Source organism: Motilibacter rhizosphaerae (assembly GCF_004216915.1).
In the GTDB taxonomy this organism is placed as follows: domain Bacteria; phylum Actinomycetota; class Actinomycetes; order Motilibacterales; family Motilibacteraceae; genus Motilibacter; species Motilibacter rhizosphaerae.
In genome coordinates this window covers 396,149-453,819 of sequence record NZ_SGXD01000001.1, presented here as the reverse complement: position 1 = coordinate 453,819, position 57,671 = coordinate 396,149, and the positions used below count along the sequence as shown (strand labels likewise).

The window sequence follows — 57,671 nt, the reverse complement described above, 5'->3', positions numbered from 1 at the left end:
GGCCTGCAGGAGTCGATCAACACCGTCTACGTCGACGAGGCCCAGCAGATCGGCCCCAAGAAGGTGAAGGCGGCGATCGAGGCCGCCGGCATCCCGGCGGACACCCCCGGCCTGCAGGCGGTCCCGAGCATCCCGCTCGGCACGGCCGACGTCAGCCCGCTGCAGATGGCGCTGGGCTACAGCGCGTTCGCCAACCACGGCGTACGCGCCGAGGCCCCGCAGGTCATCGACCACGTCTTCCAGGCCACGCACCCGAAGCGCGTCACGAAGCCTGACGCCACGAAGACCGTGAAGGCCTTCGACGGCGACGTCGCGGCTGACGTGACCTTCGCGCTGCACAAGGTCGTCACCTCCGGCACCGGCACGGCGGCGCTCGGGGTCGGTGCTCCGGTCGCTGCCAAGACCGGCACCAACGGGGTCCAGGACAACACGCTCTCGGCGTGGTTCGTCGGGTTCACGCCGACCGTCGCGACCGCGGTCGACTTCTACCGTGGCGACGGGCTGCAGGACCTCGACGGCGTCGGCGGCGACACGCACCGGGCGTTCTTCGGCGGCGGCTTCCCCGCGTCGGTGTGGACCGCGTACATGAAGGCGGTGTCGGCGATGCCGGCCTACGCGCCCAAGGGCGACTTCCCGCCGTTGGCGTGCGTGAACTGCAACGGGCGCGGGGGTGGCGCGGTGACCTCGGAGCCGTCCGCCGGGACGAGCTCGGGCCCCCAGCCCTCCTCGAGCCCGACCGCCTCGGCGCCGGCCCCGTCGCCGTCGGCGAGCCCGACGCCCAGCGCCCCGGTGCAGCCCTCGCCGTCGCCGAGCCCGTCGCGCTCCACGCCGGCCGAGCCCCCCGTGGAGGCTCCCGGCGGCGGGGCGACGCCGGGCGCTGCGGCACCGCAGGCGCAGAAGCGGTAGGAACGTCCTCGTGACGACGCAGACGACCCGACCGGCGACCGACGCGGCGAGCCCCCGGACGTCCGAGGGCTGGGTGCTGCCCTCCCTCGACGACCCGGTCGTGCGGACCGCGAGCACCGCGCTCGGTGGGCCGGCGGGGCGGCGGCTCCGGCCCGTACGCCGCTGGTGGACCCCGGTGCGCGTCTGCCTGCTCGTCGCTGCGCTCGTCGTCGTCGTCTTCAGCGTCGGGGCCAAGCACTCGTGCCCTGCGGGCGGCTGGTCGCAGAACGTCAACTACTTCCACCTCTGCTACAGCGACGCGCCCGCGCTCTACTCCGCGCGTGGGCTCGACCGGGGGGTGGTGCCGTACCTCACGAGCGCGGCGACGCTCGCGCAGAAGGGCGTCGAGTCGCCGGTCGAGTACCCCGTGCTCACCGGCCTGCTCATGTGGGTCGAGGCGCACCTGTTCCCCAAGGGCGGGAAGGACCCGGCGACGACGTTCTACGACGTCAACGTCATCGTCGAGGCGGCCTTCCTGCTCGGCACCGTCGTCCTCACCGCGCTGACCGCGCGGCGCCGCCCGTGGGACGCGATGCTCGTCGCGCTCTGCCCCGCGGCCGCGCTCACGCTGACGATCAACTGGGACATGCTCGCGGTGGTGCTGCTCGCCGGCGCGATGTACGCGTGGGCGCGCGAACGACCAGCCCTGGCCGGCGTGCTGCTCGGACTCGGCACGGCGGCGAAGCTCTACCCCGTGCTCCTGCTGCTGCCGCTGCTCTGCCTGGGCTGGCGCACCGGCAAGCTGCGCCCGGTCGCCGAGGCTGCCGGGTGGGCCGCGCTGGCCTGGGTCAACGTCAACATCATCTTCATCGTCGCGAACTTCGACGGCTGGTTCGAGTTCTACCGGCTGAGCCAGCAGCGCCCCGCCGGCTTCTCCTCGATCTGGTACCTCCTGCAGCTGCACGGCAACGGCCTCACCCCGCTCAACCCCTGGGCCTCCGGACTGACGCTCGTGCTGCTCGGGGCGGTCGCCGGGCTCGCGCTGCTCGCGCCCCGCCGCCCGCGCTTCGCCCAGCTCGCCTTCCTCGTGGTGGCGGCGTTCCTGCTCGCCAACAAGGTCTACTCGCCGCAGTACCTCCTCTGGCTCGTGCCCCTCGCCGCCCTTGCCCGGCCGCGCTGGCGCGACTTCTGGATCTGGCAGGCGGGGGAGCTGCTGCACTTCGCGGGGATCTGGCTCTACCTCGGGCAGTACGCCAACGCCAACCGCGCGCTGGGGGACACGGCGTACACCTGGACGGTGCTGGCCCACATCGCCGGCACGCTGTGGCTCGCCGGCGTCATCGTGCGCGACGTGCTCGACCCGGCGCTCGACCCGGTCCGCGCCGACGGCATCGACGACGACCCCACCGGCGGCGTCTTCGACGGCGCGCCCGACGTGCGCCGCCTGGCCGGGGCGCCTGCGTGAGCTCGGCCGCCGCGCTCGGCGCCCGGGACCGCCTCGAGGTGGAGACCGACCCCGGGGCCCCGCCGGCCCGTACGGTCGTGGGGCGGGCGCTGCTCGCCTGGCTCGGCACCCGCCTCGGCGTGCTCATCGTCTCCACGGTCGCGGTCTACGGGACGGCCACGGGCGGTCTCGCGACGTTCTCCCGCCGCTGGTCGCAGTGGGACTGGCTGCACTTCCAGGACATCGCCGAGCACGGCTACGTCAAGCCGAACGACGAGGCGTTCTTCCCCGGCTTCCCCCTCGTGCTCAAGGCCGTCCACGCGGTCGGCGTGCCGTGGGTGGAGGCGGGGCTGCTGGTCTCGTTCGTCGCGGGCGGGGTCGCGGCGGTCTTCCTCGCCCGGCTCGCCGAGCTCGACGGCCCGCGAGGGGTGGGGGAGCGGGCGGTCCTCGTGCTCGCGCTCTCGCCGGCCGCGGTCTTCCTCTTCGCGGGGTACGCCGAGGCGCTGTTCCTCGGGCTCGCCCTGCCTGCCTGGTGGTTCGCCCGGCGCGGCGACTGGTGGGCGGCCTCGGCGCTCGCCGCGGCGACGACCGGCATCCGCATCTCCGGGGCGTTCCTCGCGGCGGCCCTCGTCGTCGAGTTCCTCACCTCGCCGGTCGGGCGCAAGTGGCGCCAGGCGCCGTTCCTGCTGCTGCCGGTCGTCCCGCTGCTGTCCTACGCCTGGTACCTCGACCGGACGAAGGGCGACTGGCTCGCCTGGGAGCACGCCCAGGAGAAGGGCTGGGACCGCCACCTCAGCGACCCGGTCAGCTGCTTCATGACGACGTGGGACGCGGCGTTCGGGCGCGGCCAGGTGCCGGAGTTCCGGATCAACTTCCGGCTCGAGATCCTCATGATGGCGGTCGGCGTCGTCGTGACGCTCTGGCTGCTGTGGCGGGCGCGCTGGGGGGAGGCGACGTTCGTCGGGCTCAGCGTCCTGGCACTCGGCACCTCGACGTGGTACCTCTCGGTGCCCCGCGCGAGCCTGCTGTGGTGGCCGCTCTGGATCGGCGTCGCGCGGCAGACGGTGCGCTCCACCACGTGGCTTCTGGCGTGGGTCGTGCTCGTCGTGCCGGTGAGCGTCGTCTGGGTCTACCTGTTCGTCACGGGGAAATGGGCGGGGTAGGCACTCACCGCGGCTGGTCGCTCAGCTGGCAGGTGCTGCGGTGCAGTCGGAGATGCCGGTGTCCGGGTAGTGGTAGTCCGAGTTGCCGAGTCCGAAGTGGGAGGGCGTCGCCACCGGCCCGATGCCCGTGAGGTGGACCGTGATCCACTTGTGCGACTTCAGCGGGACCCCACGCCAGGCCGCGTCGTAGTAGGAGAACTCCTCCTCCTCCGGGAAGACGTCGGCCTGGTGGGACGAGGCGGTGACGTAGTAGCCGAGGTTGGTGCGCAGATTCGGGCTCCACCAGAAGCGCCAGTCCTGTGCGGGACCGCTGAAGAGGCTCTCCAGCTTGATGGTCATCTTGAAGCCGTGGACCCGGGTGCCGTGGCTGTCGCGGACGAGCGCGTCAGGGTCCGTCACCTGGATCGAGTACGCGCACTTGGGGTCGTCGCGCCCCGGCTCCGGGTAGGTCTTGGCAGCCGCGGCGGGGTGTGCGACTGCCGCCGCGGAGAGCACGACGAACGTCGGTACGAGGCCGAGGACCGTGGCCGTCCTGCTCCGGGTGCTGCGCATGTGCCCCTCCCGCTCTTCCTGTTGGGCGCACTATGGCACCGGCGTCCTCCCGGTCGTGCGGGTTCCCCGAGACTGATGGCCGGTCTGCTCGTGGGCGGGCGAGGACCAAGGGCTTGCTGTGCGCACGGTTCGGTTGCTTACTGGTTGCAGCCAGAACGATCATCCGGAGGGACCGACTCGCATGGACGACGAGCGGGAGCAGCAGCAGTCGGCGCTCCGCGAGCTCGGCCTGCCCGGGCTGGTCCCCGGCGCCGACCTGCTCGCGGTCGTCCGGCTCGTCGCGGCCGCGCTCGGGGTGGGCAAGGCCGTGATCAACATCATCGACGGCGACCAGCAGTGCCAGCTGGCCCCGGTCGGGTTCGCCGGCGCGGTCAGCAGCCGGAGCGACTCCATGTGCGCCGTGCACCTCGCCGAGCGCCGCGTCGTGTGGACGGCGGACGCGCGCACAGACCCGTCCTTCCGGACGAACCCGTGGGTGACCGGGGAGCTGGGAGCGGTCCGCTTCTACGCCTCCGCCCCTCTCGTCACCGGCGACGGGGCGGTCCTCGGCACCCTGTGCGTGTTCGACGACGGCATCCTCCAGCCGACCCCGCAGCAGCTCGCGGTGCTGGAGGACGCGGCGACCGTGGTGGTCGCGCTGTTCGAGCGCGCCCGGGACGCGCGGATCCTCCATGCCGCGCGGGCCCAGCTCGAGCAGCGCAACGAGGAGCTCGCCAGGCGCGCGGACTACGACGTGCTCACGGACCTGCCCAACAGGGCGCTGCTCCAGGTGCACCTCGCCGAGGTGCTCGCCCGCGCGCAGCGGGACGGAGGCGTCGTGGGCCTGCTGTTCATCGACCTCGACGCCTTCAAGGCGCTCAACGACACCCACGGGCACGCGGCGGGGGACCTCGCCCTCAAGGAGGTCGCCCGCCGGCTGCGGGCCTGCCTCCGTGCAGGTGACCTCGTGGGCCGGCTCGGCGGGGACGAGTTCGTCATGGTCTGCGCCACTCGCGGGCGCAAGGCCCTCGCGAGCATCGCCGCGCGGGTGGACCGCGTCCTGTCCGAGCCGTTCCACCTCGACACCCGGCCGCTGCCGCTCACGGCGACCGTGGGTGTCGCTGCGTGCGAGGCCGGGACGCTGGGTGCCGACCAGCTGCTCGCCGCGGCGGACGCAGCGATGTACGAGGCGAAGCGCGCCCGCCCGCAGGCCAGGTGAGCTCAGCCCCGCTGGCCGGCGAGGGCGCGGAGGTCGATGGTCCTCGGGCAGGGGTCGTGGGCGGGGGCCGGGCGCCGGAGCAGGAACCCCTGGGCCGCGTCGCAGCCCAGCTCGATCAGCGTCGCCAGCTGCTCGGGCAGCTCGATGCCCTCGGCCGTGGACCGGATGCCGAGCCCGCGCGCCAGCGAGATGACCGCCCCCACGATCTGCCGGTCACGGTCGTCACGGTGCACGCCGGCGACGAAGGTCCGGTCGATCTTCAGGCCGTAGGGCGCGAGGTCCTTGAGGTACGCGAGCGAGGAGTAGCCGGTCCCGAAGTCGTCGACCTCCGTGCTCACGCCCATGTCGCGCAGCAGGTGCAGGCAGCGGATCGAGGCGACGGGATCGTGCATCAGCGTCGTCTCGGTGATCTCGACGCCGATGGCGCTGCCGTCCAGGGCGTACCGGTCGAGCACGAGGCCGAGGTCGCGCTCGAGGCCGGCGCCGAGGTGGTCGGCCGACACGTTGACGTAGACCCGGCGCCGCAGACCCTCGGCCCGCCAGGCGGCGGCCTGGCGGCACGCTGCTCCGAGGACCCACCGCCCGAGCGGCAGCGTCAGGCCGAGCGAGTCCGCGACGTCGAGGAACTCGTGGGGACCGAGGACGAGGTTCCCCCGGCGCCAGCGGAGCAGCGACTCGACCCCGGCCACCTCGCCGTCCGGCAGGGAGACGATGGGCTGGAAGTGGAGCTCGAGCTCCTCCTCCTCGATGGCGCGGTGCAGGGCCTGCATGAGATCGAGCCGGCGGACGGACTCCCGGCGGCTCCCCTCGTCGAACATCGCGACCCGGGCCCGTCCGCGCTCCTTCGCCAGGAAGAGCGCGGCGTCGGCCTCGGCGAGCAGGGTCGACGCGTCGGCACCGGCCGCGGCGATGGCGACGCCGAGGCTCGCGCTCTGCCGGAGCGTGCGGCCCCCCACGCGCACCGGCTCGTCGAGCGCGTGGAGGAGCCGGTCGGCGACCTGCTCGGCCTGCTCCCGGGAGTCCAGGCCGTCGCAGAGCAGCACGAACTCGTCGCCGCCGAAGCGGGCGAGGGTGTCCTCGGGGCGGACGACGGCGGAGAGCCGGGTCACCACCTGCACGAGGAGCTCGTCGCCGAAGCCGTGCCCGTGCGTGTCGTTGGCGAGCTTGAAGTGGTCGAGGTCGATGAAGATCACCGCGAGCGTGCTGCGGTACCGCTCGAGGCGGGCCAGCGCGTGGTCGAGCCGGTCCGTGAGCAGCGCGCGGTTGGGCAGACCGGTCAGCGCGTCGTGCGTCGCCCGGTGCGCCGCCGCCAGCTCCGCCTGGCGGCGCTCGGTGATCTCGTCGTGCGTGATGATGACGCCGCCGCCCGTACGGTGCGGCACCACGATCGCGTGCCACCAGTGCTCGACGCCGTCGGGTGCGGCATGGAGGTCCGCCTCGTAGCGCGGGATGCGGCCGAGCCGTACGTCGTCGAGCCCGTCGGCGAAGCTGGCGATGGTGGAGTTGGACGTCATCTGCGCGAGCGCGCGCAGCGCGTCGGCGTAGTGCTGGTCGAAGCGCTCGAGCAGCTCGAGCTGGCGCCGGCTGGTCGCGGGTGAGGCCATGAGCGCGGAGTTGACCAGCTCGATGCGCCCGTCGGCGTCGAGGGTCATGAGCAGGATCGGCATCGCGTCGAGGACCTCGGCCACGCGGCGCGCGGACTCGAGGTTCCCGACCGCAGCGTCACGCTCCACTTCGATCCCGCGCCGGCGACGCTCGTGGAGCGAGGCGTTGGCGAGGAACAGCGCGGTGCGGTCGGCCAGCGCCCGGGCGAAGCGCCGGTCGCCCTCGTCGGGGAGCCGGGAGCTCGGGCGCAGGGTGACGGTGCCGCGGCAGAGCCCGCTGAGGAGGACCGGGGCCGACGCGGTCCCGCCGTCGCCTGAGCGTCCGCCGGGGACCGGCGCAGCGAGCGGGTCGCCCGGCCCGGCGTCGGCGACGGCCTCCAGCTCCGGCCGCTCCTCGTTGAGGAGGAGCACCGAGCAGCTGTCCCCGGTCGCCCCGGCGACGGTGTCGACCACGACGCGAGCGGCGTCCTGCAGCGTCGGCTCACCCCGCCACAGCTCGGCGAGCCGCTCGCCCACCCGGTCGAGCGCGACCGCACGGGCGACGTCCCCGACCGGTCCCAGCGACTCGTCCACGGGCGACCTCCCGGCCCACGTCCTGCGCCTGCTGTGCCCTGGCTGATCTTGAGGGAAACACCCCGCCCGGACCGCAGGACGTCGGCGCCGCTAGACCAGCTCCACCCGGTCGAACGTCGCCGTCGTCATCCGCACCTCGACCGGCACCTCGTCGCCGATCGCCGGCGGCGTGGCGTCCTGGGCGAGCAGGACGAGCGAGACCTGCATGTGCGGCGGCTCGGCGAACCACCGCTGCCGCCCGTCGATCGTGAACGGTGACAGGGTCAGGCCCGCAGCGCCCAGCGTGCCGGTGGCGAGCACCTTCGCCCGCGCCTCCAGCGAGGGCACGGGCTTCGGCGCCTCGAGCGCGATGCCGTGGGCGGTGCCACCGGCGAGGACGAGCAGGTATCCGGGCTTGATCATCCGGTGCTGTCGGTAGCCGACCTTGGTGCCACGCGGCAGCTCGTGGACGTCGATGACGGTCGACCTCGCCCGGAAGGACGACCGGTCGCCGAGCCAGAGCGCGGTGCCGACGCGGGGCCGCAGCTCGACCCCGGGTACGCGGCGGCGCAGCTCCGCCAGCCGCTTCCCGAGCAGGTGGCTCACCCACACCGGCCCCTCGCTGACCCCCGCGGCGCGCAGGGTCCGCTCGGCCTCGGCGACGCCGTCGCCCTCGAGCGGGAGGTGGAGGGCGTACCCCTCGGAGCGGACGCGGCCGGTCGGCAGCGGCGGCAGGAAGCCGTGGCGCTGCATGGCCGTGCGCAGCTCGACGAGCACCCGGTGGTTGGTGCCGGCCAGGGCGGCGACGGCCTCGGGGTGCGCGAGCGTACGGATCACCCGCGGGTCGTCGAACCTCGGCGCCGACAGCGCCGGGTGCCACGGCTCGAGCACGACGATGTCGCCGTCGAAGTTCTGGCGCACTAGAGACACCTCGGCCGGTACGCCGACGGCCACGGTCGGGACGCGCAGCCGCCGGGCCTCGGCGGCGAGGCGCGCGACCCCGAAGCCGTAGCCGTTGCCCTTGATGACGGGGACGAGGCCGGGGTTGGCGTCGAGGACCTCGGCGAGGTGGGCGCGCCACGCCGCCGCGTCGACGTGCAGGGTGAGCGGCACTATCCCCTCCGGGACATGTAGGTGTCGAACGCCTTGTAGAGCAAGCGGTTCAGCGGCAGGTCCCACTCTCCGACGTACTCCACGGCCTCGCCACCGGTGCCCAGCTTGAACTGGATCAGCCCGAAGTGCGGGTCGGACTCGGCGATGGTGTCGGTGATGCCGCGCAGGTCGTAGACCTCGCAGCCCGCGGCGAGGGAGCGGCGCACCATCTCCCACTGCACGGCGTTGGACCCGCGGTGCTCGCGGCCCTCGGTCGAGGAGGCGCCGTAGGAGTACCACGCGTGGCGGCCGACGCGGACGAGCGTCGTGGCGGCGAGCAGCACGCCCTCGCGGCGCGCGAGCAGCAGCGTGATGCGCTCGGGGTCCTCGTCGTCCATCGCACGGAACATCCGCTCGAAGTACGCCAGCGGCCGCGGCGTGAACCCGTCCCGCCGCGCGGTCTCGACGTAGAGCGCGTGGAACGCCGGCAGGTCAGCGGTCGTGCCGGTCTCGACGGTGACGCCGGCCTTCTCGGCCTTCTTGATGTTGCGGCGCCACAGCTGGTTGAAGCCGCGCAGCACGTCGTCCTCGGTGCGCCCGGCGAGCGGGAGCTGGAAGACGTACTGCGGCTGGCCCGCGCGGAAGCCGTGCCCGGACTGGGGGGCGCGCCAGCCGGCGGCGCGCAGGGCGGTCGTCAGCTGCGTACCGAGAGCGTCGACGCTGGTGGGCACCACGTCGGCGAGCTGCCCCGCGCCACCCGCGGCGATGGCCGCCTTGAGGACGTCGGCGCCCCAGCGGCGGGTCACGACCGGCGGGCCCATGCGGACGCCGAAGGCTCCCTTGCGCCTGAGGTGCGCGACCAGCGGGTCGAGCCACGCCGCCGGGTCCGCGGCGACCGCGGCCCAGTCGAGCACCGGCCCCTCGGGGAGGTACGCGAGGGAGCGCCCGAGCCTCGGCAGCCGGCGGTGGAGCACGAGGCCCACGCCCCGCAGGACGCCCGCGTCGTCGAACCAGCCGAGCGACTCCGAGCCCCACTCCGTCTTCACGCCCGCCCAGGAGGGCAGCTGGAGGAAGCTCGCGCTGCCCCGCTCGGCCACGAAGGCGAGGTGCTCGTCGCGGAGGACGGGTCGGACCAGCATGGGGCAAGAGCCTAGCCAGAGGACGGGGCCGGCCCGTACCTCGACCGCGCGTTTCTGGCGATCTTCGGTGGGCACGTGTGCCGGGAACTGCCGTCCGCCTCGCGAGGGAGCGACCCGATGGCCGCCGGTGCCGCCACTGTCATGTCCAGCCGACTGCTCGCCGCCGACCAGGCGGCGGGCTCCGACACGCGCCTCGTCCTGGCCGCGCTCGTCGGCATCGCGCTGATCATCCTGCTGATCACGCTGCTGAAGCTCCACCCGTTCCTCAGCCTGACCGTGGGCGCGCTCGTCACCGCGGCTGTGGCCGGGAGCGGCCTGCCGGCGGGGCTGGCGAGCTACACGAAGGGCTTCGGCGCCACGACCGCGAGCGTCGGCATCCTCGTCGCGCTCGGCGCGATGCTCGGCAGGCTCCTCGTCGACTCCGGCGGAGCCGCGCAGATCGTCGACACGCTCGTCGGGCGGGCCGGACCACGGCTGCTGCCCTGGGCGATGGGCCTGGTCGGTGCGCTCATCGGCCTGCCGATGTTCTTCGAGATCGGCCTCGTGCTGCTCATGCCGGTGATCGTGCTGGTCGCGAGGCGTACGGAGCAGCCGCTGATGCGCGTCGCGGTCCCCGCCATCGCCGGCCTGTCGGCCATGCACGGGTTCGTGCCGCCGCACCCGGGTCCGCTCGCTGCGATCGGCCTGCTGAAGGCCGACCTCGGCCTGACGCTGGGCCTCGGCATCCTCGTGGCGGTCCCGGCGCTCGTCCTGGCCGGCCCGGTCTTCTCGAGCGTGGCGGTGCGCCTGGCGCCCGTCGGCGCTCCCGAGCTCTTCTCCTCAGGCGACGACGGGTCCGAGGACAACCCCGACGCGGCGACCGGCGAGCCGGCGACCCGGCCCGAGCGCCGCCCGTCGTTCCCCGTCACGCTCGCGACTGTGCTGCTGCCGGTGGTCCTCATGCTGGCACGCTCGCTCGCGGACATCCTGCAGGACGACAAGGGCGCCATGCCGCGCAAGGCGCTCGACTTCATCGGCGACCCGACCGTCGCCCTGCTGATCGGCGTGCTGGTGGCGATGTGGACGTTCGGCTTCTCCCTCGGGCTGGACCGGGCGCGCACGAACGCCGTCCTGGAGCGCTCGCTCGCCCCGATCGTCGGGATCCTGCTCATCGTGGCCGCCGGCGGCGGCTTCAAGCAGGTGCTGGTGGACAGCGGGATCTCGAAGACCATCTCGGGCTGGGTCGAGGGCAGCAGCATCTCGACGCTGTTCCTCGCCTGGCTCATCGCCGTCGCCCTGCGGCTCGCGACGGGGTCGGCCACGGTCGCGACGACGACCGCTGCAGGCATCCTCGCCCCGGCCGGGGCGCACCTCTCGAGCTCGCACCTCTCGCTTCTGGTGCTCGCGATCGGGGCGGGGTCGCTGTTCTTCTCGCACGTGAACGACGCGGGGTTCTGGCTCGTCAAGCAGTTCCTGGGGCTGAGCGTCGCGCAGACGTTCAAGACGTGGTCGATCCTCGAGACGATCCTCTCGGTGGTCGGGATCGTCGTGGTGCTGGTGCTGTCGGTCGTGGTGTAGCCGACGAGGTGGACCGGTGCTGGGAGAGCGGCGGACCGGAGTGGCTCTTCCCCGCGGCAGTCGGCGCGGGGCTCGGCCTGGTCGTGGTCGTGGTCGCGGCAGTGGCGCGACCCGCTGCCGCGCGACCACGCGGCCGCGCGGGATGGCTCTGGGCCGCGTTCTGCCTGGTCGGGTTCGGCGTCCAGACGACCCAGGACCCCCTGCCGCGGCCGGACCTGGTGCTGATGACCGCGCCGCTCCTCGCGGCGGTGGTCCTCGTGGCCGTGCTCCGGCAGCAACGACAGCAAGCAGGCGATCAGCCCCTGTGGGCGGCCCACCCGGTCACCCTGGGGCTCGTCGGTGCCGGCTTCGGCGCGGGGCTGCTCGCAGCTCTCGGCGCGATGGTGGTGCAGGGCGGACCCTGCTGACGCTCGCCGCGGCTCACCTGTCGGGGTCGACGACCAGCTCTACCTCGACCTCGTCACCCGCGCCGCGGCCGGTCTGCTTGCGGGTCTCGGCGTTGAACGACACGAGGTAGCGCCCGCCCATGACGCCGATCCTCGTCCGGTACGTGTAGCCGCCGTCGATCGTCACGACGACCGGCACGCGCTTGCCGCGGTCGAAGGCCAGCACGACCTCCTCCGGCACGACGATGCCGACGTTGTTGCCGCCCGTGGGCTCGAGCGTGGTGCGGAAGACCGTCATGGGGCCAGTGTGGCGCTCAGCCGACGCGTACGGCGCTACTCGACACGGCGTGCGCGGTCCAGCCTCGCCGCGAGCCGGTCTCCACCACCCTCAGCCGGTGCCCGCGGTCGGCGCTCATGACGACGTACGCCGCGCGGCGCGCACCCGCGACAGGCTGCCCATCGCGGAACCACTGGTACGACAGACGCCCTGAGGCAGGCGCGAAGACCGCCCGGCTCGCTGTGAGGGTCCTGCCGACGGCCGCACGCCCGAGGATCCGCGGCCGGCTGCGCAGGGGCAGCAGCGCTGGGCCGACCCGCACCGGAGCGCTGGTCGCCTCCACGGACCCGCCGGCACTCGTCGCCGTGACGCGGCAGGCGAGGGACCGGCCGAGGTCCCGCGTGGTGAGGGTGCGGGCGCGACCGCTCCCTGCCGAACCGCCGGTCCTCGTGACCCAGGCGTAGGAGACGCTGCGGGCGCCGGAGAAGGTCGCCGAGCAGCTGATGCGCGCGCCCACGAGGGCGCGGCCGCTGATCGCCGGGCTGTGCACCATCGTCGGCGCGGGGGACTGGTCTGCCACGACGACGGTCTGCACGAAGCTCGGCGTGGGCGTGGGCGTGGGCGTGGGCGTGGGCGTGGGCGTGGGCGTCGGCGTGGGCGTCGGGGTCGGGGTCGGGGTCGGGGTCGGGGTCGGGGTCGGGGTGAGCGTCGGCGTCGGCTGGGGGGTCGACGCGGGCGTGGGCGTGAGGGTCGGCGTGGGCGTGGGCACCGTCCCGCCGACCCCGCCGCAGACGGCGCCCGCCTTGTCGCACGGGTCCGGCATCGGCGCGGTCTGCGTGGGGTCGAGCGAGCCCGTGCAGTTCGCCAGGGTGATCGGGTCGTCCGCGCCGGGGATGCGCGCGATCTGCTGCAGCCCTGCCTCGACCAGGGTGCGGGAGAGGGGGGCGTAGCCGTACTGGTCCACGTGCTGCTGACCCGCGCAGACGGCGTAGGTGGCGAACGCCGCGAGGCTGTGGCCCGCGTCCGTCGTGACGTGGTCATGGGTGGTCGTCGGCACGACCATCGAGGTCCAGCCGGCCAGCGGGTACGCGCGCGGGTCGGGGTTGCGCCACACCCCCGTCTGGTCCGTCACGGGGTATCCCGGGGCGCTCGGGTCGACGCCGACCGTCGCGCCGGTGAGGGCGATGGACGCGGCTCCGGCAGTCGGGCTCACGTAGTACCCCGCGCTGTTGAGCAGCTTCACGACCGGGTACTGCGCCATCCGGGCGTACAGGTCCTCGCCGTAGGCGATGGTGCCGTCGTTCTCCTTGACGTACTCCGCGCTCCCGACAGCACTGTCCTGCGCGGCGAAGTACGTCCCGTCCGCGAACGGGTAGAGCGCCGTGGCCCCGCACTGCGTGCGACCGATCCGCGCGCAGTACGCGGCCCACGTCCCCGGGTACTCGCTTGCCATCCACGCGGTGAGCTGCGCGGTGGCGGCGGAGTAGTCCGCGCGAGCCACGGCGATCACCCTGCGGTGCGGGAGCCCGACCCCCGGGTTGCTCGCCGCGATGCGCGGGTCGTCCCACCAGCTGATGCCACCGGTGAAGATGTCCGCGAGCGTCCGGCCGTCGAGCCGAAGCCCGTCGTACAGCCGGCCGCCGATCTCCAGGTGGTACATGAGGGCGGTCGCACCAGCGGCCAGCGGGACGTAGGCGTAGCTGCCCGCGACCGGTGCCGGCTCGGTCGGGTCGAAGCCGTAGGGGAGGTCCGAGACGGCGAAGTCGACGACGCCGTCGCGGAAGTCCATCCTGCCCGCGGAGGAGCCGTTGGAGTTGTAGTTGACGCTCAAGCCGGCGGAGCGGACCTCGCTGATCCACTCCTGGACCGCGGACGCCGCCCAGCTCGACCCCGACCCCGTGATCGACCGGTACCCGTCAGCAGCGGCAGGCTGTGCAGGCAGCGCCGCTCCCAGCCCCGCGAGCAGGGCGACCGCAGGCCCCGCCGCCAGCATCCGCCGCACCAACCCGTCGCGTCCCACCAGCACAGCCCCCCTCGTCCCTGCACGGAGGCCCAAGGGTGGCCGGTGCTCGCCCCGGGCGGGTGGCGCGAGAGTGAGCGGGACGTGCCGGGGAGGTGAACCTCGCGGCGCGGAGGTGGTCGCGGCCTGCCCTGCCATCGAACGGGGGCACCCAGTGAAGCTCTGAGCGCCACTGGGTGCCCCCGTTCACTCGTCGGGGGCGTCAGCGCAGCACCGCGTACCCGCCGGGCGGGATCAGCCCGCGGACCGCGCGGCCGCTGCGGTCGAAGACCCGAACGTCCCGGCCCCTCCCGACCACGCGGTGCGGCAGGACGTCCCCGTTGACCTCGAGCACCTCGTGCCCGGTGCCGGTCAGCTCGACGGTCGAGACCACCGGCGTCACGAGGATCGCGTCGAGCACCGACGACTGCCTGCCTCCGGCGACGGCGGTCACCGTGGACGACCGGGTCACGAGCGGCACCGGGCCCGGCAGCAGGGCGCCCGGCGCCGGAGTGACTCCCTGCGCGCCCACGCCGCGCGAGGCTGTCCAGCCGGGCTGGTGCGTCGAGCGCCAGAGCAGCGAGGTCGTGCCCCTCTCGGGCAGGCGCAGGACCGCCTGCAGCAGGCGCGGTCCTGAGCCGGGGATCGTCCACGTGCCACTCGAGCCCGGAGGGAGCGTCGCTACGCCTGTCCCGCTGACGAGCGACTCGCCGTCCCAGGTCGTGCTGACCGGCGTCACGCTCGCCCCGCGCGACAGGGTGCCCGACTCGCCCTCCACCACCTGCGTGGCGTCGCGCGTCCCGATCCCCCTCAGCGCCAGCGCGGCGGCGCGCACGTCCGGATGCGCGTCGAGCGCGAGCATCGCCAGGACCGCGTGGATCGTCGACTCCGCACCTGCGCCGTGGTTGATCGTGCCGTCGGGGGCGAGCCCGTCATAACCGCGGCCGGTGCTCCTGTCGTACATCGGCTGACCGGCGCGGTTGGCCCCGAAGAACCAGGCTGCGTCCACGGCAGCCAGCTCGCGCAGCCCCGGACTTCGCGAGGGGTCGACCAGTGCCAATGCATCCTCGAGCCGCGAGTCCACGCCGTACGCGATCTGCGTCCGGTCGCTCGGCGTCGGCTGCCAGCCGTTGTCCGGCCCGTCGTCGACGAGCAGCCGCGCGGTGAACTCGCTGGCGTCGAGCAGGGCCGGGCGCAGCAGGCCACGGTTCCCGGTCGCACGTGCGGCTGCCGCGAGGGCCGCCGCCTGCTGCGAGGACCAGGCGTGCCAGAGCGACCGCGATGTCGTGGTCGGGAGGATGGCGCCGTACGGCCAGGTCCGCGGCCCGCCGCCCTGCAGGTCGGCAATCCCCTCGGCGAGCTCGCGCGTCGCGGTGACGACCCGGTCGCGCAGGGCCCCGGTGGGAGCGGACGACGCGTACGCCGACAGCCCGAGGACCGCTTCTGCGCTCGCGTCCGAGCCGTCGACGACCAGCCAGCGGGGCACGCGCTTCCCGTCGGCCACGGCGTAGGTCCCGTAGTGGACGAGGACCTCGCGCTCGAGTGCACCGACAGCGAGGTCCAGCCGCTGCTGGAGGAACCCGGCGAAGGCCGGGTCCGCGGTGCGGAGGTCGGCGTAGCCCTCGCCGAGCGCCCAGACGGTGCGCGCCAGCCAGTAGCTCGGGCCGCTGTCGGACGGGTCGGGCACATCCGCAGGGGTCGCGCTCGGGTGCAGCGTGCCGTCGGGCTGCATCCAGAGCACGACGTCGCCGGCATGCGGCCCGGTCGTCGTCTGCAGGTACGTCAGCCCGCGCAGCAGCTCGCGCGCGCGGTCGAGGCTGTGCGCGTCGCCGTGCTGCTGGTGGTAGCGCAGGTACGCGACCGCCGCCCGCGCGATGTCGTCGGCGTTGAAGGCGCCCTGGCCGTAGGTGTCCGTCGCCGCGTCGTACGCGCCGCCGCCGATCTTCTCGTAGCCGCCGTCGTCCTGCCGGTTCGCATAGGTCCACAGCACGCCGACGTGCGGCTCCTGGTCGAGCTGCCACGTGGTGTGGCCCGCCTGGGCGGGAGGAGTGACGTCTGCGCCGAGGAAGTCGAGGTGCGCGAGGTTGGCGAGCGTGCCGTCGTCGGCGCGGGCGGACGGCGCGGCAGAGACCATCGCGGCCACCAGGACTCCGGCCGCCAGTGCGCCGCACAGCCTCATGACGCGCGCCGGTCGAGCCGGGCGACGCCGATCGCGGAGTCGGCCATGCCGTAGAACACGAAGTGCGTGCCCTCGATCTCCGCCCACGCCGTCGGGAAGACGACGTTGGGCACCGTGCCCGCGCGCTCCTCGGCGGTCTCGGGGGCGAGCACGGGCTCGCTGCTGCGCGCCAGCACCCGCGACGGGTCCGCGGCGTCGAGCAGCATGCAGCCGGCGGCGTACTCCACCTTCTGCGTGGTCGGGTCGAATCCCTTCGGCTGCTCGCCGGTCACCCCGTGGTGGACGAGCAGCCAGCCCTCCTCGACGCGGAGCGGCGGCGGGCCGGCGCCGATCTTCAGCTCCTCGAAGGGCGCTTCCGGCATCGCGACGAGCCGGTGGTCGCGCCAGTGGGTGAGCGCGGAGAGGTCGCGCTGGACGTCCTCCACCGGCACGTACGAGATCCAGATGCCGGGCCGCTCGTCGTCCACCCCGGCGGGGAGGTGGACGCCCTCGCCCTCGCGGAACCAGCCGAGGTCCCACATCGGGCGGTGCAGCACGGCGAAGCACTCGCGGCCGCCGGGGCCGGGCACCGGCTCGGGGAAGAACACCGCGTCCTTGTTGGGGAACAGCCCGAGGTCGGTGTCCAGCGAGGGCTGGTACGCGTACGTCACCGGCCCGAGACGCCGCCAGCGGCGGGCACCGCTCGAGACGGCGAGCGCGAGCCGGGGGCCGAGCGGCCCGTACGCGACGTAGGTCATGACGTGCAGCCCGAGCGCAGGGACCCACGTGACGCGCGGGTCCTCCACGCCGGCGTTGGTCAGCCCGCGCTCCCATCCCTCGTCAGGCGCGAGGACGAAGCCCTCGCGCTGCACTCCCACGGGGACGCCGTCCTCGACGACGACCCGGGCGAGCCCGATGCGGGAGACGTTGCCCTCCGCGACGAGGCGGGGGAGCAGGTAGAGCGTGCCGTCCGGCTCGTGCGCCGTCGCGGGGTTGAGGACCCCCTCGTGCTCATGGGGTTCTGCAGGGTCCGGTGTCATGACGACGCCGAGTCGCGTGAGGGTCCAGGGGAGGGTCGAGGTCGCAGTGGTCATGGTCAGCCCTTCACGCCGGAGCCGATGTCGGTGGAGGTGAAGTGGCGCTGGAAGGCCACGAAGAGCACGACGGCGGGCGCTGCGAGGACGCAGGCGCCGGCGAGGATCGCGCCGTACGGGTTGGCGGCCGACGCCGCCACGCTGCTGATGTAGTTCGCCAGGGAGACGGCCAGCGGCTGCAGGTCCTGGTCCTTCGTCACGAGGAAGGGCCAGAGGAACTCGTTCCACGGGCCGATGAACGTCAGCAGGAGCGCGGTGAGGATGGCGGGGCGCACGAGGGGGACGGCCACCCGCCACAGGACGGCCACCTCACCGGCGCCGTCGATGCGCGCGGCGTCGAAGAGGTCCTTCGGCACCTGCAGGAAGTACTGGCGGAAGACGAACACCGCCGTCGAGTTGATGGCGAAGGGCAGGATCATGCCGAGGTAGTTGTCGGCCAGCCCGTAGTCGCGGACGATGAGCACGTAGAGCGGCACCAGCAACAGCTGGAACGGGATGACCTGCGCCAGCAGCACGAGTGCGAAGACCGTGCCTCGCCCGCGGAACTCCAGCTGGGCCAGGGCGTAGCCCACCAGCACGCCGAAGACGAGCGTCAGCAGCAGCACCGAGCCGGTGACGATCCCGGAGTTGAGCAGGCTGCGCCACAGGTGGATGCGCCCGTCGATCTGCGAGAAGTTGCCCAGCGTCAGGTTGTGCGGCCACGGGATGATGCCGGAGAGCGAGGTGTCGTGCTTGCGCTGCAGGGCGCCGACGATCATGTAGTAGAAGGGGAAGAGGAAGACCACGGCACCGATCGCGAGCAGCACCAGGCGGGTCGCCCGCCCGCCGGTCGAGCCGCGCATCGGTGCGCGGGAGGTCGTGGACGTGCTCATCGGGCATCGTTCCTCTCGAGGAGCAGGCGCTGGAGGCCGGCGAGCAGCAGCACGCCGATGACGAGGATCACGCCGATCGCGGCGGCGATGTCGGGGTCGGTCTGCTCGAGGCCCTTCTGGTACATCAGCAGCACGGGCGTCGTGGACGCGCCGTTCGGACCGCCCTCGCCGGTGAGGAGGTACGGTTCGGTGAAGAGGTTCGCGCCGGTGATGGTCGCGAGGATGACGACGAGCGTCGTCGCGGGGCGTACGCCGGGGACCGTCACCGACCGGAAGGCCTGCAAGCGCGAGGCTCCGTCGACCGAGGCGCTCTCGTAGAGCTCCTTCGGCACGTTCTGCAGCGCGGCGAGGTAGAGCAGGATGAAGAAGCCGAGCTGCTTCCACGTCACGAACACCGCGATGACCGGCATCGCGAGGTGCTCGTTGACGAGCCAGGAGGGGTTGGGCGCCAGGCCACCGAGGCCCTTGTTGACGATGCCGTCGGAGCTGAAGAGGAAGAGCCAGACGCCGACCACCGCGACGCTCGCCGTGACGTAGGGCAGGTAGTAGCTCGTGCGGAAGAACGACCGGAACGGGATGGCGGCGTTGAGCGCGCTCGCGAGGACGAGCGAGAGGACCACCGTCAGCGGAACGTTGATGACGAGGAACACGAGCACGTGCAGGAAGGCGCTGTGCACTGCGGGGTCGCTCAGCGCGGCGCGGTAGTTCTCGAGGCCGACCCAGGGGCGGGACACCTTCGCGCCGGGGGCGGCGAAGAAGTAGTCGTGCAGCGAGATCCAGACCGCCGAGCCGAGCGGGTAGGCGAAGACGACGGCGAGGAAGGCGACGTACGGCAGGGAGAAGACCGCGCCGATGGGCTGCCGGCCGGCACGCCCGCCGGAGAGGCGGCGGCCCTTGCTCGCTCTCGGCTCGTGGGAGTGGAGGACCTGCAGGCGGTGCTTGGTGAGCGAGGGTGCGTGCTCGACTCTGGACATCGCTTCTCCCTCAGGACTTCGTGACGGTGGTAGAGATCTTCCTGGCGGCCTTGCTCAGGTCCTGCTGCGGCGACTCCTTGCCGAAGATGACGCCCCTGCCCCACTCGTCGCGGAACGCCTGCCACACCGCCGTCGAGTTGAGCGTGTTGGGCACCTCGACGGTGCGCGACGCCGCGGAGGCGAAGTCCTTGTACGCGGGGTTCTTCTCGAAGTAGGAGGCGTAGGCGCTCGTCAGCCCCTGGCGCAGCGGCATCTGCCCCGTCATCTGGAGCAGCTTGCCGTCCTGCTCCGGGCTGGTGGCGAACTTCGCGACGTCCCACGCCGTCGCCTGGTTCTTGCACGCGGAGTAGATCGCGATGTTCTTCGCGTCCGAGAACGTGTGCACCTGGTCGGCGGGTTCGCCCGTGGGCGTCGGCACCGGGACGGCGCCCCAGTCGACCTTGCCCTTGTACGCCGCGACCGCCCACGGGCCGGCGAAGGACATCGCGGCCTTGCCCTCGGCGAAGCTGTCGCCGTTGTAGGTCTCGCGCGGCGCCAGGCCCTCGTCGTAGAGCGTGCGGTAGAACTGCGCCACCGCCAGTCCCTGCGGCGAGTCGAACTGCGGGGTGTCCCCCTTGAGCAGCTGCTGCCCGCCGGTCGCCGCCGCGAACAGCGGGTAGAAGTCGAACCACGACTGGAAGTACTCGTTGCTCGGGGCCGGCCAGATCGCCGCCTTCACGCCGCCCTTCTGCTTGAGCGTGCGCGCGGCGGCGAGCACCTGCGCGTACGTCTGGAGCTGCGGGTGGTCCGGATCGAGGCCGGCCTTCGCGAAGACCTTCTTGTTGTAGAACAGCATGACCGGGTTGGTCTTCCACGGCAGCTGGTAGAGCTTGCCGTCGGCGCTCTTGTACTGCTGCACGGTTGCTCCCGTGCGCGCGGTCGCGTACTGGACACCGTCGGGGAAGTCGTCGAGCGGGACGAGCCCGCCCTCGCGCTGGAACTGCGCGACCGCGGAGGGTGCGGTGTTGAGGACGAGGCAGGGCGTGTTGCCCGCGATGATCGCCGCGTGGATGACCTCCTCGGAGCTCTTGCCGGCGGGGATCTCCTGCGCGGTGATGTGCTCGTTGGGGTGGCTGGAGTTCCACTCCGCGACCATCGCCTTGCCCCAGTCGATCTCCTGCTCGTTGTTCGAGTACCAGATCGTGATGGGACCGCGGGCGGTCGGTGAGCCGACCGAGCCTTGGCTGCCGCAGGCGGCCGTGAGGACGGCCACGAGGGCGAGGGCGCTGCACGTACGGGTCGTTCGCTTCATCGCGTCTCTCCGTGGGAGGGCAGGGCGGGCTAGGGCGCGGGTGCCACCGAGGTGCGCCGGACGAGGCGGGTGGGCTCGAGCACGACGTCGTCGGCGTGCCCGTGCTCGACGAGCTGGAGCAGGGTGAGCGCGGCCTGCCGCCCCCAGGTGAGGGCGTCGGTCGCGACGGTCGTGAGCCCGGGGCGCGCGTACGCCGCGAGCAGGGTGTCGTCGAAGCCGGTCACCGAGACGTCCTCGGGGACGCGCAGGCCGGCGTCGGACAGGGTCGCCATGCCGGCGACGGCCATGAGGTCGTTGGCGTAGACGACCGCGGTGACGCGGGTGCCGGCGGCGAGCAGGCGGCGGGTCTGCTCCGCGCCGCTCGGGGCGGAGAAGTCGCCCTCGAGCACCGCAGCCGGCTCGAGCCCGTGCCGGGCGAGCGCGTCGCTGAGGGCGCCGCGCCGTGCCTCGGCGTGCGCGAGGTCCCGGGGCCCGGAGACGTGGGCGATGCGCCGGTGCCCGAGCCCGACCAGCAGGTCGACGACCTCCTCGATGCCGCGGGTCTGGCTCACGCAGACGGCCGGGAAGGGACTCGGCGACGTGGGCCGGTTGAGGGTGACGGCCGGCATGCCGAGCTCGCGCAGCAGCGGGATGCGGGCGTCGTGGACGCGCAGGTCGAGCAGGAACACCCCGTCGACCGTGCGGTCGCGGGCGAGGCGGCGGTAGCCCGCCTCCTCGCGCTCCTCGTCGAGGACGACCTGCAGCACGAGCGACTGGCCGACCTCCGCGAGCGAGGTCTCGACGCCGGCGATGAAGGCCGGGAAGAAGGGGTCCGCACCGAGCAGCTGCGGCGGCCGCGCGACGACGAGGCCCAGCGCGAGCGCGCGCCCGTCGGACAGGGCCCTGGCGCGGGAGCTCGGCCGCCAGCCGAGGTCGTCCGCGGCGGACAGGATCCGCTGCCGCGTGGCGTCCGTGAGGCCGGGCTTGCCGTTGAGCGCGTACGAGACCGCGCCCTTGCTGACGCCGGCGCGCGCCGCGACGTCCGCGATCGTCACCCGGGAGGGCATGTTCACCTCCTCCGCTGCATTTAACCGGTTTTCTCTACCTTCGTCCCGCTTGGGGAGGGATGTCAAGATCGGGCTCGCGCGAGGGTCGGGGCGCTGCCGGGGAGGGGTCCCGAGGGCGGGGTCGCCGGGGCTCGTCCCGAGCAGGTGGGCTGGTCCCGAGGAGATGTGCTCGGGGTGACCCCCACCTGCTCGTACCCGACCCCCAGTTGATCGGGGCCCCCGATCAAGGAGGCCCCTGTCCTCCAGCCGGCGCGTCGACCCGGCTCGGGGCCGAGGGGCACGAGCCGGTCCCGAGCAGGTGGGGCCCGTCCCCAGGACATGTGCTCGGGGTGACCCCCAGTCGCTCGTACCCGACCCCCAGTTGATCGGGGCCCCCGATCAAGCGGGCAGCCCCGAGCGCCAGGACCGGCGCCGCCGAGGCCGAGGGAGTGTCGGCGTCCCGGCGTACGGTGTCGCGCATGAGCACGGACCCCTCCTCGCCGCTCGTCCTCGGCGGTCACGTCGAGCAGGACGACCCCGTCGCCGAGGCCGTCGAGCGCAAGGCCGGCCTCTCCCAGTTCTTCCTCGGCGACCCGCAGGGCTGGAAGGGTCCGCAGGTGCGCTACCCCGGCGGGCCGGAGGCGCTCAAGGCAGCGGCCGCGGAGGCGGGGGTCGACCTCTACGTCCACGCGCCCTACGTCATCAACGTCGCGACCTCCAACAACCGGATCCGCATCCCGAGCCGCAAGCTGCTGGCCCAGCACGTCGAGGCCGCGGCCTCGATCGGGGCGAAGGGGATCGTCGTGCACGGCGGCCACGTGCTGAAGGACGACGACCCGGAGCTCGGCTTCGACAACTGGGCGAAGACGTTCGAGCGGATGGAGCTGCCCCTCCCGGTGCTCATCGAGAACACCGCCGGCGGCGACGGGGCCATGGCGCGGCGGCTCGACCGCCTCGCCCGGCTGTGGGAGCGGGTGACCGACCGGGTCGACAGCGACCGGATCGGGTTCTGCCTCGACACCTGCCACGCGCACGCCGGCGGGGAGGAGCTGGCCGGGATCGTCGACCGGGTCCGGTCGCTGCTCGGGCGCATCGACCTCGTGCACGCCAACGACAGCCGCGACGCCTTCGACTCCGGCGCCGACCGCCACGCCAACCTCGGCAGCGGGACGATCTCCGGCGAGCTCGTGGCTGAGGTCGTCCGCGCCGCTGGTGCCCCAGTGGTGGTCGAGACGCCGGGCGGGGCCGAGGGCCAAGCCGCCGACATCGCCTTCCTCCGCGGGCAGCTCGACGGCTGAGGCCTGTGGACGGCCGCGTGACCGCGGCCCTGTGGAAGACCGGTACGCCCCGGTGCCCGCGCCCGGTACCCTTGGGGGTGCTGCTCGACGCAGTGCCCTCCTGCCACGGAGAGACCGTGGCCGCCTGAGTCCGAAGGAGGTGGGTCTGTCATGCGTCGTTACGAGCTCATGGTCATCCTCGACCCCGATCTCGAGGAGCGGACGATCGCCCCGTCCCTCGACCAGTTCCTCAACGTCATCCGCCAGGACGGCGGGTCCGTGGAGAAGGTCGACATCTGGGGCCGTCGCCGGCTCGCCTACGAGATCCAGAAGAAGGCCGAGGCGGTCTACGCCGTCGTCGACCTGACCGCGAACCCCGCGGCCGTCAAGGAGCTCGACCGCCAGCTGAACCTCAACGAGGCCGTGCTCCGCACCAAGGTGCTGCGCGCCGCCTGACCGGCCCCGCCGGTCCGACCGTCTCCCCGACCCCCTCGAGCTAGGAGCGCTGCATGGCAGGCGACACCGTCGTCACGATCGTCGGCAACCTCACCGGTGACCCGGAGCTGCGCTTCACGCCGAGCGGAGCGGCGGTCGCGAACTTCACGGTCGCGTCCACCCCCCGCCAGTTCGACCGCCAGTCGAACGAGTGGAAGGACCAGGAGACGCTGTTCATGCGCTGCTCGGTGTGGCGGCAGGCGGCGGAGAACGTCGCCGAGTCGCTGCAGCGGGGCACCCGCGTCATCGTCACGGGCCGGCTGAAGAGCCGCTCGTACGAGACGAAGGAGGGCGAGAAGCGCACCGTCGTCGAGCTCGAGGTCGACGAGATCGGCCCGTCGCTCCGTTCGGCCACCACCAAGGTCAACCGCACGAGCCGCGGAGGCGGCGAGGGCGGGTTCGGCGGCGGTGGCGGCGGCGGCTCCTACGGGGGCGGCGGCGGGGGCGGCGGCTTCGGCAGCGGCCCGGCCGACGACCCGTGGGCGACCGCGGGCCCGTCCGGCGGCGGCAGCGGCGGCTCCTTCGGCGGTGGCGGTGGTGGCGGCGGCGGCTCCTTCGGGGGCGGCGGCGGCAGCTACGACGAGCCGCCCTTCTAGGTCCTCGCAGGGTCACCGCGACCTGCTGGCGCCCCGGTCCCCGGACCGGGCGCCCCCCGGGGCGAGAGCCCCGACCCCGTACCAGGCCCTCCCGGCACCAGAGCCGGGCTACCAACAGCCGCTCGGAAGAGCGGCGGAGTGGAGCACCACGATGGCCAAGCCTCCTGTGCGCAAGCCCAAGAAGAAGGTCAACCCGCTCGCTGCGGCGAAGATCGAGAACATCGACTACAAGGACACCGCGCTGCTGCGCAAGTTCGTGTCCGACCGCGGCAAGATCCGCGCCCGTCGCGTCACGGGCGTGTCCGTCCAGCAGCAGCGCGAGATCGCGCGGGCGATCAAGAACGCCCGTGAGATGGCGCTGCTGCCCTACACGAGCACCGCTCGCTGAGAAGGGACGAGACTGCGATGAAGCTCATCCTCACCCAGGAGGTCCAGAACCTCGGCGGTCCCGGTGACGTCGTCGAGGTGAAGGACGGCTACGGCCGCAACTTCCTCGTCCCCCAGGGCCTCGCCCTGCAGTGGACGCGCGGCGGCGAGAAGCAGATCGAGACCATCCGCCGGGCGCGCGCCCAGCGGGCGGTCAAGGAGCTGGCGACGGCCCAGACGCTCAAGTCGAGCATCGAGGGCCTCAAGGTCAAGCTCACGGCCCGTGCCGGCGGCACCGGCCGGCTGTTCGGCGCTGTGACGCCCTCCGACGTCGTCGAGGCGATCAGCAGCACCGGCGGCCCGGACGTCGACAAGCGCCAGGTCGTCATCGCCGAGCCGATCCGCACGCTCGGCAAGCACGAGGTCAGCGTCCGGCTGCACCCCGAGGTCACCGCGAAGGTCTCCTTCGAGGTCGTCTCGGGCTGACGCCCGCGCCCGCTCCGAGGCCCGTCCCCTGCTCGGGGGGCGGGCCTCGCTGCGTGCTCACCCGGACGGAGCCTGGGCGCGCGTACGTGCTCAGCGCAGCGTCGCCCGCCAGCGCGGCACCAGGGTCGCGGCCCGTGCCACGAGGAACACCCCGAACGCCAGCCACAGGGCGACCAGGCCCCCGTGCGCGAGGTGCACGGCCCACGCCGCCGGCGCGTACGCCGCGAGCGTCACGAGCCCCGCACCCGCGAGGTAGCGGCCGTCGGCCCCGCCGATGAGCACGCCGTCGAGCACGAACACCACCGCGGCCAGTGGCTGCAGGAGCGCGACGACGAGCAGCGCCGCGGCGAGCTCGTGGCGCACGGCCGGGACCGGTGTCGCCAGCGGCACGTACGCCGGGCGCACCGCCAGCACCAGCACCCCGAGGCCCACGCCGACCAGCGCCCCGAGCCCGACGAGCCGCGCAGTGAGGGCCCCCGCCCGCGCGGCGTCCCCTGCACCGAGCGCGCCCGCGACGAGCGCCTGGGCGGCGACGGCCAGGGCGTCCGAGCCCATGGCCAGCAGCGACCAGACCGCGAAGGCGACCTGCGAGGCGGCGAGCGGCGCCGGCCCGAGCCCGGCCGCGACCCAGGTCGTCAGCAGCAGCGCGAGGCGCAGCGTGACCGTGCGGACGAGCAGCGGGAGACCGGCCGCCCCGGCCCGGCGCAGCCCGGACAGCCGCAGGCGGAGCCCGACGCCGGCCGAGCGGGCGCGACGCAGCACCGGGGCCGCGAGCGCGAGGGCCATGGCGGTCTGCGTGACGGCGGTGCCGACCGCCGAGCCGACGAGCCCCAGCCCGGCGGGGTGCACGAGCACGACGTTGAGCGCGGTGTTGACGACGGCTCCGGCGAGGCCGACGACGAGCGGCGTACGGGTGTCGCGGGAGCCGCGCAGCACCCCGGTGGCCGCGAGGACGACGAGCATGCCCGGGAGGCCGAGCAGCCCGACGCGGAGGTACGTCGCGGCCGGCCCCGCCGTCCCCTCGTCCGCGCCCAGCAGGCGGACGAGCGCCGGGGCCGCGGGCTGGCCGAGGACGGCGACCGCCCCGCCGATGACGAGCGCGAGCCAGAGCCCGTCGACGCCCTCGCGCAGGGCCTCGCGCTCCCGGCCGGCGCCGAGCAGGCGCGCGACGGAGGCGGTGGTCGCGTACGCGAGGAACACGCACAGGCTCGCGGCGGACGCCAGCGCTGCCCCGGCCAGCCCGAGCGCGGCGAGCGGCAGGGTGCCGAGCCGGCCGACGACCGCGCTGTCGGCGAGGAGGAACAGCGGCTCGGCGACGAGGGTCGCGAGGGCGGGCAGCGCGAGGCGGGCCACCTCGCGGGCGTCACCCTCCCGGGGGAGGCCGCGCTCGTCGCGAACTCGCGGCGTCCACATCCCGTGGATTCCCGTCCTCGCAGGTCAGCGACGGCGTGTCCGTGAGGTCGCGCCGTCATCCCCAGGGTTTCCCACAGGGTGTGCACACGTTTCCCCCGGTCGTTCCCAGGGTCGTCCCCAGGCTACGCACAGGGGTCCTTGAGTCGTCCGGGGGGCGTCCGTACGGTGGCGCAGCGCGGTCCTCCGGGGGGGCCGGGGGCACCGGCGGGACGGCGGGCGGACCCGCTCTGTCGGTGGTCTCCGGTAGGACACCTGTTCGACACCGAAGCAGCAGGGGAGGAGTGCTCGTGACGGTCGCAGACGTCCTGGTGCAGGAGCCGCGCTCTGACGGGCCCGGCGACCGGCAGGACCGGCTGCCGCCGCAGGACGTGGCTGCCGAGCAGTCCGTGCTCGGCGCGATGCTGCTGAGCAAGGACGCGATCGCCGACGTGGTCGAGGCGCTGCGCGGCGGGGACTTCTACCGGCCCGCGCACGAGGCGATCTTCGACGCGGTGCTCGACCTCTACGGCAAGGGCGAGCCGGCCGACGCCGTCACGGTCTCCGCCGAGCTGACCCGGCGCGGCGAGATCGGCCGGGTGGGCGGCGCGGCGTACATCCACACGCTGATCTCGATGGTGCCGACCGCGGCCAACGCGGGCTACTACGCCGAGATCGTGCGGGAGCGCGCGGTCCTGCGCCGCCTGGTCGAGGCCGGCACGCGCATCGTGCAGATGGGCTACGCCGGAGACGGCGCCAACGCCGACGAGATCGTCGACCGGGCGCAGGCCGAGGTCTACGGCGTGACCGACAAGCGCGCGAGCGAGGACTACCAGCCGCTCTCCGCGATCATGGAGGGCGCGCTCGACGAGATCGAGGCCATCGGCTCGCGCGGCGGCCAGCTGGTCGGCGTGCCGACGGGCTTCGCCGACCTCGACGAGCTGACCAACGGCCTGCACGGCGGCCAGATGGTCATCATCGCCGCCCGCCCCGCGGTCGGGAAGGCGCTCGCCCTCGACACCCCGCTGCCCACGCCCACGGGCTGGACGACCATGGGCGAGGTCGCCGTGGGCGACGAGGTGCTCGCGGCGGACGGCACCCCGACCCTGGTCGTCGCGGCGACGGAGGTCATGCACGACCGCCCCTGCTACGAGGTGCACTTCTCCGACGGGACGGTCGTCGTCGCCGACGCCGAGCACCAGTGGGTGACCGAGACGCGGTGGGCGGCCGCCGAGGTGCGGACCACGGCCGAGATCGCCGCGCGGCTGAGCGGCGCGACCGGCCTCGACCACGCGGTCGCCAACGCCCGCCCGCTCCAGCTGCCGGACCGCGAGCTGCCCGTCCCGCCCTACGCGCTCGGCGCCTGGCTCGGCCGCCGCGAGGCGGGCCCGCTCGGCCAGGACCCCGACGACGAGTTCGAGGTCGACGCGTGGGTCGAGGGCGAGGTCGAGCCCGACGTCGTGGGCCCCGTCGCCACCGGGCTCGGCATGGTGCACGCCCCGCACCTGCCGACCGCGTACCTCCGGGCGGGGCTGCGCCAGCGCCGCGACCTGCTGGCCGGCGTGCTCGACACCCTCGGCGTCGTGCAGCCGTCCGGGACGGTGCGCGTACGTGTGGGCTCGCAGCGCCTCGCCGACGACCTCGCCGACCTCGTGGCCGGCCTCGGCATGCGCTGCACGGTGAAGACCCGCGGCACGGGGCGCAGCGCGACCGCGTGGCTGGTGACGCTGACGGCCGAGGACGACGTGTTCCGCCTCGAGCGCAAGCGCCTGCTGCACAAGGAGCGCAGCGCCCGGTCCCCGCGCCGGCGCGACGCCCGCTTCATCACCGACGTCCGCCCGGTGCCCTCCGTGCCCGTGCGCTGCGTGCAGATCGCGCACGAGTCGCACCTCTACCTCGCCGGCCGCGCCATGGTGCCGACGCACAACTCGACGCTGGCGCTGGACTTCGCCCGCGCCTCGGCCATCAAGAACCACCTCTCGACCGTCTTCTTCAGCCTGGAGATGGGGAAGAACGAGATCACGATGCGCCTGCTCTCCGCTGAGGCGCGCGTCCCGCTGCACCACATGCGCACGGGCTCGATGACCGATGACGACTGGAACCGCCTCGCCCGCCGGATGGGGGAGGTCTCCGAGGCGCCGCTGTTCATCGACGACTCGCCCAACATGACGATGATGGAGATCCGGGCGAAGTGCCGGCGGCTCAAGCAGCGCCACGACCTCAAGCTCGTCATCGTCGACTACCTCCAGCTGATGCAGTCCGGCAAGCGGGTCGAGTCGCGCCAGCAGGAGGTCTCCGAGTTCTCCCGGTCGATGAAGCTGCTCGCCAAGGAGCTCGACGTCCCCGTCATCGCGCTCTCGCAGCTGAACCGAGGACCCGAGCAGCGCACGGACAAGAAGCCGATGATGAGCGACCTGCGCGAGTCGGGGTCGCTCGAGCAGGACGCCGACATGGTCATGCTGCTGCACCGCGAGGACCTCTACGAGAAGGAGTCCCCGCGCGCCGGCGAGGCCGACATCATCGTGGCGAAGCACCGCAACGGCCCCACCGCGACCATCACCGTGGCGTTCCAGGGGCACTACTCGCGGTTCGTCGACATGCAGTCCTGACACCCGCTCCGGCTCTAGGATCTCACGCCGGATGTCCTTATCTCACGACACTTGTCCACGAGATGTCCTTTTCAAGGGTTTGTCTCAGGTACTTGTCCTCAGAGCTGGCCCGGAGGGGCACAGCGCGCGTCGTGCAGTCCTTGGCCGCGTGCGGAGCGGCGGGCTGGGGGAGGGCGGGTAGTCGCGGGCGCTTACCTGCCTGCGCGGCGCGCTCCGTGCGTGCTCGTTCCGGAGGTTTGCGCGCGACCGCGCGATGCCTGGGCTTCGGTCGGCTGGTTGTGGTCTCTGACGAGGAGGTGGCATGGGCATCGCCGGGTCTGCGCTCCCCGTCCCGGCGTACGTCGTCGTGGACAGTCGTAACGTGCGCGGTCAGGTCAAGGACCTATTCGGGGTCGGTCGGCACGTCTCCGTACCCGGGGTCTGCCAGATCCTGTCCCGGTTCGGGTTCGACGTGCAGGAGGTGTGGTTCGGCATCGCCACCACGGGCCCCAAGAACCCGTCCGCGCACCTCGCGAGCGAGCTCGACAAGAACGCCGACTTCGCCGCTCGGGTGACGGCCGATGCCCGAGGCAGGGTGCTCGAGGGCCGTCTGGTCGAACGGCGGGGCGCGGGGACCGGCCTCCGCACTGAGGAGAAGCTGGTCGACGTGCTCTGCGCCATGCAGGTCTCGCGGCTTGCGCACGACATCAACGCGGGGCGTCGTTCCGGCAGCATCGTGGTTCTGTCCGAGGACATGGACCTCATCCCATCGTACGAGTTCGCCCGTGAGCTCGACGTTCCCGTGTACGCCGCCGCGAACGAGACGGTGGACACACGGTCGGAGCACTCCCGGTGGCTGCTGCTTCCCGAGGGCGCTCTGTCGCTGGGCTTCGGTCGTCTGCTGGGGCGCGACCAGGGGAGTGCGCTCCGTCGCGTCATCGCACGCCTCCTCCTGGCCGAGCAGCAGGTGACGATGACGTTCAAGGTGACTGGTGCGGACCTGGCGGCCGGGCGGGTGTACCTGCAGCACAATTCCGGGGCGAGGGCGGTCTGGTCCACCGCCAAGATCAGGCGCAAGGGCGACAAGTTCGACCTGCACGTCACGGGGGTCGACTTCGACGAGGGCCCGTTCCCGAGGTTGACGGTGTCCGACGCCGAGCCTGCGGCGTGGCCGCTCGTCGGCGTGCACGAGGCCGAGGTGGTCAGGTGGCAATCCCCGACACGGGCGCTTGTCCGAGTGGTTGCTGACGGCGGCCGGCACACCGTGGAGGCGCCGTGCGGGAGCCTCCTCCCAGGAGGCCGCGTGGTCGTCCATCACGCGCGGCAGGGCGACCAGGACGCCTGGCGGCTCGTGGGTGCCGTCGCGGCCCGCACCGAGACGCCGGGCTGGGCCGACGCGACGTGCCCCGAGATTGTGCGGGCGATCACGACGGCCCCGTCCGTCGGCGCTCTGGTGAGGGCCATGCTCGGGAGCGAGCAGATCACACTGCGCCCCCCGCGGGACCACCGCGCCGTCGCCGGAGAGCTGTTCGCCGCGACGCCAATCGGGCATACGGAGGTGCCTTCCGGCGTTCACGTCACCGCGGTGGCTGTGTCGTCGCCGCTCGGCTGAGGGAGCGTCTCGTGCGTCGCGACTTGACTCCGGCTGTTCCCGTGCCGATGCTGTACCTGCGCTCCCGCGAGGGTGTCGCTTCTGACAGTGCCGGACGCACGGGCCGGTGGGAACGAGGGCAGGTCCTCTTGGACCTGCCCTCGTTCTCTGACCAGGTGCCTCCGCCGGGCCTGCTGCCCGCGGCGAACGTGGGCATGCCCCGCACGGGTAGGCGGCGCGACAGCGGTCGGCATCGGCGACCCTCCCAACGATCGGAGTCTCCGGACACCCCGGGGCGGTTCAGGGCGCGAAGCGACCGGAGTGCGGGAGATGGACCCGCGTGAAGCCACCTGGTACATCTCGTGGAACGACCTTCGGGTGGGCAGCCTGAGTTCCGTGCAACGCCGCATTCGACACGGTGGCCAGGCCGAGACGCGGAAGTCGCGCCGGGCCGGCGTTGGTCACGCTGCTGCCTTCAGGGCGGTCGCGAGGTCGACGAGCGCGCGCCAGGCGGCCGTCTCCTGGACCTCGTAGGGCAGCGGCCCTCTCCGCCCGCCGACCCGGTTCAACTGCTTGACGAGTCCCGCGTCGAGTAGTCGGAGGATGACCTTCTTCACGAGGTCGTCCGCGATGCCGATCGTGCGAGCGAGTTCGCGCGTGGTGACCCCTACGCCTCGCCAGCGATCGAGCTCGAGGACGACCTCGATCATCTTGTCGTTGTTGAACAGGGCGGAGGAGACCTCGCGCACTCCCAGCGCGCCAGCCATCGCTCAGCCTCCCCGGACCCCTATGCTGCGTAGTGCGATCCACATAACGCTGAACGGGGTGCTCGATGATGCTACGGCGTGTCGTGCGACGTCTGCGCTACGGTCGTGGTATGTCGTCGGCTGGCACCGCACCTGACGCGGGAGTGAAGCGCCCGCTCGCCGAGGTGTTGGCCGAGGTGCCGGGCTGTTGGGTCGCCGTGGACAGGCAGACCAACGAGCCGCGCGCCGTGGCGAAGAGCCCCTACGAGCTCGCGGCTATCATCAAGAGCGACCGGCTGACCGGAGTGTCGGTCGTCCGCGCACCCGATCCCTTAGAGCCCGAGCTGGTGGGACTCGGCTGACAGCCTTCCGTGGGCACACCGTTCCCGTGGGTCTTCCCCTACGAGGAGGACGGCCCGCGCCTCGAGAGCGTCGTCCTTCGCCCCGTGGTCAGCGTCGCCCTGTGCGGTCCGGTCGACGTGAGTCCGCCGGTCTCCGCGCTCGTGGACTCGGGATGTAGCCACACGCTCGCTGCCCCGTGGTTGGCCTCCGCGATCGGCGTGGACGCCGACGCCTCCGACCGCACGATCCAACTAGGTCTGGGCGGGGACACCGTGACCGTCCGCTTCCTCGACGTACGTCTACGCCTCCTGGCGCCGGGAGGGAGCGACAGCGACTACGTCGAGTGGGAAGACGAGGTCGGCTTCCTCAGGTCCTGGCGCCCCACATGGCCCGTGCTCCTCGGGCAGGTGGGCTTCATGCAGCGCTTCACGGTGACCATGAGCCGACACGCGCAGGCCCTCGCGGTCGAGGAGCGGGCCGAGTTCGACCAGCGGTTCGGCATCCCCGTCGTCGGGGGTAGCCCGCGGACACGCCGGTAGCTCCACTGGCCACGCCCCCCGCGAGTCAACCCGTGACCTCGACCTCGAGCCGCGCGGCCACTCGCGCTCCAGCCCCTCGCGGCCCGCGGCTAGTGCCGGCAACCACGACCTCCTCCGGCTCAGGGGCTGACCGGACCTGACGCGCGAGCGAGGGCGCCGCATCTCGTCATGGAACGGGGCCGTCCGGAGGATGGATCCCCGGCTTGCGCTGCCGATCATGTCAGTGCCTGCGAGTATGCAGGTAGTGTGCAACTCGATGGGACGGCGACGATGACCACGACCACCAGCCAGCCTGATCTGCCACTGGGCGGGCTGCCGCCGGCGACGCGCGACCTCCTGCGCGACGCGCCCCTGCAGGTCGCCGTGGCAGAGGTCCGCTGGGCGCGGACGGGGCACGATCTCGATGAAGACCGCGGCCTCGAGCTCCGCGACGCGGCCGCCGGCCACGGCCTGCACCTCGCGCACGTCGAGCCCGTCCAGCAGCAGCAGGTCCGCGTCGAGATGAGCCCCGAGGGGCCTGTAACGGCCCTGGACCCGAGGGTCGCAGGCGTCAGACTCACGACGGCCGACGGACTGCTAGCGGTCACGGTCTTCCCGGACTCCCTGGTGGTGCAGGCCAACGCCTACCGCCGGTACCGGGACAGCCTGGCCCCACAGATTGCCGCGGCCGCGTCGGCGGTGCGGGACGTCATGGACCCGCACTTGGTGCAGCGCGTCGGGCTGCGCTACGTCAACAGGCTCGCCGGCGGCGACACCCAGGGGACGCAAGCATGGCGCGGGAGGATTGAGCCCTCCTTCCTCGGCCCCCTGCTGCACCCGGAACTGGGCACACGGGTCGTCGGCCTCCAGCAGCAGGTCGAGATGCAGCTCGAAGAGACGTCCGGGGCTATCATCCGGCACGGTCCCTTCCGCGACGCCACCGCCGGAGACGGCTTCGCCTACCTGCTCGACATCGACGTCTTCGACACCCGCTCGGCCCGGTTCGATCTCGAAGCCCTCGCCGTCCTGGCTCAGGCGCTGAACCGCAGCGCCCTGTCGCTGTTCCAGCAGATCGTGACACGGGAGTGGCGGGACACCTTGGGGCCCTACACCGAGGCCGCCCCCACCGTGGAGAATGCGGGCGACACCGACCAGAGGGAGGAGGCCCAGTGACCGCCACGCTCGTCGAACCGCTCTCTTCGCGTCACACCGCCCCGGACCTGGCCTCCGCGCACTTGTCGTCGGCTGCGAGCGCAGGCACTCCGCTCGACCTGCGAGGCGTGCGCGACCTGTCCGTCAGGGCCGCCATCGCCGACATGGACGGCGAGTTCCGCAGCGCCCCGTCAACTGTCGGCGACACCTTCCGCTTCACCGCGACCGACATCGTGACCTCCGTCCTGGACGGCGTAGCTGTCGTCGTCGGCAGGGTCGCCGACGCTCTGGCTCCGCCCGCCCGGGCCGCACGGTCCGCCGCAGACATGCGGGAGCCCAGCCGCCCCGACAGCGCGTTCGAGGCCGTCCACTACGTCTCGCAGGTCATGGGGTTGCCCCTGGCCGACGTCACCACCGCCGCGGGCATCGCCCCGCGGACCTTCTACTCGTGGTTCGGTGGCGTCACCCCTCGAGTGCAGACCCAGGGCTCCCTCTGGCTCCTCGTCCAGGTCGCCGAGGACCTCCTCGCACTCCTGGGCACGCCCGAGGAAGTAGCCGCGTGGATCCGCCGTGATCCAGACCGCCGCACCGCCTTCCGGGCAGGCGACACCGACCGCCTCGTAGCCGCTGCCCTGCTCGACACCCGAGCACGGGCTGCCGACCCGCATCGGCGCGCCATCGCCCAGCTCGCCGCCGCCGGAGCCGACCGCCACCCCGGCGACGAGCCGGACGTCGCCGCCCGCCGACCCGACCGGCGCCGGAGCGTCCCCGCCGACGGCCGCGTCGTCGGCCGGGACGGCTCCGTCGACGCCCCGGCGGGACTCCGCGAGTGACCGAACCGGCCCCCGACCCACCCGGCGACCTCTCCGTCGACGACTACGGCCGATCTTGGACGGATGACGAGGCCGCCCTCCTCGGCCGGTGGTCTCAGGGAGACCTACTGGACGGCCCACACCTGGCGTGGGCCGAGCCCAGCACCGACGCGTACGTCGCACCTGTGTTGGTCGACACAACAGCGGAAGCCGCCGACCGGGCGCTCCGTAACTGGCAGGTCTCTCGTAGTGACATCCCGTTCCGTTGGGCCGCGATCACCAGCCAGACCTGCGACATCGGCGCTGCCCCTCCGGGCAGCCGCCACCCCTTCGTCCAGGTCAGCCCTGTCATCTCGCTCGAGGGGTGGTCCGAGAACAGCATCACCACCATCAAGAAGCACGGCCGGGTCGACCTGGTCGCCCTTACAGCTCCGCCCTCCCCAGGGGACTGGGCCGTCGACCTCCGGGTCAGCTTGCCCGTCACCAAGGAGGCTCTCCTCGCCGGCGTGCCGAGACCGGGCTTCGCCACCGAGAACGACGCGCTGGCCTTCGCCGAGCGGATCGCCGTCAAGTTCTACCGCCCCGCCCTTCACTCCTCGCTCAGCGAGAAGCTCCCAGACTCCCTCGCCGCGCACATGCGCTCCGTCCGGAAGCAAAAACCGGAGTGGTGGCAGAAGCTCGACGAGATCCGCGTCCGCGTCCTCGACGGAACCAGGCTCCGGCCCATGCGCGTGCAACTCATCTTCGTCGAGCGGGTACCGCTGGACGCCGAGGAGCGCGAGGTCTGGCGCTCCTGGGCGAAGGCCTTCGGCAAGGAGATGGCTTCCACCGCCGGGAGCGAGATGGACCCAGTCCTGTTCCAGACTCTCGATGAACTCCCGTCACGCCTCTACGTGGAATCCGTCCCGGTGCGGGAGAGCGTTTCCCCCCGCTGACGTCTTGGCCACGGATCGCGCGCCCACTGACAGCCAAGCACATCTGCTGACGCTGACATGGCGTGATGCGCCCGCGGCCCGCGGCCCGGGATCCGGTAGGACGCCCTCGCGAACCAGTTCCGGGGCTCCGGCGGCAGGTGGTGGCGCTCAGTGGCACCCCGTACGAAGCCGGGTGCGGGACTCAACTGTGCTGCTTCAGGTGTCGGAAGGCCGCGGCAGCGCCAGCGTCGGCGTCACCGTTGGTGAGGTAGATGTGGTGGGCGCGCATGTCGAACCCTCCGCCGCAAACCGGGTCTCCGGCGGCGCAGAACGAGGAGGCGAGGGGTCCGTAGACGGGGCTGCTGGTCTCGATAGTTCGCCCGAGGAGGCCGAGAGGGTTGCCGAAGACGACGACCGCGCCGACGTGGCTGCTGAGAGTCGCCGGGAGTTGCTGGTCGACGCTGCCGCCGAAGATGCCCAGGGCCTCATCGACGACGCTGGCCCCCTGCGAGTAGCCGGCCAGGACGAAGCGGGTACTGGGGCACGCGTCGGCCCTCGCCTTGAGGTGCCCGACGAGGTCGGCCGCTCCCGCTCCGACGCCGAGCTGGTTCTCCGCGGCGGTGTAGTTGACCGCGTAGGCCGACACGTGCTTTCCCTCGAGCAGGCGGGCAAGGCCCGAGGTGAACGCGCTGCCGACGCCGCCGAGCCCTGCGGGCTCGCCGGTCCCGCGGGCGAAGGCGATCTCGACCGAAGGGCACGTGTCGTCGCCCGGGTCGTCGGCCGGGTGGGTGAGGAGAAGGCCCCCTACGGTCGCGAGGAACAGCGCGACCACACCCAGGGCCTTGATCCTTCGGCGGCGGCGCGCGAGTAAGCCGGGTATGACTGGGCGACTGTCTGCCGGGGTGTCGCCTTCTTGCTGGTACATCGGATTTCCTCGCCGTCTAGCACCTGTCTGTCGGGTTCGTGAGGTGCCGCGACCACTCTCGTCCCGGGCTGTTTGTGGCTCATCAACCCAGCGGGGTGTCTCCGGGGTACCGCCGCGGGTGCAGGTGAGGCCGGCGCGCTGCAGCGCGTGTCTCACGCTCCGGCGGGACCGCGAAGGAGGACTAGTGCTGGCCGGGAGTGATGAGGCCCGTCTCATAGGCGAAGATCACGAGCTGCGCGCGGTCCCGTGCGTGCAGCTTCGCCATCGTGCGGTTGATGTGGGTCTTCGCGGTGGCGGGGCTGATGAACAGCCGCTTGGCGATGTCGTCGTTCGATAGCCCGGAGCCCACGAGGGTCAGGACCTCCCTCTCGCGCGCGGTGAGGTCCGCCAGCGCGGCGGGCGTGCTCGCCGTGGTGACCCGGGGTTGGGCGAGGACCCGCGAGACCAGCAGCCGGGTCGCGGTGGGGGAGAGCAGTGATTCACCGGCCGCGACGCTCCGGATGGCGTCGAGCAGGGCCTGCGGGCCGACTCCCTTGCCGAGGTAGCCGCTCGCGCCCGCGCGGAGGGCGTCCATGATCAGCTCGTCGGTCTCGAACGTCGTCAGCATGATGACTCTGACGTGGTTCAGGTCCTCGGAAGCGCTGATCTGGCGTGTGGCCTCTATGCCGTCGCACTCGGGCATGCGGATGTCCATCAGGACGACGTCGGGCTTCGTGCGGCGCACGAGCGTCAGCGCCTCGTGTCCGTTCGCGGCCTCCCCGACGACAGCGAGGTCGGTCGTGGAGTCGATCAGCAGGCGGAACGTCGCCCGGAGAAGCGCCTGGTCGTCGACGAGGGCGACTCCGGTCGTCATGGGGTGGCCGTGTCGGGGAGCGGGGCGACGCTGCCGGACGCGGGGGCGCCGCGCAGCGGCAAGTGCGCCCGCACGCGGAACCCGCCGTCGGCGCTCGGGCCGGCGGTGGCGAGGCCCTCGGCGGCGGCCGCTCGCTCCCGAATGCCCACGAGCCCGTGTCCTGTGCCCTTGTCGACGAGTGCGCCGCCGTGCGTCGGCGGGGTGTTCAGGACGGTGAGGTCGACGCCGTGGTCGGTCCACTCGATCGTGAGTTCCACCTGCGCTCCGGGCGCGTGCTTCGTCGCGTTGGTCAGGGCCTCCTGGACTATCCGGTAGAGGGCGACCTCGGCAGGTCCGGTGAGGGGCCGCGGCGTTCCCCGCCGTGTGCATGTGAGCCGGAGTCCGGCGTCCGTGAAGGTTGCGAGCAGGCGGTCGAGCTGGTCGAGGGTGGGAGCGGGCGGCCGGCGGTCGCTGTCGTGCTCAGCGTCCCTGTCCCTCAGGAGCCCGAGGGTCGCGCGGAGTTCCTCCATCGCGGCACTGCTGTTGGCGGCGATCCCGTCGAGCGCTTCCGCGGCGGCGGCCGGGTCACGCTCGAGCAGGTACTGGGCGACGCTCGCTTGCGCGTTCACCAGCGCTATGTGGTGCGCGAGGACGTCGTGCAGCTCGTGGGCGATGCGCACGCGTTCGGCCGTGACGCGCCGCTCGGCCTCCGCGACCTTCGTGCGCTCGGCGTTCTCCGCTCGGAGGTCGGCGGCCTCGATCCTCTCCTTCCGCTCCTTCACAAGTCGTCCTACCACGGTCGCGAGGATGGGCCAGTTGAGGTAGAGCCAGTCCGAACCCGAGGGGTGCTGCACCACGGCGGCGCCGAGCTGGACGGCGATGACCGAGGCGGTCGCGGCCCAGACCAGGTTCGACGAGAAGCGTGTGGCGACGGTGCCGAGCGCGAGGATCGTCGCGACCGGGACGATCGTGCTCGGCGGGTGCGCGTGACCTGCGGCCGCGATGCCGGCGGTGTCGAGTGCGCCGACGGCGACGAGTACCGCCCAGGGGTGGCGCGAACGGAGGGTGAGCGGCAGCCAGGCGACGACGACGAGCGCGCCGATCAGGGGCACCGACCGCGGGCCGTCAGCGGTGGTGAGGGCCAGCGCCGCCATCAGGGGCAGCGCCGCCAGCGTCAGCCAGGTCGAAGGCGCTAGGCGGCGCGTCGGCGCCCACTGCTGCGTCCACGTCATGGAAGGCCGCCGTCCCCGTTCCCTCACGTCCTCACGGGGTCCCGCGCGGGGCCCCGTGAGTAGTGTCCCCTCTCAGGGGTCAGGCTCAAGAAGCACCTGAGGAGGTCCGCGCCTGCTCCGCGTGCGGGAGCCCGGCGGGCGCCAGCTCGTGGTCGCCGCCCTCGATCGACACGCGCGGCAGGACCCGATCAAGGAACCGGGGCAGGGACCAATTCCGTGGGCCGACCCCGTGCATGAGCGCCGGGATCATGGTCATCCGGAGGAAGAGCGCGTCCACGAGGACCGCCACCGCCAGGCCGACCCCGAACTCCGAGATCGTGCGGACGCCAGCGACGCCGAACGAGGCGAAGACGCACGTCATGATCGTTGCCGCGGTCACGATGACGGTGCCGGTGTCACCGACGCCTACCCGGATCGCGCGGCCGTTGTCCCCGGTGTGGCTCCACTCCTCGTGCATGCGGCTGACGAGGAAGACGTGGTAGTCAATCGAGAGGCCGAACACGACGCCCACCATCAGCATGGCCACGATGTACTCGACCGGCCCGGGGCCGCCGACACCGAACTGGGCCGGGCCCCACCCCCACTGGAAGACGGCGACCGTAGCGCCCAGGGCGACCGCGATCGTGAGCAGGTTGCACAGCGCCCCGATCAGCGGGACGAGTAGGCTGCGGAACGCGACCATCAGCAGCAGGAACCCGAGTGCGGCGATGACCCCGAGGAAGAGCGGGAGCTTGCTCGTGAGCGCGTTCGCGAAGTCGACGTTCGAGGCGGTCGTGCCGCCTACGTACACGTGGAGGTTCGTGCCGGCTTCGGCGTGCGAGATGACGTCGGTGCGCAGTGTGTGAACCAGGTCGCTGGTCGCCTTGTCCTGGCCGAACGAGCTAGGGACGACCTGCAGCGACGACAGGGTCTTCGTCACGGGCTGCGGCGCCCCGACGGAGGTGACGTCCTTGACGTCCGGGAGCTTCTTCACGAGGCCGTTCCAGGCGGCGCGGGACTTCTCGTCGGGGGTCTGGGCGACCAGCAACAGGGCGGAGTCGAACCCCTTGCCGAAGGACGTGGACATGGTGTCGGAGAACGACCGCGTGTCGGTACCGTGCGGGTCGCTGCTCGCGTCGGCGGAGCCCAGTCGGATCGCCGCGGCGGGCGCGGCGAGCCCGATCAGAAGGATCAGGGCCGCGACACCGGTGACCCGCGGGTGGCGCTGCACGACGCGCGCCCACCAGGCCCAGAGGCCCCGGGGCTGCGCCGCGGGGCGCTGCACGCCGTTGATCGGAGCGTCCCCGGCGGCACGCCGGTCGGAGCGGCGGAGGACGCGGCGCCCGATCAGCCCGAGCAGGGCGGGGAGCAGCGTGACGGCCGCGAGCACGGTGAGGAACACGGTGACGGCAGCGGCGAAACCCAGTCCGGTGAGGAACCCGACCCTCAGGATGGCCATGCCCAGCAGGGCGACGATGACGGTGCCCCCGGCGAACAGGACCGCCCGGCCCGACGTGCCCAACGAGGTCGCGACCGCGGTCGGGACGTCGGCACCGCCGAGCAGGGCCTTGCGGTGCCGGTTGACGATGAACAGCGCGTAGTCGATACCGACGCCGAGGCCGATCAGGGCGCCCATCTCGGGGGCGACGCTGTTCAGGGGGATCGCGTGCGACAAGCAGACGACGGCCAGGGTCGACAGGCCCACGCCCACGACGCCGGTGATGATGGGCAGGACGGCGGCCCAGACCGACCTGAACACCAGCAGGAGGATGAGCAGGGCGGCGAGGACGCCGATGATCTCGCTGAGGCCGCCGACGGGGATCGTGGTGAATGCGGCGCCGCCGACCTGGACGGTCAACCGGTCGGTGCCGGCCTTCAGGGCCATGTCCTTCACGTTCTTGGCGGAGCCGTCCGAGCTGAACAGCACCGTCGCGAAGGCGGTGCGCTGGTCGGCGCTGACCTGCTTGGCGCCGGCCGCGTCGAACGGGCTGAGCACGGCCTCCACGCCCTCGACGCGGCTCGCGCGCTTGAGCATCGGCTCGATGGAGGAGCGGGTCGCGGCGGATACTGCCGTGCCGTCGTCCGCGTGCCAGACGATGGTTCCGCGCTTCACCTGCGCGGCGTCGCTGCCGCCCTGTGCGAGCAGGTCGTAGGCGGTGCTGGAGTCACTCGCGGGGAGCCGGGTCGAGTCGCTGAATCCTGATCCGGACACGCCGACGATCCCGCCGAGCACCACCAGAACGACGACCCAGGCGCCGAGCACCAGCTTTCGGTGCCGTACGCACCACCGGGCAAGACCTGTCATGGCAGCGAGACCTCTCGACGAGATTGATTGGCTGGACAGCGTCAATTCTTCGGAACTTTGGGGCCCTGCGCGTCAGCCCGCCGCGGTGTTCGCGCTGTACCGCCGCCGCGGTAGGGACGTGCTCGTGCCTGAGCTAGCGGCGGGCAGGAGTGCCCTGGCGTGCGGCAATCCCCGGGGTGGGGTGAGGAGCAGGCGCAACAGCGAACCGGGCCGGGTGGGGCCCGACCTGAAGGTCCTCGGCACGTGTAGTAGGGCCGATTTGCCCAGCGGCCGGCAAGATCCGGAGCAGGGTGTTGCACCGACCTGCGCCTGCCTCGCGGCCGCGTCGCGAGTCGCGGCCGTAGGCGTCGCAGCATCTGCATGAGGAGTCCGTAGACCGGTCTCCGTTCGCGACTATACACACGGACGAACCAGGGCAACAGATCAGGCGCCCTGCGGCATCGGAGGCCAAGTACGGGGCCGCGGCACAGACTGCAGCGCGGCGAGGGGCGTACCCGCGTGGAGCCGCCAGTGATCATTGGCCGATCCTTGATCCGGGCGCCCTCGGTCCGGACTGCGGCGACGGGGCCGGGGCACTGTGGGCCTCGTGCGCCGCGGCACGCGTGCCCGCAGGCCGTCGTCCCCGTGCCGCGAGAGGCCCGAGGCGGGTGAGCCCAAGGAGCGACGAATGGGCTCGTGACGGCGACGGGGCGCGGCAGGGGCGGTCGGTCCAGCGGGGTCGATGCTGGAACGACGTCCTCGCGCCTAGCGGGTAGGGGAGACCCCGGTGCTCGCGTCCGCGCGGTGCGGCGTCCGTCGCCGCGCCCGCCCACTTGACTCCTCCACCGAAGCGGCGGCCGCGGCGCTCGACGACCGCACGACGAGTCGAGGTTGCGCCATGAATCGGCGGGCGTCCGCGCGCCCCTCGAGCCGTTCGCGGATCATTGCAACGGCCTGCTGCCCAAGGCTGCGCCCCGACTGGTCGACAGAGGTCAGCGAGATGAGCGGATGGCCGGCGAGGGCGATGTTGTCGTACCCCACGACGGCGACGTCCGACGCCGTCAGACCGCTCTCGGAGATCGCGGCCAGTGCCCCGATCGCGAGGGAGTCATGGGCGGCAAAGACCGCGCTTGGCCGGTCCGGCTCTCGCAGCAGCGCCAGGGTGGCATCCCGCGCCTCGTCCTGCTCGTTCTTCACGTGGACGACGCGGACATGACGCTCGAGACCGGCCTCGCGCATGCACTCGAGGTACGACTGAAGCCGGAGCGCGTGCGGGGTCGAACGGGCTGCAGTGACCTCCTCGCCCTCCGTGAGGTGTGCGATCCGCCGATGCCCCAGCCCGAGCAGGTGCCCCATCACCTGGCGCGCGCCCTCCACGTCGTCGCCCACGACCGTGTCGTAGCTGGCCGCGTCGTCGTGGATCCCGACCATGACAAGTGGGACGCGCAGGGCCAGCTCCTCCAGCCAGTCCGGCTGCACCAGCGGCGAGATCGCGATGATCCCGTCGACGCGGTGGTCGACCAACGCCTCGATCGCGCCCCGCTCCGGCCCGGCGGCAGGTGCGACCACGAGGTGGTACGGGGTCCCCAGCAACGCCTGCCGAGCGCCGTCGGCGATCTCGGTGAGGAACGGGTTCGTCAGGTGCGGGAGCTCCATGCCTATGGTGTAGCTCGAGCCGCGGAGGCCGCGCGCGGCAGCGCTCGGGCGGTAGTCGAGCTCCTCGATCGCGGCGAGCACGCGCTCGCGCATGGCCGGGCTCACGCCGTACGCGTCCCGGATGACCTTGGAGACCGCGGCGCGCGACACCCCCGCGGCCCGCGCGACGTCCAGGATCGTGGGGCGGCGTTGGCTGGGAGACTCGGTCACGGCATGAGTGTAGATCGGTCTCGGTTCGATAACGGCCCTTGCTGTGGAGTCGAGACCGGTCTACGTTTCCGGAGACCGATCTACACAGCAGCCCGGCCGGGCCGCGAGCGAGTGCCACGGTCGTGCCGCAAGCGGTCCACCGCCCCGAAGCCGCTATGACAGAGGAGACAGCGCAGTGAAGATCCAGACTCGCCTGCGACGCCGAGGCGCCATCGCCGCACTCGCGGCGGTGGGCACCCTGCTCGCCGGCTGCGGCGGAAGCTCCGGGGGGTCCTCCTCGGCTTCGACCACCACCGGCACCACCTCGAACTCCAGCGGGAAGACGACGAAGATCTCGTTCCTCGTCGACAACGGCGACGGCACCGTCGCGATGGCGAAGGCCGTCACGGATGCCTTCCACGCCGCGCACCCGAACATCACCGTCGACGTCCAGACCCGACCGGGCGGCGGTGACGGCGACAACATCGTCAAGACCCGCCTCTCGACAGGCGACATGGCCGACGTCTTCCAGTACAACAACGGCTCCCTGCTCCAGCCGCTCAAGCCCGCGCAGACGCTCGTCCCCGTCGACGCCGCCTCCTGGACGAGCGATCTGGACAAGAACTTCGTCGACTCCACCACCGTGGATGGCAAGCTCTACGGCTCGCCTTGGGGGCCGGCTTTCGGCGGCGGCATCCTCTACAACATCCCCGTCTACAAGAAGCTCGGCCTGCAGATCCCCCAGACCTGGGCCCAGTTCATGGCGAACAGCGCCAAGATCAAGGCCGCCGGCATCGCGCCCGTCATCCAGACCTACGGCGACACCTGGACCTCCCAGCTCATCGTCCTCGGCGACTACCACAACGTCGAGGCCACCACACCCGACTGGGCCACCAAGTACTCGAACGGCCAGATCAAGTACGCCACCGACCCCGCTGCACTCCGCAGCTTCCAGCACCTCGAGGACCTGCACAAGGCTGGCTACTTCAACAAGGACTACCGCTCCGCGAAGCTGAACGACGGCCTCAAGGAGCTCGCCACCGGCACCGGCGCGCAGTACCCCATGCTCGGATCCGTCGTCGCGGGCATCGAGCAGCAGGTCCCCGGCAAGATCAACGACGTCGGCTTCTTCCCGGTCCCCGGCGACAGCGCCGCGACCAACGGCCTCACGATCTGGCCGGCCAACGGCATCTACATCCCCAAGACGACCAAGGGCGACAAGCTCGCCGCAGCCAAGGAGTTCCAGGCGTTCTTCGCCACCAAGGCCGCCTGTGACGCCCTGACCAAGGGCCAGGCCCCGACCGGCCCCTACATGTCCAAGCAGTGCACCCTGCCCGCCGACGTCACGCAGGTCACGAAGGACACCACCAAGTACATCACCGAGGGCAAGGCCAGCACGGCCCTCGAGTTCAAGTCCCCCGTCAAGGGCCCAAACCTCGAGAAGATCCTCATCCAGGTCGGGTCCGGCATCGAGTCCGCGCAGAAGGGCGCCCAGGACTACGACCAGGACGTCCGCAAGCAGGCGCAGCAGCTCGGCCTGAGCTGGGCCTCGTGAACCCGACCCTGCTGGCGGCCCCGGCGGCCGCCAGCAGGGTCGCCGCCTGCCCGGCCGGGCATGCGATCGCACCGATCGGAGAATGACCCCCGTGACCACACTCCAGCAGTCGACTGGCACGGCTCGACCCGTCGCCCGCCGCCACCGGACCCGGACGGCCCCGGTCGACGCGCGGTACCCCTACTGGTTCTACCTGCTGCCGGCCGTGGTCTACGGGGTCTTCTTCCTCGTGCCGACCGTCGTCTCGTTCTACTACGCGTTCACTCGCTGGGACCTCTTCACCGCCCACTGGGTCGGGCTCGAGAACTTCCGAACCTTCTTCCAGGAGCAGTCCCTCGTCCGGGGACTCACGAACACCCTGATCTACGCGGCGATCACCTCCGGACTCAAGGTGGTCCTCGGGATGGCCCTCGCCGTGCTCCTCACCTCGAAGATCATCGCCCGGGGCTACCTCCGGTCGGTGCTCTTCTTCCCGACGCTGGTCAGCACCATCGGCATCGGCATCACGTTCACGGTCCTCATGAACCCCGAGAAGGGCCTGATCAACAACATGCTCAGCCACGCGGGAGTCACGGGCCCCGCATGGCTGGTCGACCCGAGCTGGGCCCTGTACTCGGTCGCCTTCGTCGACGTCTGGAAAGGCGTCGGCCTCGCCACCGTGATCTACATCGCCGGGCTCGTCTCCATCCCGCAGGAGTACTACGAGGCAGCACGCGTCGACGGTGCGTCGTCCTGGACCGTGTTCCGCCACATCATGCTCCCGCTGGCACGTCCCGCGACCGCCACCGTCGTCCTTCTCTCGCTCATCGGCGGCCTCCGCTCCTTCGACCTCATCTGGACCATGACCGGGGGCGGACCGGGCTTCACCTCCGACGTGATCGCCTCCGTCGTCTACAAGCAGTACCAGGCGGGCTTCTACGGACTCTCGACCGCGGGCAACGTCGTCCTCTTCGTCGTCGTGGCGATCATCGCGGTCCCCCTCTCGTGGTTCCTGAACCGGAAGGAGGTGCAGGCATGAGGAACGCCCGGCCAGCACTCGTCGGCGGAGCGGCCATCGTCGTGTCCGCCGTGTTCTTCCTCGTGCCCTTCGCGTTCATCTTCCTGACGGCAAGCATGAACACCGTGCAGTCGGGCGACCTGTCGTTCGCGCTGCCGCACGGCTTCCATCTCATCGACAACCTGAAGTCCGTCGTGCAGGCGCGGGACTACATGATCCTCACCGCCTTCGTCGACAGCATCGTCGTCACCGTCGTCAGCGTCACGGCCCTCGTGATCCTCGGCGCGATGGTGGCCTTCGTCCTGCAGCGCCGCGCGAGTCGCCTGAACCCCGCCATCAACCTGCTCGTGCTCGCGGGGCTCATCGTCCCCCCTGCGGTCGTGCCCACGATCTGGGTCCTGCAGAAGGCCCACGTCTTCAAGACGCTCGAGGGGCTCATGCTCATCGAGATCGCCTACGGCCTGCCGTTCTGCGTCCTGCTCTTCCGCGCGTTCATCGCCACCATCCCGCGGGAGCTCGACGAGGCCGCGATGATCGACGGCGCCGGCCCGCTACGGATCTTCTTCCAGATCATCTTCCCCGTCCTTCGCTCGGTCATTGTCACCGTGGTGGTCCTGCAGACGGTCTTCATCTACAACGACTTCCAGAACCCGCTGTACTTCCTCCCGGGGGACGACCACCCCACCGTCCAACTGACCCTGTTCAACTTCCAGAGCCAGTTCACGACGCAGTACAACCTGCTCTTCGCCGACATCCTCCTCGTCACGATCCCGCCGCTGATCCTCTTCGTCTTCCTGAACCGCAAGATCGTCGAGGGGATGGCCGCGGGCGCAGTGAAGGGCTAGCGATCAGCCCTCCTGCCCCGCCCCACCCGATCGGCCGCCCGCGATCGACGAGTGCGTCAACCCGCGGGAACCCAGAACCTCCTCACTCGAAGGACAGCCTCGCCATGCAATGGCTCGCCGCCATGATCACCCCTGCCCAGGAGCTCGCAGCGGCGCCCATCCTGCGAACGGAGTTCGCCCTTGAAGCGGGGCACGGCCCCGTGGCCTCCGCCCTGCTCTCGGCCTCGAGCTTCGGCATCTTCGAGGCGACGGTCAACGGAGTCCCCGTCTCCGACGAGGTGCTGTCCCCCGGGTGGAGCAGCTACGAGTGGCGCGTGCGGTTCCGCACCTACGACGTCACGCGCCTGCTGCGCCCCCGCTCCGTCCTCGGCATCCTGCTCGGGAACGGCTGGTACCGGGGCCGCCTGGGCTGGACAGGCGCCCGGTGCGTGTACGGCGACCGCCTCGGCGCCATCGCACAACTCGACGTCACGTTCGCGGACGGGCACGTTCAAACGGTTCTGACCAGTGACGCCTGGCTCGCGGGGCCCTCCGAGATCACCTCTGACGACCTGTACGACGGCCAGACCGTCGACGCCCGTCGGCGCGACCGGAACTGGACCCGACCCGGCGCCGATCTGTCAACCTGGGCCCCGGTCGAGGTACTGCCATTCGACACGAGTCGCCTCACGCCGTACGTGGGGCCGCCCGTCCGTCGCCAGGAGACCCTCGCGCCCACCCGGGTGTGGACTTCACCGGCCGGGAACACCCTCTTCGACTTCGGTCAGAACCTCGTCGGATGGCTCAGGCTCGAAGTGCGCGGAAGCGCGGGGACCGAGATAGCGGTGCGCCACGCCGAGGTGCTCGAGAACGGCGAACTGGCAGTCCGCCCGCTGCGATCGGCGCAGGCGACCGACCGGTACGTGCTCAGCGGCGAACTGGACGTCTTCGAGCCGACACTCACCTTCCACGGGTTCAGGTTCGCCGAGATCTCCGGCTGGAACGGCGACCTCGACTCCCGCTCCGTCGAGGCGGTCGTCGTCCACTCGGACCTCGCCCGGACCGGGTACTTCACATGCTCGGACCCCCTGCTCAACCAACTGCACAGCAATGTCGTGTGGGGCCTCAAGGGCAACTTCCTGGACCTGCCGACGGACTGCCCGCAGCGTGACGAGCGACTCGGGTGGACGGGCGACATCGCCGTCTTCGCGCCCAGCGCCGCGTTCCTGTTCGACGTCCGAGAGTTCCTCCGGGACTGGTTGCACGACCTGTCCGCAGAGCAGTCCGCCGCGGGCGGGCGTGTGCCGTACGTCGTCCCCGATGCCCTGAAGCTCCTTCCCGAGGCCGCGACCGACTTCGCCCACGAGTCGACCGCGATCTGGGGCGACGCCGCCGTCTGGGTGCCCTGGTCCCTGTGGCTCGCCTACGGCGACCGCCAGGTGCTTCAGGAGCAGTACACGTCCATGGCCTCGCACGCCCGCCGCGTCGAGTCCCTTCTCTCGCCCTCCGGTCTCTGGGACAGCGGATTCCAGTTCGGGGACTGGCTCGACCCGCAGGCCCCGCCGAACGACCCGTTCACTGCACGCGCCGACAGCAGCGTCGTTGCGACCGCCTGCGCCTACCGGACCGCGCGCATCGTCAGCGAGGCCGCCGCCCTCCTCGGAGACAGCGAAGACTCGAGGCGCTTCGCGCATCTCAGCGAACGGCTGCGGGCCGCGTTTCGGCTGCACTACGTCCGGCACGATGGGACCGTCACCAGCGATGCGCCAACCGTCTACGCCCTCGCCATCGCCTTCGGGCTCCTCGACGAGGAGACCTCTCGCCTCGCGGGGGAGCGCCTCGCCCAGCTCGTGGCGGAGAACGGGTTCCGGGTAGCGACCGGGTTCGCGGGCACCGCCTACGTCACCGACGCCCTCACCGTGACGGGTCACCTCACCGAGGCCTACCGTCTGCTCCTCGAGACCGAGTGCCCGTCCTGGCTGTACCCCGTCACCATGGGGGCGACCACCATCTGGGAGCGGTGGGACTCCATGCTTCCCGACGGGACCGTCAACCCCGGGGAGATGACCAGCTTCAACCACTACGCGCTCGGGGCGGTCGCCGACTGGATCCACCGAGTCGTCGGGGGGATAGCGCCGCTGCAGCCTGGGTACTCCCGCGTCCTGATCGCGCCGCGCCCCGGCGGCGGGCTCACGTGGGCGGAGTCCAGCCTGGAGACTCCTCACGGGCGGGTCCGTGTCCGATGGGAACAGGGTCAGGACGAGGTCACCGTGCACGCCACGATCCCGCCCGGCGTCGCGGGCCTGATCGACCTCCCCGGCCGGCAGAAGGAAGAGGTGGGCGACGGCACGCACCGTCGGACCTTCCGTCCCCAGGACATGGTGATCGCGGGGGAGGCGCCCTGATGAGCATCGACGCAGCACCCAGCCCCTACCGGGATCCCAGCCGCCCGGTTGAGCAGCGAGTCGAGGACCTGCTGGCGCGTATGACCTTGCGGGAGAAGGTCGGCCAGATGCTCCAGTTGGACGCGCGGGGGGACTTGAACGACATCGTGACCGTGCGGGGCGCCGGGTCCATCCTGCACGCCTCGCCCGAGGCGATGCTCGAGGCCATCGCGCTCGCGTCACGGACGCGGCTCGGGATCCCCCTGCTGACCGCGGACGACGCCATCCACGGCCACTCGTTCTGGCCCGGCGCGACGATCTTCCCGACGCAGCTCGGTATGGCCTGCACCTGGGACGCGGACCTCCTCGAGCGCGCGGCGAGGGCGGCTGCGGTCGAGGTCTCGGCCACCGGGCTGCACTGGACGTTCTCGCCGGTGCTGTGCATCGCGCGCGACCTCCGGTGGGGCCGGGTCGACGAGACGTTCGGGGAGGATCCGTACCTCATCGGGGAACTCGGAGCCGCGATGGTCCGGGGCTACCAGGGCGACGGGCTGGCCGACCCGACCGCCGTGTTGGCGTGCGCGAAGCACTTCGCCGGGTACAGCGAGACGCAGGGCGGGCGAGACGCGAGCGAGGCCGACCTCAGCCGGCGCGCCCTCAGGTCCTGGTTCCTCCCTCCGTTCGAGCGCGCGGTCCGCGCGGGCTGCCGGACCGTCATGCTCGGCTACCAGGCGATCGACGGGGTTCCCGTCACGGCGAACGGCTGGCTGCTGGACGAGGTCCTGCGCGGCGAGTGGGGCTTCAACGGGACTCTCGTCACCGACTGGGACAACGTCGGTCGGATGGTCTGGGAGCAGCAGGTCTGCGAGTCCCACGTCGAGGCCGCCGCCGTGGCGGTCCGCGCGGGCAACCACCTCGTCATGACGACGCCGGAGTTTCTCGAGGGCGCGCTCCAGGCAGTCTCCCAGGGGGACCTGAAGGAGACCGAGATCGACGAGGCCGTTCGGCGGATCCTCCGGCTCAAGTTCGAGCTCGGCCTGTTCGAGGATCCGCGGGCGCCAGACCGGGCGCGCCAGGCCGCGGTCATCGGACGCCCCGAGCACGCCGAGCTGAACCTGGAGGTCGCCCGCCGCTCGCTGGTGCTGCTGCGCAACGACGGAGTGCTGCCCCTCGCGGGTGGCCTGTCGCCCGGCGTCGACGGCCGCGGCGCCGCGGCCGACCGGCCCTGGACGGTCGCTGTCGTGGGGCCCAATGCGGACGATCAGCACGCGCAGCTCGGCGACTGGGCCGGCGCCTCCGGGCAGGTGAACTGGATGGGCGAGGGGCATCCGCGTCACCTCACCGAGACCGTGCTGGACGGACTCCGCGCCCTCGTGCCCCGCGACTGGTCCGTCACCTACTCCAGGGGCGCGGAGATCGGGACGATCGTCGAGGCGCCGGAGGGACCGCTCTTCCCGGACGGGCAGCCGCGCCCGGGCGTGTTCTCCCCCGCCGAGCCCGACGAGCGGGCCATCGCGGGCGCGGTCGCGGCGGCCCGTGCGTCCGACGTCGTCGTCGCGGTGCTCGGCGACACGATCGGCCTGGCCGGTGAGGGCCGCTCGACCGCGACCCTCGAGCTCCAGGGCGGGCAGTCGGCCCTGGTCGACGCGTTGACCGCGACGGGAACGCCCGTCGTGCTCGTCCTGGTCCACTCCAAGCCGGCCGTGCTGCCCGCGTCGGCGTCGAAGGTGTCCGCGCTCGTCGAGGCCTTCAACCCCGGCATGCGCGGGGGGAGGGCGGTCGCCGAGTTGCTGCTCGGCTTGATCGAACCGACCGGCCGTCTCCCCATCTCCGTTCCGCTGCACGTCGGCCAGCAGCCCGTGTACTACAACCAGGTGCGCGGGCAGCACGGGAACCGGTACGCGGACCTCACGCAGGAGCCGCAGTTCGTGTTCGGCGAGGGGATGAGCTACTCGACCGTCCGTTACGAGGACCTTGCCCTCGAACGGGACGAGGTCGACCCGGCCGGGGCCGTCGTCGCGTCGATCGCCGTCTCGAACACGGGCAGCAGGCCCGTCCTCGAGACGGTGCAGGCATACGTCTCGGACCTCGCGACCAGCGTCACGTGGGCGGAGCAGGAGCTGAAGGCGTTCGTGCAGGTCCCGTTGGAGCCGGGCGAGAGGACCGTCGTGTCCTTGAGCGTTCCGGCGGCCGCTTGCTCCCTGGTCGACGCACGGGGCGTGCGGGTGACCGAGCCGGGAGAGTTCGAGTTGCGAGTCGGCCCGACGTCCCGTCGCCCTGACCTGCTCTGCGCGCGGTTCCGCGTGATGCACCAGCGGGGGAGCTAGCAGGGCCAGGAGGTCCGCGCGTTGCCGCCGTCGGCCAAGCCTCCGGTCGGCCGATGGTCAAGCCGGGGACGACGTCCGTCGCCCCTTGGATGCAAACAGTAAGCCAGGACTTGCCATCTGTGTAGATCGGTTGACAGACCATATAGACCGGTCTACGTTGCGGCGACAACGTCTGAAAAGGCGCTGGCCTCACGCACCGGACGAGCGCCTGGCCTCGGCCCTCAGCAGTACCTCAAGCCACCACACCCACGTCCCGCTATGGAGGAACCATGAAGAACCGGTCCCGAACGAGGGCGGGGGTGGTGGCGACCCTGGCGGGGCTGGCAGTGCTCGCGGGTCCCGCCCTCGTCAGCGCGGCGCCCGCCGTCGCCGCCACGCCGGCCGACTGCCCGTGGATGGACACGAGCAAGACCCCCGAGCAGCGAACGAACCTCCTGCTCGACGCCTCGACGCTGGACCAGCAGATGCGCTGGCTCAACGAGGTGACCGCCGGCGACCCGTCGATCACGACGACCCCCACGCAGGGCGGCCTTGGCCAGCCCCCCGGCCCGCCGGTCACCTTCGCCGCCCAGGTCCCCTGCGTCGCGTTCACCGCCGACACCGACGGCCCCTGGGGCATCGCCTACGTCGGAGGGACGACCGCCTTCCCCGTTCCCGTGGCGCAGGCCGCGAGCTGGGACCTGGCCGTCACCAAGGCCAAGGGTGAGGCCATGGCCGACGAGGCCTGGCGCAAGCAGTACGACAACCTCTTCGCCCCCGGCCTGGACCTGGTCCGTCACCCGTGGAACGGCCGCAACGCCGAGTACCTCGGCGAGGACCCCTTCCTCGCCGGGACCATCTCCGCGACGTGGGTGAACGCGCTCGAGGACAACCCGAACCAGCCGGTCTCCGCGGTCCTCAAGCATTTCCTGGGCAACTCGCAGGAGCTCGACCGCGCGTCCAGCTCCTCCAACATGGACGCCCGCACCATGCACGAGCTGTACGGCCTGCCGTACGAGATCACCATGAAGGAGAGCAAGCCCGCAGGAGTCATGTGCGGGTTCAACCAGTTCAACGGCATCTACTCCTGCGAGAACCCCGACCTGCTCACCAAGTACCTGCGCGACGACCTCGGGTTCGACGGCTACGTCGTGACCGACAACACCGCGCAGCACTCCACGGCGACCGCGCTGAACTCCGGCCTGTCCCAGGAGCTCGGCCTCCCGCTCTACTTCACCCCGCCGAGGCTGCACGCGGCCCTCGACGCCGGCGAGATCACCGCCACCCAGATCCGCCAGGCGGCCTACCGCGTGGTCCTCGCCAAGTTCGCCCACGGCCTCATGGACCACGCCCTCCCGGCGACGGGGCGCTTCGACGACCAGCGCACTCCGGCCGCGCACGCCGTCGCCCGAGAGATGGAGGACAAGGGCGCCGTCCTCCTCAAGAACGACGGCCGCAACCTTCCGCTGACCGTCCACGGCAAGACCATCGCCGTTATCGGCGCCACCGCGTCGAACACCCCCACCAACGGGATCAGCGCCGAGTCCGTCTGCTCCTCGCCCCTGTTCGGCCTGTCCGTGGCGCCCCTCGCCGTCGACTGCCCGAACCCGAGCGCCCCCCTGGACGCCATCAAGGCCCGCGCCGCCAAGGACGGGAACACCGTCGTGTTCAACGACGGCAGCGACATCGCCTCCGCCGCTAAGGTCGCCGCAGCGGCGGACGTCGTCATCGCGTTCGGCTACAACCGCACCGGCGAGTCGTTCGACCTCGACACCATCAACCTGTTCGACCACGGCGACGAGCTGATCAAGGCCGTCTCCGCCGCCAACCCGCACACCACCGTCGTGCTCGAGACCGGCAGCGCCGTCCTCACGCCGTGGGCCGACAGCGTCCCCTCGATCCTCGAGGCATGGTGGCCCGGAGAGGCCGGTGGCGACGCCATCGCGGCGCTCCTGTTCGGCGACGTCAACCCCTCCGGCAAGCTGCCCATCACCTTCCCCAAGGCCGAGGCCGATCTCCCCACGGGCACGGCGCCCAACGCGCAGTACCCCGGCGTCTTCTCCGACGGCTCCACCACCCGCCCGGCCGGGTCCAAGGAGATCCGGCAGGTGAACTACACCGAGGGCCTCCAGCTCGGCTACAAGTGGTACGACCAGCAGAACATCACCCCCCAGTTCGAGTTCGGCCGCGGCCTCTCCTACAGCACGTTCAACTACTCGGGCCTCAAGCTGAACACCACCTACGACCCGGCATCCGGCGCGCCGCGCACCACCGTCAGCTTCAACGTGAAGAACACGAGCAAGATCGCCGGGTCCGAGGTTCCCCAGATCTACCTCACCTTCCCGACCGCGGCCGCGGAGCCCGGGAAGAGGCTCGTCGGGTTCGACCGCATCGACCTCGCCCCCGGCGAGCGACGCACCGTCAGCGTCGTCGTCGACGCGGCCGCCCCCAACCACCCGTACTCGATCTGGGACACGAGCAGCAACGGCTGGAAGACGGTCCCGGGCGACTACGTCGTCGCGGTCGGCTCCTCGTCGCGCGACCTGCGCCTCACCGGAACGGTCGGCGTGGACGCGCCGACCGCCACGGTCCCGCCCACCATCACCGGTCCCGGCGAGATCGGCCAGACGCTCTCGGCGACCCCCGGCCAGTGGACCCAGCCGCAGCTCCGCTTCGCCTACCAGTGGCTCCGGGACGGGCAGGCAATCCCCGGCGAGGACAAGCACTCATACCGAGTCGGCGCCATCGACGCGGGTAAGAGCATCAGTGTCCGCGTCACGGCCACGCCGCACGCCGGGCCGACCGGCACGGCGACCAGCGCTCCCGTCCTCGTCCGCTACGGCTCGACGGTCGCGGTGAAGGCCAACCCGGCGACCGGCGACACGTCGACCCGCTTCAGCGTGTCGGTCCAGGTGACGGCCGCCGCGTCCGCCGCGACGGCGGAGGGGACCGTCTCGGTGGTCGCCGACGGGCGCACCTACCCCGGCACCCTCCTGGGAGGCACCGCCGTGGTCTCCATCGGGCGGCTGCCACGAGGGACGAACAGGATCACCGTCCAGTACAGCGGTAGCCAAACGCTCCAGCCTGGCGCCGCGGACACGCGGATCAAGGTGAGCTGACCGAAGCGGGAGGGGACGGCGCGGTCGCGCCGTCCCCTCCCGCCGCGCGGGGAGAAACGCATCCACGGCAACGGTGCCGAGACATTGGTCAAGGAGGATCAAGACGATGAACAAGCGCCGCCCACTACCTGTTGCGGTCGCGATAGCGAGCCTGCTGCTCTCCGTGCTGTCTCACGCGCCGGCCGCACACGCCTCCGGACTCGGGTCCGTGGACTTCCTCAAGGCGAGTGGTCACGTCCTCAAGACGAACGCCGGCACCGGCAAGACCATCAACCTGCGCGGCACCAACGTAGGAGGCTGGCTGACCCAGGAGGACTGGATGTCCCCCCTGGGCGAGTTCGCGCTTGACCGGACGGGCTGGTCCGCGACCGCGTCCAGCGGCCCCGCCGAGAACGTCCTGGACGGTTCCCGCAGCACGGTCTGGTCCACCGGTGCCAGCCAGAGCGGCGGGGAGTGGCTGCGCATCGACCTCGGGGCGACGACGTTCTTCGACCGGCTCTCCGTGGACGACAGCGCGAGTCCCGGGCAGTACGCGCGCAACCTCGACGTCGAGACGTCGAAGGACGGCTCCGCGTGGACCAGCGTTGCCAACCAACCCGGGGCCGAAGGCGTCACCACTGTCCGGTTCGCGCTGCAGGCAGCCCGGTACCTGCGCGTCACGCAGACGGGCGACGCAGCGGTGCCCTGGTCCGTGAGCGAGCTCAACCTCTTCGACGACCCCACCCTTCACCCGGGAAGCCAGACGGCCACCGCCTCCTCTAGCTCGGTGAACACCTCGCCGTCGATGGCAGTCGACGGCAACCCCTCCACCGTCTGGCAGACAGGTACGCCGCAGGTCCCCGGGCAGAGCATCACCGTCGACCTGGGTCGCGTCGTCGCAGCGGACAAGGTCCTGTTCGACTCCGGAGCCGACACCGCCAACGACTACCCGAGGTCCTGGCAGGTCGCGACCTCCGAGGACGGCAGCACCTTCGTCCAGGCCGCCAGCGGTTACGGGCACAACCGGGTGATCCAGGCGGACTTCCAAGGCTTCAAGTACCCCCGGTACCTGCGCATCACCTCCACCGGCACCGCCGACCAGTGGTGGTCGATCGCTGAGATCGCCGTCTCCACCGGCACCACCCTCGATCGCAGCGGCTGGGTCGCTACGGCGACCGGCGGCGACGCACCGGTCAACGCCCTCGACGGGGACGTCAACACCCGCTGGACCACCGGGACCGCGCAGACCGCCGGCCAGAAGTTCCAGGTCGATATGGGCGCTCTCACCACACTCAACGACGTCGCGATCGACACGGCCAAGAACACGACCTCGGAAGGTGACTGGGCTCGCGGCTTCACCCTCGAGCTGTCCAGGGACGGCACCACCTGGACGACCGCGGCCACCGGCGCCGGGACCTTCAAGGCGACCAACATCAGCTTCCCCGCGCAGGCGGCACGCTACCTCCGGCTGACCCAGACCGGCAGCGCCCTGCAATGGTGGTCCATCGGCGAGCTCACCGCAGGCCTCTACAACGACGACTACAACCTCAACACCACCCTCACCCAGCGGTTCGGGGTCACCGGCGCACAGGCCGTCATCGACGCGCACCGGGACACCTGGCTGCAGACCTCCGACCTGGACAGCATCAAGGCAGCGGGGCTGAACTACATCAGGGTCCCGATCGGCTGGAACACGTTCCTGAACCTCGACGGGACCTGGAAGGCCAGCCCCTGGGATAGGCTCGACTGGGTCGTCCGAGAGGCCTCGTCGCGCGGCATCTACGTCCTCCTCGACCTGCACACCGTCCCCGGCGGCGGATGCTCATGGGCGAGCTGCGGACGCGTGGGCCCGAGCCCGAACAGCTTCTGGGGCACGCCCCGCTACCAGGACCAGGTCGACGACATCTGGAAGGCAATGGCGAGCCGCTACGCCGGCAACCCCGGGGTCGCCGGCTACGACCTCATCAACGAGCCCCTCGTCGACCCGGCCGAGGACGCCGCCGACATCCAGCAGAAGAACGACTACTTCAACCGGCTCTACAAGACCGTCCGCGCGGTCGACCCCGACCACGTCGTCGTCATGCCCGCGTTCCTCGGCGCGGACTCGGTCGCCAAGCCCGCGACGTACGGCTGGACGAACGTCATGTACGAGTTCCACCCGTACGACATGTCCGGCCCGAAGGACTGGACAGCGCAGGACAACCTCGTCACCAACGAGCTCGCCGCGATCCCCGACCGTTTCGCCGCTTTCGGCGCCCCCCTGCTCGTCGGAGAGTTCTCCCTCTACTACAACGACGACGAGTGGGCGCGCTTCATGGCCGGCCTCAACGCCGCCAGCGTGTCCTGGTCGAACTGGGCCTACAAGGTGAAGGGTGCCGCCGACGACGGGTTCGCCTACTGGGGCCAGTACTACGACGACCCGCAGCCCGTGCCGATCGTGAACAGCGACGACCAGGCGACCTTCACGGCGAAGCTGAGGCAGTTCGACACGTCGAGGTTCCATGAGAATACGGGACTCGTCGGGGTCATCAAGCAGTTCTCCGGCGGGCGGTCGGCATACGCTCCGAAGGTCGTCAGCCACGACGGGTGGACTGCAACGGCGTCCTCGACCGCGACGAACAGCTCCCCCGCGTGGGGGATCGATGGAACCAACGGGGCCGGCTGGTACAGCGGCCGGAACATGACCGGCGACGAGTGGTACGAGATCGACATGGGTGCCGCTCAGTCGGTGGCCATGATCACTGTCCAGACCCCGACAGCGTCAGTCGACGACTACCCCCGGGGTTTCGACATCGAGGTGTCGACCAACGGCGTGACGTGGACCCGGGTCGCGACCGGGGCCGGGTACGGGTGGAAGCGCCCGATCGCGACCGCGCCGTCGACCGCGAGGTTCATCCGCATCGCGCAGACGGGCTCGGCGCCGCAGTGGTGGAGCATCGACGACGTCACCGTGTACTCCTCCTACTAGCCCGGGAGGCGAGGGCGAGCCCGAGGGCGGCGCGTAGGTGTTCCGGGTCCCCGTGCCGGTGCGTCGCTCGCCCTCCTGTCCCACACGGCCGTTGGCCGCCCGGCGTCGGGGGTGCACCGGCTTTGGATGCATGGGCTGTGCTGCCGGCCCAAGTTCGGGGAGCCCGAGGGGCACGCCCTCGTCGCCGTGTCCGAGCTGGTGGCGCGGTGTGCTCGCACTGGTCGCCCGCGCCCCTAGCCCGGCTCGCCCTCCACGAGCACCCCGCAGCCGAGGGCGTGTGCATCTGCTCGCTCACCCCGCCGGGTGGGGCGCGGGTCGCGGTCGTCGGGGGTACGGCGAGTGGGGCGCCGTGCCGCTTCCCGCAGGACTCGCTGTCCGTGCGCGTCGCTCGCTGCCGCCCGTCCCGGGCGCCCGCTCCTGGGCAGCAGATGCGCGAGGTGTCCCTAGCGTGCCGCCTCGTCGGGCGAGGGCTCCACGTAGTCCGCGGCGGCCCTTCCGGCTGCCTGCGCGTCCGTCGGCTCGTTGCGTATGACAGCGCGGTCCAGGGCGCGCGAGTGGCCGCACGCCTTCCCCAGGTTGTCTTGGGCGCTCGCTATGGCCGCCCGAATTGCCATGCGGCCATGGCTGTCACTCAGCCTGCGGAGGTCGCGGAGGGCGTCTTCGAGGTGCGTGCCCAGGTTCCGCTGGTGCTCGAGAACTGATAGGGGATGCAGCGGTCGAGCCAGACGGCGGGGCTGGACACGAACGTCGGGGAGCGTCGGCTCGCGCGACTGAGGGGTCTCCGCACGTGCTGCGCGGGTCGGTGCCGCTGGAATCTCGGGGTGGGCGGTGTAGGGCTCGTCCTCGGACTCGGGCGGGCGGCGTTGTCGGGCTCGATCCCTTACGGGGCCAGGAGGCGGGCGAACTGGCTGACCATGGCCCGGTGTTCCCGGGTATCGCGCGGGCGGGTGGGCCGCTCGGCCAAGAGGAGGTCGTGCACGCGGCGAAGCTCTCGACGCTTGCGGTGGACCTCGCCCTGGCAGCGGCCGTCGGGGCAGTACGGGGACCGCCGGTCCCGGCTACCCCCGTTCGCCCGCGAGCGAGCAGGCGCAGGAACGGAGCGGTCCAGTCGGTCGGGCATGCCTCCCAGCCGTCGTCGTCGAGACTGCGCGGTACCTGATCCGGGCGGGCGTCCCGGTGTCCGTGGACGCGGTGAGGGCGAAGACGGCGATGGCGATGGGGCTGCTGGACTTCCTCGAAGATGCGCGTGGACGGAGCACGATGCCCGACACCCTCGTCTACGACGCGCACACACGGGCATCCCTGCTCGTCGGCGAGAGCAGGATCGCGCCCGTGCCCCCCGCGGTCGTCCAGTACCAGGTGTCCGGCACGAACGTCCTGCGCAAGTGGTTCGGGTACCGCCGGGCAACGCGACCCCAGACCCGCGGACCCCGGTCGCCGCTCGACGACATCCGGCCGACCTCCTGGCCCTCGGCGTACACGACGGACCTGCTCGACGTGCTCGTCCTGCTCACCGACCTAGAGACCGACCAGCAGGTCCTCCTCGACCTGGTCCTCGAGTCCCCCCGACTGACGCAGAGGGACCTGACCGAGGCCGGCGTGCTCCCGGTGAGCGACGCTGCAAGGATCCCCGCTAGCGCGGGCGCGGCGGACGCAGCCAACCGGCCAGGAGCAGCTCGGCTGAGAGCCTCCTCGACCCTCCGAGGGCGCGCAGCGAGCGGGAGAGCCGCGGCGGCGGCCGTCGCCGCAGCGGGGATGACGACGGCCGGCCCCGGGGACGCCTCCGCAGGGCGAAGGCGAGGCCCTAGCGCGGACTCCTCCGGGTCGTGCGGCTGACGCACGGCGGGCAGGCGCAGCGCCCAAAGTCGGGGGTGAGGTGGATGACGCCGCTGAGCTCGCCCCGGGCGC

The 57,671-nt window shown here is 71.9% G+C and carries 45 protein-coding genes (1 of these 45 cut by a window edge); 26 read left to right on the top strand and 19 right to left on the bottom strand.

Annotated features, from left to right (window positions below; all coding sequences use genetic code 11):
• The 3 genes in view from EV189_RS02050 to EV189_RS02040 are tightly spaced (at most 10 nt apart) and all read left to right on the top strand, a layout consistent with a single transcriptional unit that may run on beyond the window.
• On the top strand, positions 1 to 906 hold the final stretch of the coding sequence (locus EV189_RS02050; protein WP_165400082.1) for a transglycosylase domain-containing protein. 1,359 nt of this gene lie to the left of the window's left edge; the window shows 906 of its 2,265 coding nt (coding positions 1,360-2,265); the start codon falls outside the window, past its left edge; it ends in the stop codon at positions 904 to 906.
• 10 nt (positions 907 to 916) lie between these two features.
• Positions 917 to 2,350, top strand: coding sequence for a glycosyltransferase family 87 protein (locus EV189_RS02045; protein WP_130491277.1), 1,434 nt, complete (start codon positions 917 to 919; stop codon positions 2,348 to 2,350).
• The gene (locus tag EV189_RS02040; protein WP_165400081.1) at positions 2,347 to 3,492 is read left to right on the top strand and encodes a mannosyltransferase family protein; all 1,146 of its coding nucleotides are present in this window, start codon (positions 2,347 to 2,349) and stop codon (positions 3,490 to 3,492) included. The genes EV189_RS02045 and EV189_RS02040 overlap by 4 nt, the downstream gene beginning before the upstream one ends.
• A gap of 21 nt (positions 3,493 to 3,513) precedes the next feature.
• Here EV189_RS02040 and EV189_RS02035 read toward each other — a convergent pair whose 3' ends face one another.
• Entirely contained in the window at positions 3,514 to 4,044 is a 531-nt protein-coding gene (locus tag EV189_RS02035; protein ID WP_130491275.1) for a hypothetical protein, read from the bottom strand.
• 181 nt (positions 4,045 to 4,225) lie between these two features.
• Between EV189_RS02035 and EV189_RS02030 the strand changes: the two genes are divergently transcribed.
• Complete coding sequence (locus EV189_RS02030) at positions 4,226 to 5,242, top strand: sensor domain-containing diguanylate cyclase (RefSeq protein WP_130491274.1); 1,017 nt, start codon at positions 4,226 to 4,228, stop codon at positions 5,240 to 5,242.
• 2 nt (positions 5,243 to 5,244) lie between these two features.
• On the opposite strand, the gene EV189_RS02025 is transcribed toward EV189_RS02030, so the two are convergent.
• The 3 genes from EV189_RS02025 to EV189_RS02015 form a co-directional block, all read right to left on the bottom strand.
• On the bottom strand, positions 5,245 to 7,419 hold the full coding sequence (locus EV189_RS02025; protein ID WP_130491273.1) for a putative bifunctional diguanylate cyclase/phosphodiesterase: 2,175 nt from the start codon (positions 7,417 to 7,419) through the stop codon (positions 5,245 to 5,247).
• A gap of 90 nt (positions 7,420 to 7,509) precedes the next feature.
• The gene (locus EV189_RS02020; protein WP_130491272.1) at positions 7,510 to 8,511 is read right to left on the bottom strand and encodes an alanine racemase; all 1,002 of its coding nucleotides are present in this window, start codon (positions 8,509 to 8,511) and stop codon (positions 7,510 to 7,512) included.
• Positions 8,511 to 9,629, bottom strand: a complete 1,119-nt coding sequence (locus EV189_RS02015; RefSeq protein WP_130491271.1) for a lipid II:glycine glycyltransferase FemX — start codon at positions 9,627 to 9,629, stop codon at positions 8,511 to 8,513. Before EV189_RS02015 ends, EV189_RS02020 begins: the two co-directional genes overlap by 1 nt.
• Positions 9,630 to 9,770: 141 nt before the next feature.
• Here EV189_RS02015 and EV189_RS02010 point away from each other — a divergent pair, with 141 nt between their 5' ends.
• Positions 9,771 to 11,186, top strand: coding sequence for a GntP family permease (locus EV189_RS02010; protein WP_130491905.1), 1,416 nt, complete (start codon positions 9,771 to 9,773; stop codon positions 11,184 to 11,186).
• An 8-nt stretch (positions 11,187 to 11,194) separates the two neighbouring features.
• Positions 11,195 to 11,593, top strand: coding sequence for a hypothetical protein (locus EV189_RS02005; RefSeq protein WP_130491270.1), 399 nt, complete (start codon positions 11,195 to 11,197; stop codon positions 11,591 to 11,593).
• A 13-nt stretch (positions 11,594 to 11,606) separates the two neighbouring features.
• Here EV189_RS02005 and EV189_RS02000 read toward each other — a convergent pair whose 3' ends face one another.
• From EV189_RS02000 to EV189_RS01965, 8 genes are all read right to left on the bottom strand, one after another.
• Positions 11,607 to 11,870 (bottom strand): DUF1905 domain-containing protein, encoded by a 264-nt coding sequence (locus EV189_RS02000; protein ID WP_231115982.1) that lies wholly within the window; start codon positions 11,868 to 11,870, stop codon positions 11,607 to 11,609.
• Positions 11,871 to 11,886: 16 nt separating this feature from the next.
• Positions 11,887 to 13,875, bottom strand: a complete 1,989-nt coding sequence (locus tag EV189_RS01995) for a substrate-binding domain-containing protein (protein WP_165400080.1) — start codon at positions 13,873 to 13,875, stop codon at positions 11,887 to 11,889.
• Positions 13,876 to 14,071: 196 nt separating this feature from the next.
• A complete protein-coding gene (locus EV189_RS19965; protein ID WP_165400079.1) occupies positions 14,072 to 15,982 on the bottom strand; it encodes a hypothetical protein in 1,911 nt (636 codons plus the stop codon).
• Between the two features lie 41 nt (positions 15,983 to 16,023).
• Positions 16,024 to 17,100: a glycoside hydrolase family 130 protein gene (locus tag EV189_RS01985; RefSeq protein ID WP_130491268.1), complete on the bottom strand. Its 1,077-nt coding sequence runs from the start codon at positions 17,098 to 17,100 to the stop codon at positions 16,024 to 16,026.
• Positions 17,101 to 17,102: 2 nt separating this feature from the next.
• Entirely contained in the window at positions 17,103 to 17,942 is an 840-nt protein-coding gene (locus tag EV189_RS01980; protein WP_130491904.1) for a carbohydrate ABC transporter permease, read from the bottom strand.
• A 26-nt stretch (positions 17,943 to 17,968) separates the two neighbouring features.
• On the bottom strand, positions 17,969 to 18,946 hold the full coding sequence (locus EV189_RS01975) for a carbohydrate ABC transporter permease (protein ID WP_130491267.1): 978 nt from the start codon (positions 18,944 to 18,946) through the stop codon (positions 17,969 to 17,971).
• A 10-nt stretch (positions 18,947 to 18,956) separates the two neighbouring features.
• Positions 18,957 to 20,237, bottom strand: a complete 1,281-nt coding sequence (locus EV189_RS01970) for an extracellular solute-binding protein (RefSeq protein ID WP_130491266.1) — start codon at positions 20,235 to 20,237, stop codon at positions 18,957 to 18,959.
• Positions 20,238 to 20,266: 29 nt separating this feature from the next.
• Positions 20,267 to 21,283: a LacI family DNA-binding transcriptional regulator gene (locus EV189_RS01965; protein WP_130491265.1), complete on the bottom strand. Its 1,017-nt coding sequence runs from the start codon at positions 21,281 to 21,283 to the stop codon at positions 20,267 to 20,269.
• Between the two features lie 458 nt (positions 21,284 to 21,741).
• Here EV189_RS01965 and EV189_RS01960 point away from each other — a divergent pair, with 458 nt between their 5' ends.
• From EV189_RS01960 to rplI, 5 genes are all read left to right on the top strand, one after another.
• Complete coding sequence (locus EV189_RS01960) at positions 21,742 to 22,560, top strand: deoxyribonuclease IV (RefSeq protein WP_130491264.1); 819 nt, start codon at positions 21,742 to 21,744, stop codon at positions 22,558 to 22,560.
• A 150-nt stretch (positions 22,561 to 22,710) separates the two neighbouring features.
• Positions 22,711 to 22,995, top strand: a complete 285-nt coding sequence (gene rpsF / locus EV189_RS01955; RefSeq protein WP_130491263.1) for a 30S ribosomal protein S6 — start codon at positions 22,711 to 22,713, stop codon at positions 22,993 to 22,995.
• 53 nt (positions 22,996 to 23,048) lie between these two features.
• On the top strand, positions 23,049 to 23,630 hold the full coding sequence (locus EV189_RS01950) for a single-stranded DNA-binding protein (RefSeq protein ID WP_130491262.1): 582 nt from the start codon (positions 23,049 to 23,051) through the stop codon (positions 23,628 to 23,630).
• A 151-nt stretch (positions 23,631 to 23,781) separates the two neighbouring features.
• On the top strand, positions 23,782 to 24,018 hold the full coding sequence (rpsR, locus tag EV189_RS01945) for a 30S ribosomal protein S18 (protein WP_130491261.1): 237 nt from the start codon (positions 23,782 to 23,784) through the stop codon (positions 24,016 to 24,018).
• A 17-nt stretch (positions 24,019 to 24,035) separates the two neighbouring features.
• Positions 24,036 to 24,482, top strand: coding sequence for a 50S ribosomal protein L9 (gene rplI, locus EV189_RS01940; protein WP_130491260.1), 447 nt, complete (start codon positions 24,036 to 24,038; stop codon positions 24,480 to 24,482).
• A 90-nt stretch (positions 24,483 to 24,572) separates the two neighbouring features.
• Here the strand turns inward: rplI and EV189_RS01935 are convergent, their stop codons facing one another.
• Complete coding sequence (locus EV189_RS01935; RefSeq protein ID WP_130491259.1) at positions 24,573 to 25,895, bottom strand: MATE family efflux transporter; 1,323 nt, start codon at positions 25,893 to 25,895, stop codon at positions 24,573 to 24,575.
• A 287-nt stretch (positions 25,896 to 26,182) separates the two neighbouring features.
• On the opposite strand from EV189_RS01935, the gene dnaB reads away from it, so the two are divergent.
• Both dnaB and EV189_RS01925 read left to right on the top strand, forming a co-directional pair.
• A complete protein-coding gene (dnaB, locus tag EV189_RS01930; protein WP_269204158.1) occupies positions 26,183 to 28,480 on the top strand; it encodes a replicative DNA helicase in 2,298 nt (765 codons plus the stop codon).
• A gap of 301 nt (positions 28,481 to 28,781) precedes the next feature.
• Positions 28,782 to 30,071: a hypothetical protein gene (locus EV189_RS01925; RefSeq protein ID WP_130491258.1), complete on the top strand. Its 1,290-nt coding sequence runs from the start codon at positions 28,782 to 28,784 to the stop codon at positions 30,069 to 30,071.
• Between the two features lie 440 nt (positions 30,072 to 30,511).
• On the opposite strand, the gene EV189_RS01920 is transcribed toward EV189_RS01925, so the two are convergent.
• Positions 30,512 to 30,817 carry a hypothetical protein gene (locus tag EV189_RS01920; protein ID WP_130491257.1) on the bottom strand — a complete coding sequence of 102 codons (306 nt, stop codon included), beginning with the start codon at positions 30,815 to 30,817 and terminating at the stop codon, positions 30,512 to 30,514.
• Between the two features lie 110 nt (positions 30,818 to 30,927).
• Between EV189_RS01920 and EV189_RS01915 the strand changes: the two genes are divergently transcribed.
• From EV189_RS01915 to EV189_RS01895, 5 genes are all read left to right on the top strand, one after another.
• Positions 30,928 to 31,158: a hypothetical protein gene (locus EV189_RS01915; protein WP_130491256.1), complete on the top strand. Its 231-nt coding sequence runs from the start codon at positions 30,928 to 30,930 to the stop codon at positions 31,156 to 31,158.
• 9 nt (positions 31,159 to 31,167) lie between these two features.
• The gene (locus EV189_RS01910) at positions 31,168 to 31,677 is read left to right on the top strand and encodes a retropepsin-like aspartic protease (protein WP_130491255.1); all 510 of its coding nucleotides are present in this window, start codon (positions 31,168 to 31,170) and stop codon (positions 31,675 to 31,677) included.
• Positions 31,678 to 31,947: 270 nt separating this feature from the next.
• Entirely contained in the window at positions 31,948 to 32,829 is an 882-nt protein-coding gene (locus EV189_RS01905) for a TIGR04255 family protein (RefSeq protein WP_165400078.1), read from the top strand.
• Positions 32,830 to 32,936: 107 nt separating this feature from the next.
• Positions 32,937 to 33,641 (top strand): hypothetical protein, encoded by a 705-nt coding sequence (locus EV189_RS19960; RefSeq protein ID WP_165400077.1) that lies wholly within the window; start codon positions 32,937 to 32,939, stop codon positions 33,639 to 33,641.
• Entirely contained in the window at positions 33,638 to 34,555 is a 918-nt protein-coding gene (locus tag EV189_RS01895; protein ID WP_130491253.1) for a hypothetical protein, read from the top strand. The genes EV189_RS19960 and EV189_RS01895 overlap by 4 nt, the downstream gene beginning before the upstream one ends.
• 181 nt (positions 34,556 to 34,736) lie before the next feature.
• Here the strand turns inward: EV189_RS01895 and EV189_RS01890 are convergent, their stop codons facing one another.
• The 5 genes from EV189_RS01890 to EV189_RS01870 form a co-directional block, all read right to left on the bottom strand.
• Entirely contained in the window at positions 34,737 to 35,459 is a 723-nt protein-coding gene (locus tag EV189_RS01890) for a cutinase family protein (protein ID WP_130491252.1), read from the bottom strand.
• Positions 35,460 to 35,640: 181 nt separating this feature from the next.
• A complete protein-coding gene (locus EV189_RS01885) occupies positions 35,641 to 36,312 on the bottom strand; it encodes a response regulator (protein ID WP_130491251.1) in 672 nt (223 codons plus the stop codon).
• Positions 36,309 to 37,523, bottom strand: a complete 1,215-nt coding sequence (locus EV189_RS01880) for a sensor histidine kinase (protein ID WP_130491250.1) — start codon at positions 37,521 to 37,523, stop codon at positions 36,309 to 36,311. The genes EV189_RS01885 and EV189_RS01880 overlap by 4 nt, the downstream gene beginning before the upstream one ends.
• 85 nt (positions 37,524 to 37,608) lie before the next feature.
• A complete protein-coding gene (locus tag EV189_RS01875) occupies positions 37,609 to 39,765 on the bottom strand; it encodes an MMPL family transporter (RefSeq protein WP_231115980.1) in 2,157 nt (718 codons plus the stop codon).
• Positions 39,766 to 40,551: 786 nt separating this feature from the next.
• Positions 40,552 to 41,652, bottom strand: a complete 1,101-nt coding sequence (locus tag EV189_RS01870) for a LacI family DNA-binding transcriptional regulator (RefSeq protein WP_130491248.1) — start codon at positions 41,650 to 41,652, stop codon at positions 40,552 to 40,554.
• A 175-nt stretch (positions 41,653 to 41,827) separates the two neighbouring features.
• Between EV189_RS01870 and EV189_RS01865 the strand changes: the two genes are divergently transcribed.
• The 8 genes from EV189_RS01865 (at position 41,828) to EV189_RS01830 (ending at position 57,599) form a co-directional block, all read left to right on the top strand.
• Entirely contained in the window at positions 41,828 to 43,186 is a 1,359-nt protein-coding gene (locus EV189_RS01865) for an ABC transporter substrate-binding protein (protein ID WP_130491247.1), read from the top strand.
• An 82-nt stretch (positions 43,187 to 43,268) separates the two neighbouring features.
• Complete coding sequence (locus tag EV189_RS01860; protein WP_130491246.1) at positions 43,269 to 44,204, top strand: carbohydrate ABC transporter permease; 936 nt, start codon at positions 43,269 to 43,271, stop codon at positions 44,202 to 44,204.
• Positions 44,201 to 45,028, top strand: a complete 828-nt coding sequence (locus EV189_RS01855; protein WP_130491245.1) for a carbohydrate ABC transporter permease — start codon at positions 44,201 to 44,203, stop codon at positions 45,026 to 45,028. The genes EV189_RS01860 and EV189_RS01855 overlap by 4 nt, the downstream gene beginning before the upstream one ends.
• 104 nt (positions 45,029 to 45,132) lie before the next feature.
• Positions 45,133 to 47,412 (top strand): family 78 glycoside hydrolase catalytic domain, encoded by a 2,280-nt coding sequence (locus EV189_RS01850; protein WP_130491244.1) that lies wholly within the window; start codon positions 45,133 to 45,135, stop codon positions 47,410 to 47,412.
• Entirely contained in the window at positions 47,412 to 49,718 is a 2,307-nt protein-coding gene (locus EV189_RS01845) for an exo-beta-d-1,3/1,6-glucosidase (RefSeq protein WP_130491243.1), read from the top strand. The genes EV189_RS01850 and EV189_RS01845 overlap by 1 nt, the downstream gene beginning before the upstream one ends.
• 299 nt (positions 49,719 to 50,017) lie before the next feature.
• The gene (locus EV189_RS01840; protein ID WP_165400076.1) at positions 50,018 to 52,816 is read left to right on the top strand and encodes a glycoside hydrolase family 3 C-terminal domain-containing protein; all 2,799 of its coding nucleotides are present in this window, start codon (positions 50,018 to 50,020) and stop codon (positions 52,814 to 52,816) included.
• Positions 52,817 to 53,024: 208 nt separating this feature from the next.
• Positions 53,025 to 55,763: a discoidin domain-containing protein gene (locus tag EV189_RS01835; RefSeq protein WP_231115977.1), complete on the top strand. Its 2,739-nt coding sequence runs from the start codon at positions 53,025 to 53,027 to the stop codon at positions 55,761 to 55,763.
• A gap of 1,260 nt (positions 55,764 to 57,023) precedes the next feature.
• The gene (locus tag EV189_RS01830) at positions 57,024 to 57,599 is read left to right on the top strand and encodes a type ISP restriction/modification enzyme (RefSeq protein WP_130491240.1); all 576 of its coding nucleotides are present in this window, start codon (positions 57,024 to 57,026) and stop codon (positions 57,597 to 57,599) included.
• The last annotated feature ends 72 nt before the right edge of the window (positions 57,600 to 57,671 follow it).

What these genes read in the sequence shown, in the direction of transcription:
- EV189_RS02035 (WP_130491275.1), bottom strand. Translation starts at nt 4,044, where the DNA reads ATGCGCAGCACCCGGAGCAGGACGGCCACGGTCCTCGGCCTCGTACCG.
- EV189_RS02030 (WP_130491274.1), top strand. Translation starts at nt 4,226, where the DNA reads ATGGACGACGAGCGGGAGCAGCAGCAGTCGGCGCTCCGCGAGCTCGGC.
- EV189_RS02015 (WP_130491271.1), bottom strand. Translation starts at nt 9,629, where the DNA reads ATGCTGGTCCGACCCGTCCTCCGCGACGAGCACCTCGCCTTCGTGGCC.
- EV189_RS02010 (WP_130491905.1), top strand. Translation starts at nt 9,771, where the DNA reads ATGTCCAGCCGACTGCTCGCCGCCGACCAGGCGGCGGGCTCCGACACG.
- EV189_RS02000 (WP_231115982.1), bottom strand. Translation starts at nt 11,870, where the DNA reads ATGACGGTCTTCCGCACCACGCTCGAGCCCACGGGCGGCAACAACGTC.
- EV189_RS19965 (WP_165400079.1), bottom strand. Translation starts at nt 15,982, where the DNA reads ATGGTCTCTGCCGCGCCGTCCGCCCGCGCCGACGACGGCACGCTCGCC.
- EV189_RS01985 (WP_130491268.1), bottom strand. Translation starts at nt 17,100, where the DNA reads ATGACCACTGCGACCTCGACCCTCCCCTGGACCCTCACGCGACTCGGC.
- EV189_RS01980 (WP_130491904.1), bottom strand. Translation starts at nt 17,942, where the DNA reads ATGCGCGGCTCGACCGGCGGGCGGGCGACCCGCCTGGTGCTGCTCGCG.
- EV189_RS01975 (WP_130491267.1), bottom strand. Translation starts at nt 18,946, where the DNA reads ATGTCCAGAGTCGAGCACGCACCCTCGCTCACCAAGCACCGCCTGCAG.
- EV189_RS01970 (WP_130491266.1), bottom strand. Translation starts at nt 20,237, where the DNA reads ATGAAGCGAACGACCCGTACGTGCAGCGCCCTCGCCCTCGTGGCCGTC.
- EV189_RS01965 (WP_130491265.1), bottom strand. Translation starts at nt 21,283, where the DNA reads ATGCCCTCCCGGGTGACGATCGCGGACGTCGCGGCGCGCGCCGGCGTC.
- EV189_RS01960 (WP_130491264.1), top strand. Translation starts at nt 21,742, where the DNA reads ATGAGCACGGACCCCTCCTCGCCGCTCGTCCTCGGCGGTCACGTCGAG.
- rpsF (WP_130491263.1), top strand. Translation starts at nt 22,711, where the DNA reads ATGCGTCGTTACGAGCTCATGGTCATCCTCGACCCCGATCTCGAGGAG.
- EV189_RS01950 (WP_130491262.1), top strand. Translation starts at nt 23,049, where the DNA reads ATGGCAGGCGACACCGTCGTCACGATCGTCGGCAACCTCACCGGTGAC.
- rpsR (WP_130491261.1), top strand. Translation starts at nt 23,782, where the DNA reads ATGGCCAAGCCTCCTGTGCGCAAGCCCAAGAAGAAGGTCAACCCGCTC.
- rplI (WP_130491260.1), top strand. Translation starts at nt 24,036, where the DNA reads ATGAAGCTCATCCTCACCCAGGAGGTCCAGAACCTCGGCGGTCCCGGT.
- EV189_RS01935 (WP_130491259.1), bottom strand. Translation starts at nt 25,895, where the DNA reads ATGTGGACGCCGCGAGTTCGCGACGAGCGCGGCCTCCCCCGGGAGGGT.
- EV189_RS01925 (WP_130491258.1), top strand. Translation starts at nt 28,782, where the DNA reads ATGGGCATCGCCGGGTCTGCGCTCCCCGTCCCGGCGTACGTCGTCGTG.
- EV189_RS01920 (WP_130491257.1), bottom strand. Translation starts at nt 30,817, where the DNA reads ATGGCTGGCGCGCTGGGAGTGCGCGAGGTCTCCTCCGCCCTGTTCAAC.
- EV189_RS01915 (WP_130491256.1), top strand. Translation starts at nt 30,928, where the DNA reads ATGTCGTCGGCTGGCACCGCACCTGACGCGGGAGTGAAGCGCCCGCTC.
- EV189_RS01905 (WP_165400078.1), top strand. Translation starts at nt 31,948, where the DNA reads ATGACCACGACCACCAGCCAGCCTGATCTGCCACTGGGCGGGCTGCCG.
- EV189_RS01890 (WP_130491252.1), bottom strand. Translation starts at nt 35,459, where the DNA reads ATGTACCAGCAAGAAGGCGACACCCCGGCAGACAGTCGCCCAGTCATA.
- EV189_RS01885 (WP_130491251.1), bottom strand. Translation starts at nt 36,312, where the DNA reads ATGACGACCGGAGTCGCCCTCGTCGACGACCAGGCGCTTCTCCGGGCG.
- EV189_RS01880 (WP_130491250.1), bottom strand. Translation starts at nt 37,523, where the DNA reads ATGACGTGGACGCAGCAGTGGGCGCCGACGCGCCGCCTAGCGCCTTCG.
- EV189_RS01860 (WP_130491246.1), top strand. Translation starts at nt 43,269, where the DNA reads ATGACCCCCGTGACCACACTCCAGCAGTCGACTGGCACGGCTCGACCC.
- EV189_RS01855 (WP_130491245.1), top strand. Translation starts at nt 44,201, where the DNA reads ATGAGGAACGCCCGGCCAGCACTCGTCGGCGGAGCGGCCATCGTCGTG.
- EV189_RS01850 (WP_130491244.1), top strand. Translation starts at nt 45,133, where the DNA reads ATGCAATGGCTCGCCGCCATGATCACCCCTGCCCAGGAGCTCGCAGCG.
- EV189_RS01845 (WP_130491243.1), top strand. Translation starts at nt 47,412, where the DNA reads ATGAGCATCGACGCAGCACCCAGCCCCTACCGGGATCCCAGCCGCCCG.
- EV189_RS01830 (WP_130491240.1), top strand. Translation starts at nt 57,024, where the DNA reads ATGCCCGACACCCTCGTCTACGACGCGCACACACGGGCATCCCTGCTC.